At 59.5% G+C, this 56,706-nt stretch carries 50 protein-coding genes (2 of these 50 running past the window's edge); 19 read left to right on the forward strand and 31 right to left on the reverse strand.

Annotated elements, in window-relative coordinates; genetic code table 11:
* The 4 genes from CFII64_RS11265 to rpsU form a co-directional block, all read right to left on the reverse strand.
* Positions 1–2,790, reverse strand: partial view of an EAL domain-containing protein gene (locus tag CFII64_RS11265; protein ID WP_020290902.1) — the 5' portion only. The gene continues 441 nt to the left of window position 1, outside the view; 2,790 of the gene's 3,231 nt are visible here — the first part of the coding sequence; the start codon lies at positions 2,788–2,790; its stop codon lies off the left edge, out of view.
* Between the two features lie 135 nt (positions 2,791–2,925).
* A complete protein-coding gene (gene rpoD, locus CFII64_RS11270) occupies positions 2,926–4,776 on the reverse strand; it encodes an RNA polymerase sigma factor RpoD (protein WP_020290903.1) in 1,851 nt (616 codons plus the stop codon).
* 67 nt (positions 4,777–4,843) lie between these two features.
* Positions 4,844–6,799: a DNA primase gene (gene dnaG, locus CFII64_RS11275; protein WP_020290904.1), complete on the reverse strand. Its 1,956-nt coding sequence runs from the start codon at positions 6,797–6,799 to the stop codon at positions 4,844–4,846.
* A gap of 542 nt (positions 6,800–7,341) precedes the next feature.
* Positions 7,342–7,557, reverse strand: coding sequence for a 30S ribosomal protein S21 (gene rpsU, locus CFII64_RS11280; RefSeq protein WP_002551877.1), 216 nt, complete (start codon positions 7,555–7,557; stop codon positions 7,342–7,344).
* 198 nt (positions 7,558–7,755) lie between these two features.
* Here rpsU and tsaD point away from each other — a divergent pair, with 198 nt between their 5' ends.
* Complete coding sequence (gene tsaD, locus CFII64_RS11285; RefSeq protein ID WP_020290905.1) at positions 7,756–8,781, forward strand: tRNA (adenosine(37)-N6)-threonylcarbamoyltransferase complex transferase subunit TsaD; 1,026 nt, start codon at positions 7,756–7,758, stop codon at positions 8,779–8,781.
* Between the two features lie 40 nt (positions 8,782–8,821).
* On the opposite strand, the gene plsY is transcribed toward tsaD, so the two are convergent.
* Positions 8,822–9,391 carry a glycerol-3-phosphate 1-O-acyltransferase PlsY gene (gene plsY / locus CFII64_RS11290; protein WP_020290906.1) on the reverse strand — a complete coding sequence of 190 codons (570 nt, stop codon included), beginning with the start codon at positions 9,389–9,391 and terminating at the stop codon, positions 8,822–8,824.
* Positions 9,392–9,466: 75 nt separating this feature from the next.
* Here plsY and folB point away from each other — a divergent pair, with 75 nt between their 5' ends.
* A complete protein-coding gene (folB, locus tag CFII64_RS11295; protein ID WP_020290907.1) occupies positions 9,467–9,820 on the forward strand; it encodes a dihydroneopterin aldolase in 354 nt (117 codons plus the stop codon).
* Positions 9,811–10,353 (forward strand): 2-amino-4-hydroxy-6-hydroxymethyldihydropteridine diphosphokinase, encoded by a 543-nt coding sequence (folK, locus tag CFII64_RS11300; protein ID WP_020290908.1) that lies wholly within the window; start codon positions 9,811–9,813, stop codon positions 10,351–10,353. The genes folB and folK overlap by 10 nt, the downstream gene beginning before the upstream one ends.
* Before the next feature lie 109 nt (positions 10,354–10,462).
* On the opposite strand, the gene CFII64_RS11305 is transcribed toward folK, so the two are convergent.
* The 11 genes from CFII64_RS11305 to CFII64_RS11355 all read right to left on the reverse strand — a co-directional run bounded on the left by CFII64_RS11305 (position 10,463) and on the right by CFII64_RS11355 (position 24,542).
* Positions 10,463–11,692, reverse strand: coding sequence for a multifunctional CCA addition/repair protein (locus tag CFII64_RS11305; protein WP_020290909.1), 1,230 nt, complete (start codon positions 11,690–11,692; stop codon positions 10,463–10,465).
* A gap of 108 nt (positions 11,693–11,800) precedes the next feature.
* Positions 11,801–13,360, reverse strand: coding sequence for a SpoVR family protein (locus tag CFII64_RS11310; RefSeq protein ID WP_020290910.1), 1,560 nt, complete (start codon positions 13,358–13,360; stop codon positions 11,801–11,803).
* On the reverse strand, positions 13,357–14,628 hold the full coding sequence (locus CFII64_RS11315; protein ID WP_020290911.1) for a YeaH/YhbH family protein: 1,272 nt from the start codon (positions 14,626–14,628) through the stop codon (positions 13,357–13,359). The genes CFII64_RS11310 and CFII64_RS11315 overlap by 4 nt, the downstream gene beginning before the upstream one ends.
* Before the next feature lie 117 nt (positions 14,629–14,745).
* The gene (locus CFII64_RS11320) at positions 14,746–16,668 is read right to left on the reverse strand and encodes a PrkA family serine protein kinase (RefSeq protein ID WP_020290912.1); all 1,923 of its coding nucleotides are present in this window, start codon (positions 16,666–16,668) and stop codon (positions 14,746–14,748) included.
* A 287-nt stretch (positions 16,669–16,955) separates the two neighbouring features.
* The gene (gene glpE, locus CFII64_RS11325) at positions 16,956–17,276 is read right to left on the reverse strand and encodes a thiosulfate sulfurtransferase GlpE (RefSeq protein ID WP_020290913.1); all 321 of its coding nucleotides are present in this window, start codon (positions 17,274–17,276) and stop codon (positions 16,956–16,958) included.
* 30 nt (positions 17,277–17,306) lie between these two features.
* Complete coding sequence (locus CFII64_RS11330; protein WP_020290914.1) at positions 17,307–18,188, reverse strand: symmetrical bis(5'-nucleosyl)-tetraphosphatase; 882 nt, start codon at positions 18,186–18,188, stop codon at positions 17,307–17,309.
* Positions 18,188–18,568: a Co2+/Mg2+ efflux protein ApaG gene (gene apaG / locus CFII64_RS11335; RefSeq protein WP_020290915.1), complete on the reverse strand. Its 381-nt coding sequence runs from the start codon at positions 18,566–18,568 to the stop codon at positions 18,188–18,190. The genes CFII64_RS11330 and apaG overlap by 1 nt, the downstream gene beginning before the upstream one ends.
* 104 nt (positions 18,569–18,672) lie before the next feature.
* The gene (rsmA, locus tag CFII64_RS11340; RefSeq protein ID WP_020290916.1) at positions 18,673–19,479 is read right to left on the reverse strand and encodes a 16S rRNA (adenine(1518)-N(6)/adenine(1519)-N(6))-dimethyltransferase RsmA; all 807 of its coding nucleotides are present in this window, start codon (positions 19,477–19,479) and stop codon (positions 18,673–18,675) included.
* Complete coding sequence (gene pdxA / locus CFII64_RS11345) at positions 19,476–20,465, reverse strand: 4-hydroxythreonine-4-phosphate dehydrogenase PdxA (protein ID WP_020290917.1); 990 nt, start codon at positions 20,463–20,465, stop codon at positions 19,476–19,478. The genes rsmA and pdxA overlap by 4 nt, the downstream gene beginning before the upstream one ends.
* Positions 20,462–21,784, reverse strand: coding sequence for a peptidylprolyl isomerase (locus CFII64_RS11350; RefSeq protein ID WP_020290918.1), 1,323 nt, complete (start codon positions 21,782–21,784; stop codon positions 20,462–20,464). The genes pdxA and CFII64_RS11350 overlap by 4 nt, the downstream gene beginning before the upstream one ends.
* Positions 21,765–24,542: an LPS-assembly protein LptD gene (locus CFII64_RS11355; RefSeq protein ID WP_020290919.1), complete on the reverse strand. Its 2,778-nt coding sequence runs from the start codon at positions 24,540–24,542 to the stop codon at positions 21,765–21,767. The genes CFII64_RS11350 and CFII64_RS11355 overlap by 20 nt, the downstream gene beginning before the upstream one ends.
* 129 nt (positions 24,543–24,671) lie before the next feature.
* On the opposite strand from CFII64_RS11355, the gene CFII64_RS11360 reads away from it, so the two are divergent.
* The 3 genes from CFII64_RS11360 to CFII64_RS11370 are packed head-to-tail and all read left to right on the forward strand — an operon-like array spanning position 24,672 to position 27,182.
* Positions 24,672–25,697, forward strand: coding sequence for an aminoglycoside phosphotransferase family protein (locus CFII64_RS11360; RefSeq protein ID WP_020290920.1), 1,026 nt, complete (start codon positions 24,672–24,674; stop codon positions 25,695–25,697).
* A 46-nt stretch (positions 25,698–25,743) separates the two neighbouring features.
* Positions 25,744–26,415: an N-acetylmuramate alpha-1-phosphate uridylyltransferase MurU gene (murU, locus tag CFII64_RS11365; protein WP_020290921.1), complete on the forward strand. Its 672-nt coding sequence runs from the start codon at positions 25,744–25,746 to the stop codon at positions 26,413–26,415.
* On the forward strand, positions 26,415–27,182 hold the full coding sequence (locus CFII64_RS11370) for a TerB family tellurite resistance protein (RefSeq protein ID WP_020290922.1): 768 nt from the start codon (positions 26,415–26,417) through the stop codon (positions 27,180–27,182). Before murU ends, CFII64_RS11370 begins: the two co-directional genes overlap by 1 nt.
* Positions 27,183–27,711: 529 nt before the next feature.
* On the opposite strand, the gene CFII64_RS11375 is transcribed toward CFII64_RS11370, so the two are convergent.
* Entirely contained in the window at positions 27,712–28,713 is a 1,002-nt protein-coding gene (locus tag CFII64_RS11375; RefSeq protein ID WP_020290923.1) for an alpha/beta hydrolase family protein, read from the reverse strand.
* A gap of 97 nt (positions 28,714–28,810) precedes the next feature.
* Between CFII64_RS11375 and CFII64_RS11380 the strand changes: the two genes are divergently transcribed.
* The 6 genes from CFII64_RS11380 (at position 28,811) to CFII64_RS11405 (ending at position 36,153) form a co-directional block, all read left to right on the forward strand.
* On the forward strand, positions 28,811–30,820 hold the full coding sequence (locus CFII64_RS11380) for a transporter substrate-binding domain-containing protein (protein WP_020290924.1): 2,010 nt from the start codon (positions 28,811–28,813) through the stop codon (positions 30,818–30,820).
* The gene (locus CFII64_RS11385) at positions 30,817–31,446 is read left to right on the forward strand and encodes a response regulator transcription factor (protein ID WP_020290925.1); all 630 of its coding nucleotides are present in this window, start codon (positions 30,817–30,819) and stop codon (positions 31,444–31,446) included. Before CFII64_RS11380 ends, CFII64_RS11385 begins: the two co-directional genes overlap by 4 nt.
* A gap of 306 nt (positions 31,447–31,752) precedes the next feature.
* The gene (locus CFII64_RS11390) at positions 31,753–32,877 is read left to right on the forward strand and encodes an ABC transporter ATP-binding protein (protein WP_020290926.1); all 1,125 of its coding nucleotides are present in this window, start codon (positions 31,753–31,755) and stop codon (positions 32,875–32,877) included.
* 84 nt (positions 32,878–32,961) lie between these two features.
* Complete coding sequence (locus tag CFII64_RS11395; RefSeq protein ID WP_020290927.1) at positions 32,962–33,993, forward strand: polyamine ABC transporter substrate-binding protein; 1,032 nt, start codon at positions 32,962–32,964, stop codon at positions 33,991–33,993.
* A 79-nt stretch (positions 33,994–34,072) separates the two neighbouring features.
* Entirely contained in the window at positions 34,073–35,320 is a 1,248-nt protein-coding gene (locus CFII64_RS11400; RefSeq protein WP_020290928.1) for an ABC transporter permease, read from the forward strand.
* A gap of 11 nt (positions 35,321–35,331) precedes the next feature.
* Positions 35,332–36,153: an ABC transporter permease gene (locus CFII64_RS11405; RefSeq protein WP_020290929.1), complete on the forward strand. Its 822-nt coding sequence runs from the start codon at positions 35,332–35,334 to the stop codon at positions 36,151–36,153.
* 73 nt (positions 36,154–36,226) lie between these two features.
* Here the strand turns inward: CFII64_RS11405 and CFII64_RS11410 are convergent, their stop codons facing one another.
* The 6 genes from CFII64_RS11410 to CFII64_RS11435 all read right to left on the reverse strand — a co-directional run bounded on the left by CFII64_RS11410 (position 36,227) and on the right by CFII64_RS11435 (position 40,953).
* Complete coding sequence (locus CFII64_RS11410; protein ID WP_020290930.1) at positions 36,227–36,793, reverse strand: DUF4136 domain-containing protein; 567 nt, start codon at positions 36,791–36,793, stop codon at positions 36,227–36,229.
* An 18-nt stretch (positions 36,794–36,811) separates the two neighbouring features.
* Complete coding sequence (locus CFII64_RS11415; protein WP_020290931.1) at positions 36,812–37,450, reverse strand: DUF4136 domain-containing protein; 639 nt, start codon at positions 37,448–37,450, stop codon at positions 36,812–36,814.
* A gap of 69 nt (positions 37,451–37,519) precedes the next feature.
* Complete coding sequence (locus CFII64_RS11420) at positions 37,520–38,269, reverse strand: methyltransferase domain-containing protein (RefSeq protein ID WP_020290932.1); 750 nt, start codon at positions 38,267–38,269, stop codon at positions 37,520–37,522.
* On the reverse strand, positions 38,266–38,571 hold the full coding sequence (locus tag CFII64_RS11425; RefSeq protein WP_020290933.1) for a nucleotide pyrophosphohydrolase: 306 nt from the start codon (positions 38,569–38,571) through the stop codon (positions 38,266–38,268). The genes CFII64_RS11420 and CFII64_RS11425 overlap by 4 nt, the downstream gene beginning before the upstream one ends.
* 137 nt (positions 38,572–38,708) lie before the next feature.
* Positions 38,709–39,563 carry a MaoC/PaaZ C-terminal domain-containing protein gene (locus CFII64_RS11430; protein ID WP_020290934.1) on the reverse strand — a complete coding sequence of 285 codons (855 nt, stop codon included), beginning with the start codon at positions 39,561–39,563 and terminating at the stop codon, positions 38,709–38,711.
* 34 nt (positions 39,564–39,597) lie between these two features.
* Complete coding sequence (locus tag CFII64_RS11435) at positions 39,598–40,953, reverse strand: 3-oxoacyl-ACP reductase (RefSeq protein WP_020290935.1); 1,356 nt, start codon at positions 40,951–40,953, stop codon at positions 39,598–39,600.
* 114 nt (positions 40,954–41,067) lie between these two features.
* Between CFII64_RS11435 and CFII64_RS11440 the strand changes: the two genes are divergently transcribed.
* Positions 41,068–42,345, forward strand: a complete 1,278-nt coding sequence (locus CFII64_RS11440; protein ID WP_020290936.1) for an acetyl-CoA C-acetyltransferase — start codon at positions 41,068–41,070, stop codon at positions 42,343–42,345.
* Between the two features lie 142 nt (positions 42,346–42,487).
* Here CFII64_RS11440 and CFII64_RS11445 read toward each other — a convergent pair whose 3' ends face one another.
* Positions 42,488–43,516: a bile acid:sodium symporter family protein gene (locus tag CFII64_RS11445; RefSeq protein WP_020290937.1), complete on the reverse strand. Its 1,029-nt coding sequence runs from the start codon at positions 43,514–43,516 to the stop codon at positions 42,488–42,490.
* An 86-nt stretch (positions 43,517–43,602) separates the two neighbouring features.
* On the opposite strand from CFII64_RS11445, the gene CFII64_RS11450 reads away from it, so the two are divergent.
* Both CFII64_RS11450 and CFII64_RS11455 read left to right on the forward strand, forming a co-directional pair.
* Positions 43,603–44,409 carry a helix-turn-helix transcriptional regulator gene (locus tag CFII64_RS11450; RefSeq protein WP_020290938.1) on the forward strand — a complete coding sequence of 269 codons (807 nt, stop codon included), beginning with the start codon at positions 43,603–43,605 and terminating at the stop codon, positions 44,407–44,409.
* A gap of 244 nt (positions 44,410–44,653) precedes the next feature.
* Entirely contained in the window at positions 44,654–45,550 is an 897-nt protein-coding gene (locus tag CFII64_RS11455) for a PA4780 family RIO1-like protein kinase (protein ID WP_020290939.1), read from the forward strand.
* A gap of 240 nt (positions 45,551–45,790) precedes the next feature.
* Here the strand turns inward: CFII64_RS11455 and cueR are convergent, their stop codons facing one another.
* The 3 genes from cueR to CFII64_RS11470 form a co-directional block, all read right to left on the reverse strand.
* A complete protein-coding gene (gene cueR / locus CFII64_RS11460; RefSeq protein ID WP_020290940.1) occupies positions 45,791–46,192 on the reverse strand; it encodes a Cu(I)-responsive transcriptional regulator in 402 nt (133 codons plus the stop codon).
* Positions 46,189–48,384, reverse strand: a complete 2,196-nt coding sequence (locus tag CFII64_RS11465; protein WP_020290941.1) for a cation-translocating P-type ATPase — start codon at positions 48,382–48,384, stop codon at positions 46,189–46,191. Before CFII64_RS11465 ends, cueR begins: the two co-directional genes overlap by 4 nt.
* 70 nt (positions 48,385–48,454) lie before the next feature.
* Positions 48,455–48,835, reverse strand: coding sequence for a hypothetical protein (locus CFII64_RS11470; RefSeq protein WP_020290942.1), 381 nt, complete (start codon positions 48,833–48,835; stop codon positions 48,455–48,457).
* Positions 48,836–49,014: 179 nt separating this feature from the next.
* Between CFII64_RS11470 and CFII64_RS11475 the strand changes: the two genes are divergently transcribed.
* Entirely contained in the window at positions 49,015–49,212 is a 198-nt protein-coding gene (locus CFII64_RS11475; RefSeq protein WP_020290943.1) for a heavy-metal-associated domain-containing protein, read from the forward strand.
* Positions 49,213–49,422: 210 nt separating this feature from the next.
* On the forward strand, positions 49,423–50,619 hold the full coding sequence (locus tag CFII64_RS11480; protein WP_020290944.1) for a multidrug effflux MFS transporter: 1,197 nt from the start codon (positions 49,423–49,425) through the stop codon (positions 50,617–50,619).
* A gap of 149 nt (positions 50,620–50,768) precedes the next feature.
* Here the strand turns inward: CFII64_RS11480 and CFII64_RS11485 are convergent, their stop codons facing one another.
* Entirely contained in the window at positions 50,769–51,782 is a 1,014-nt protein-coding gene (locus CFII64_RS11485) for a zinc-binding alcohol dehydrogenase family protein (protein ID WP_020290945.1), read from the reverse strand.
* 117 nt (positions 51,783–51,899) lie between these two features.
* Here CFII64_RS11485 and CFII64_RS11490 point away from each other — a divergent pair, with 117 nt between their 5' ends.
* Positions 51,900–52,799 carry a LysR family transcriptional regulator gene (locus tag CFII64_RS11490; protein WP_020290946.1) on the forward strand — a complete coding sequence of 300 codons (900 nt, stop codon included), beginning with the start codon at positions 51,900–51,902 and terminating at the stop codon, positions 52,797–52,799.
* A gap of 223 nt (positions 52,800–53,022) precedes the next feature.
* Positions 53,023–53,715: a helix-turn-helix transcriptional regulator gene (locus tag CFII64_RS11495; protein ID WP_020290947.1), complete on the forward strand. Its 693-nt coding sequence runs from the start codon at positions 53,023–53,025 to the stop codon at positions 53,713–53,715.
* A gap of 65 nt (positions 53,716–53,780) precedes the next feature.
* Here the strand turns inward: CFII64_RS11495 and CFII64_RS11500 are convergent, their stop codons facing one another.
* The 3 genes from CFII64_RS11500 to CFII64_RS11510 form a co-directional block, all read right to left on the reverse strand.
* Entirely contained in the window at positions 53,781–54,734 is a 954-nt protein-coding gene (locus tag CFII64_RS11500) for an adenosine deaminase (protein ID WP_020290948.1), read from the reverse strand.
* Positions 54,735–54,816: 82 nt separating this feature from the next.
* A complete protein-coding gene (locus CFII64_RS11505) occupies positions 54,817–55,779 on the reverse strand; it encodes a 2-oxoglutarate and iron-dependent oxygenase domain-containing protein (RefSeq protein ID WP_020290949.1) in 963 nt (320 codons plus the stop codon).
* Positions 55,780–55,909: 130 nt separating this feature from the next.
* Positions 55,910–56,706 carry the 3' portion of a BMP family ABC transporter substrate-binding protein gene (locus CFII64_RS11510; protein WP_020290950.1) on the reverse strand. The gene runs 301 nt beyond the window's last position, so only the last 797 of its 1,098 coding nucleotides appear in the window; the start codon falls outside the window, past its right edge; the stop codon is at positions 55,910–55,912.

Raw genomic sequence — 56,706 nt, forward strand, 5'->3', positions numbered from 1 at the left:
GTAGCCGGGTTTCAGCTGGTTTTTCGCAAGCAGCTGCTCGATGCGGGTCAGCAGGTTGGGTTGTCGCAGTTGTGCGCCGGCAAGGTTCACCGACAGCGGCCCAAATGGCTTGTAGGTTTTGTTCCATTCGCACATCTGCTGGCAAGCCTGTTCGAGGACCCAGTCGCCGATCTGCAGGATCATGCCGTTTTCTTCCGCCAGCGTGATGAACTGCTCGGGATGCACCTCGCCAAAGATGGGGTGGGTCCAGCGCAAAAGGGCTTCGGCACCCACCAGTTTGTGGGTAATCAGGCTGACTTTGGGTTGGTAGCTCAGGCTGAGCTCGTTGCGTTCGATGGCTCTGCGCAATTCATGTTCCAGAGCGATGCGCTCGCTGGCCTGGGAAGTCAGGTCGCGGGTGTAGCTTTCCACCCGATTGCGGCCTTTGGCTTTGGAGCGGTACATGGCGGCGTCGGCGTTTTTGACGACGGTGGCCACGTCTTCGCCATCAGTCGGGAACAGGCAACTGCCGATGCTCGCGCTGATGAAGAACTCGTGCTCGCCAGCCTGGAAGGGTGCGGTGAAGCAAGCCAGTAATTTGGTCGCGATAATCTCGGCGTCGCTTGAGTTTTGCAGGCCCGGCAGCAGGATGATGAATTCATCGCCCCCCAGGCGCGCCACGGTGTCGATGTCGCGCAGATGCTCCTTGAGGCGTTGGGCGATGCCCTGGAGCAGCAAGTCGCCCACCGGATGGCCGAGGCTGTCATTGATATGTTTGAAACGGTCCAGATCAAGGAACAGCACGGCGCCGAGACTGTTGGATTCCAGGCTGTGAATCAGCGCCGCCTGCAGACGGCTCTCAAAAAGGGTGCGATTGGGCAGCCCGGTCAGAGGGTCGTGGTGCGCTTGATAATCGAGTCGAGCCTGCGCGTGCTTGAGGCTCGAAATATCCGCGAAGACCGCGACGAAGTGGGTAATGAACTGATCCCTGTTTCGTACAGCGCTGATCGTCAGCCAGCTTGGGTAAATCTCCCCGTTCTTACGGCGATTGCTGATTTCTCCCTGCCAATGACCTTCGGCGGTGAGCTGATACCACATGGCCGCGTAGAAGGCGCTGTCGTGCAGGCCGGACGCGAGCAGGCGGGGAGTCTGGCCGATGGCTTCGTTTTCGCTGTAACCGGTGATTTCACTGAAGGCCCGATTGACGGCGTTGATGCGTTGGCGGGTATCGGTGATCAGCACACCTTCGGCAGTGCTCTCGAAAACAGTGGCGGCCAATTGCAGTTTTTGCTGCATCTGCTGGCGCTCAGTGATGTCCCTGGCGATGGTCAACATGCAGTCTTCGCCGGCAATCAGCAGCGGGCGCGAGGAAATCTCACATACTCGGACCTGACCGTCCTTGCGCCTGATGTGGCTGCGGAAATCGCGCACATAGCCGTCCCGGCTCAAAAACTTCAGCAGTTGTTCGCGCTCTTGCAGATCCACCCAGATTCCCAGAGTGATGGTCGAGCGGTCGACAGCGGCGGCACCGTCATAGCCGGTGATCCGGGTGAAGCCTTCGTTGACCTCAACCAGCAAGCCGTCGCTCTGGCGGGTAATCAGCATGCCGTCTGGCGAGGAGTGGAACGACTTGGCGAACTTCTCTTCCGACAATTGCAACTGTTGCTGGGCCTGTTTGAGCTGAGTGATGTCGCGAACCACGACGACTACGGCCTGAGTGGAATCCAGATCGAAGGGTTCGGCGGACAGCAGTCCGGAAAAGGTCTCGCCGTTCTTGCGCCGAAACGGCATTTCGAGGTTGCGAATACTGCCGTTTCGTAGCCGTTCGAGCAGTCCCGGACCGATGCCGGGGACACCCCATATATCGAGTTCGGTGGGGGTTTTACCGATGACTTGCTCTGCGCTAAGTCCGATTTGCTCGACGAACGCTCTGTTGGCTTCCAGGAAGCAGCCGTCGCTGAGGCGGGCTATCACCAAGATGTCGGGGCATTGGGCGAACACCGAGGCAAACTTTTCTTCGGACAGGCGCAGGGCTTCTTCGGTCTGTTTGGTCTCGCTGATGTCGATCATCAACCCGCGCATCAAAGGCTCGCGCCCGTGCCTGATCAAGCTGACGATATCGCGGATCCAGAGCATTCGGCCGTCAGCGCTGAAAACCCGGTAGTCGACGCTATGATCGTTGCCGTTACGGGTTTCCCTGTCGCAAAGATGTTCGGCGTAAGGCAGGTCATCCGGGTGAACAATGCTGCGCCAGAAGCCGGGCTCCATCCACCTGGCGAGCGGGTAGCCCAGCAAGCGTTCGGCCTGAGGCGAAACGTAGTTGTAAGTGTAGTCGCGGACGTTGGCTTCCCAGGCAATGGCCGAAAGGCTTTCTACCAGGCCGCGATAGTGATACTCGCTGCTGCGCAGTTCCTGTTCCAGGGCGACCCGACGGGAAATTTCCGAGCTGAGTTTGCGGTTGGTGCGAACCACGATTGCCAGCACCGTGGACAACAGCAGCAGGCCCGGCAAACCGTAAAGCAGAAAGTTTTCCCAGAATCGAGGGCGTTCAGGGTTTCTACCGAGGCGGACGGCCTGATCCACTCCATCTTGCGGGGCGCTAGCGCTGGCCAGGCGTTCGTTGTCCTGGAAAACCAGTGATTTCAGCGTTGATCTTTGAAATTCCGGGACGGGCGAGAGCGTGCTGATAGCCAGGTCGAGATCATGGCGAACGCTGGACCAGATACGCTCAGGATCTGAAAGGGTCAATGCGTTGGCAACTGCCGGCAGGCCAATCAAGTAAGTGAAGATAATGGCCGGCAGTCGTGACATGGCAGCCTCATGGGTCGCAGATAGCATGAGACGAGTGTAGCCGTACTGAGAAAAGCGTGACGCGGGATGTAAAACTTATTAGCCAGAATGCAAAACCCCCAGCAAGGCCGGGGGTTTTGGTGTCAGCTTGTAAGCTTATTCGTCAAGGAACGAGCGCAGATGTTCGCTTCTTGTCGGGTGACGCAACTTGCGCAGAGCCTTGGCTTCAATCTGACGAATCCGCTCACGGGTCACGTCAAATTGTTTGCCGACTTCTTCCAGCGTGTGGTCGGTATTCATATCGATACCGAACCGCATACGCAGAACTTTGGCTTCACGGGCGGTAAGGCCCGACAGCACTTCGCGAGTTGCTTCTTTCAAGCTTTCAACGGTAGCGACATCGATTGGCGACTGCATGGTCGAGTCTTCGATGAAGTCACCCAGGTGCGAATCTTCGTCGTCACCGATCGGGGTTTCCATGGAGATCGGCTCTTTAGCGATCTTCAACACCTTGCGGATTTTATCCTCAGGCATTTCCATGCGTTCACCCAACTCTTCCGGGGTCGGCTCGCGGCCCATTTCCTGCAACATCTGCCGGGAAATACGGTTGAGTTTGTTGATCGTCTCGATCATGTGTACCGGAATACGAATGGTACGGGCCTGGTCGGCAATCGAGCGAGTGATCGCCTGACGGATCCACCAGGTGGCATAAGTCGAGAACTTGTAACCACGACGGTATTCGAACTTGTCTACCGCTTTCATCAAGCCGATGTTGCCTTCCTGGATCAAGTCGAGGAATTGCAGGCCACGGTTGGTGTACTTCTTGGCGATGGAGATAACCAGACGCAAGTTCGCTTCAACCATCTCTTTCTTCGCGCGGCGGGCCTTGGCCTCACCGATCGACATGCGACGGTTGATGTCCTTGATCTCGGCAATCTTCAAGCCTGTCTCTGTTTCCAGGGCAGTCAGCTTTTGCTGGCAACGCTGAATATCAGGTTGCAGGCGACCAATGGCTTCAGCGTATTTGCTTTTGCCTTTGGCCAGCGCATCGCTCCAGCTTTCGTCAACTTCATTGCCGGGGAACTGGCGAAGGAAGTCAGCGCGGGGCATACGTGCATCACGTACACACAGCTGCATGATGGCGCGTTCCTGAGCACGCAGGCGCTCAAGTGCACTGCGGACACGCTCGACCAGGCCTTCAAACTGTTTTGGAACCAGTTTGATCGGCATGAACAGCTCAGCCAGTGCAACCAGCTCGGCCATTGCCAGCTTGTTGCCACGACCGTGCTTTTTCAGGGCCTTGCGCGCGACTTCCATCTGATCGGAAACGGCGCCGAAACGCTGTTGAGCAATGACCGGGTCCGGACCGCTTTCGACTTCTTCTTCGTCGTCAGTGGAATCGTCCTTCTCTTCCTCTTCTTCGTCCCCTTCGGCAGCCTTGACTGTTTTAGGGTCGACAGGCGGCGGAACTTCGGCTGGCGGCGCAATGCCGTCATCCGGGTCGATGTAACCGCTCAGGACATCAGAGAGGCGACCGCCTTCGGTCGTGACACGTGTGTACTCGGAGAGAATATGGTCGACCGTGCCAGGGAAGTGCGCAATTGCGCCCATCACTTCACGGATGCCTTCTTCGATACGCTTGGCGATTTCAATTTCGCCTTCGCGGGTCAGAAGTTCGACCGTACCCATTTCACGCATGTACATACGCACAGGATCAGTGGTGCGACCGATGTCGGTTTCAACCGCTGCCAACGCTGCTGCCGCTTCTTCTGCGGCTGCTTCGTCGGTGTCGGCATCGGCCAGCATCAGGGCGTCCGCATCCGGGGCACTCTCGTGTACCGGGATCCCCATGTCATTAATCATGCGGATGATGTCTTCCACCTGCTCGGGATCTGAAATATCCTCAGGCAGGTGGTCGTTGACCTCTGCGTAAGTCAGATACTTCTGCTCACGACCCAGGGTAATCAACTCTTTGATACGAGACTGCTGTTGCGCTTTTCCGGACATAACACCCTATCCACTGAAGGTCTTGGCGGGCAAAAAACAAGCCGAGGATTATACCCGAGCTATGACCTCACGCGCCAGTTGAGGTCGGGGTTTGTGCAGGAACATTACGAATTAGCAGGTCACGCAGCTGAATTTTCTCTTCAGCGCTCAACTCGGTCTGACGTGCCTTCTTGATCAGATGTTCCAGGCTACGCTCGCGTTGGCGGGCGGATAAACTAGTAATAGTGTCGAAAAACTGCTGTTCAAGGTTATCGGCCTCGATCAACCATTCCTTCTCTGCCAGTGCTCGCAACAGGCGACCTTGTTCGGTGCCGTGCCAGCGTGCAATCAGTTGCAGTGATCTTAAGTTGGGGTTTTTTTGCAAAGCTTCAAGCAAAGCCACCAACAATTGTGCATAAATGTGATCTTCTGCCGCGAAATGACTGGCATCTTCGACCTTTGCTGCCAGCTCCGGATGATGCAGTAACGTCCGCAAAGCTGTCAGTGTTGGTGGTTCGACGGTGGTCGGCGTGCGCGGGACACGTGGTTCGTAGTCAGGTCGCTTGCCTTTTTTGTCCCACGGCTTCTTTTCCCACTTTTTCTGGCCTTGGCCAGTGCCTTTTTTCGCGGTCCAGTCCTGCTGTCCTTCGTACCCTCCGGGTTGCTGATAATCAGCATAGTCGGGCATTGCGTCATAATCGATGTTCGGGTCGTAGCTGGGTGGCGCTTCAGCAGGCGCGTTCTGCACCAGCTGACTGACGGCCTCGCTGTTGAGCCCGGTTATTTCCGTGAGGCGCTGACGCATCAGGGTCTTGAGATTCGCTCCCGGCACCTTGTCGATCAGTGGCGCGGCAAGCGTCGCCATGTGCGCCTTGCCTTCCAGTGAGCGTGGATCGGCTTCCTTGGTCAGCTGTTCGAAAAAGTAATCGGCCAGCGGTTGTGCGTGTTGATTGATGCGCGCCTTGAACGCATCGGTGCCTTCGGAGCGCACCAGGGTGTCCGGGTCTTCGCCTTCGGGCAAAAACAGGAAGCGCGCGCGGCGTCCATCCTGAAGACTGGAAAGCGTCGCTTCCAGGGCGCGCCAGGCGGCGTTTCGGCCAGCCTGGTCGCCGTCGAAACAGAACAGCACGTTCGGCACGACCCGAAACAGGCGCTTCAAATGCTCTTCGCTGGTGGCAGTACCCAGCGTGGCGACGGCATTGCGCAAGCCCTGCTGGGCCAGCGCAATGACGTCCATGTAGCCTTCGACCACGATGATTTCGTCGAGGCTGCGATTGTGCTTGCGCGCTTCGAACAGACCGTACAGTTCCTGGCCTTTGTGAAACACCGGAGTTTCCGGTGAGTTCAGGTACTTGGGCTTGTCATCGCCCAATACCCGACCACCAAAGGCAATCACTCGCCCGCGACTGTCGCGGATCGGAAACATCACACGATCACGAAACCGGTCGTAACGTTTGCCGGTTTCCGCGTTTTCAATCAGCAGGCCGGCATCGATCATGGCTTTTTGCTGGAGCGTGTCGCTGCCCAGATGCTTGTGCAGGTTGTCCCAGCCGGGCGGGGCAAAGCCGAGGCTGAAGTCCCGAGCGATTTCCCCAGACAGGCCACGGCCTTTCAGGTAATCCACCGCAGATTTGCGGGTCGGATGACTCTTGAGTGCCTGTCGGTAAAATTCCGCTGCGGCGGTCAGCAACGGGTACAGCGGCGAGTCGGTCGGTTGGCGGGGTTTCTGGCCTTTGACGCTCTGCTCGCGGGGTACTTCCATGCCCGCGGCTTTGGCAAGGTCTTCGACGGCCTGAGGGAAATCCAGGTTGTCGTGATCCATGATGAAGCCGAGGGCATTGCCGCCCGCGCCGCAACCGAAGCAGTAATAGAACTGCTTGTCGGGGCTGACGCTGAACGACGGTGTCTTTTCCTTGTGGAACGGGCAACAGGCGCTGTAGTTCTTCCCGGTTTTCTTCAATTGCAGACGTGAGCTGACAATATCGACAATGTCGGTACGGTTCAGAAGGTCGTCAATGAAGCTCTGAGGAATAAGCCCGGCCATGGAATTCTCATCATCAAGCGTTTCGCCGCGAACATCGTGGCGAATCCAGAATACAGCGACGGTTGGCTGGTTGGCAGATCATGGCTGAAAGACATGCGCCATTGAGCACCAGTGCCGACTCATCATTATCCGGAAGAGTAGCTGCCAGCAAATCCACCTGTAGGTATCTGTCTAGATCAGGTAGTCAGGGCTTGGTATTTTTGGGTTCGGCTGCTGCTGCGAGCTGAGGGCTGCGAGTTGGACTTCGGCCTGCTGCCTCGGTTTTCGCTCAGCGGTCGAGAAGGACGCTGCCTTGGCTGAACTTCTTGCGAAGGTCATCAAGGCATACTCGTCATGCACCCTGATTTGCTCTCGTCGGTATCGACGAAATCAAAGTGGCCTGAGTTCAGGCTGGACGTGCTTTGACGGAGTGTTTGTGCCGGATGTGGTCGCGTGGGCGACTCAAACAGCCTCAGTCAATGTAGCGTTATGCTGTGCTTTAACTGCCGCTAGCCCGGCTTTGAGGCCGGGCGTTGCAGAAGCTTGCGACGGACGTCTGTAAATTAATACAGGCGAACGGCGCGGCGCTGTTCGCGCTGTACTTTCTTGGCGTGACGCTTAACAGCGGCTGCTGCTTTACGCTTACGCTCAGAAGTCGGCTTCTCGTAAAATTCGCGGCTACGAACTTCAGCCAGAACACCGGCTTTTTCGCAGGAGCGCTTGAAACGACGCAGAGCTACGTCGAAGGGTTCGTTCTCTTTAACTTTGACGGCTGGCATCCAGAGCTACCTTCATTCATTACCGGGGTCAACGCCTCGTGCAAAAACTGCACATAAGTACGTCGGTTTTTAAGGGTTGCGGATGTTAACCCCTCATTGAGAGGAATGCAAAGCCTCTGATCGAAAACCGCTGGTCGGGGCCTTGGGCGGCGACTATTATGCGCGCCTTCGAATTCAGCCTCTACAAGGCGCAAACCCATGCTAGTACTGGGATTAGAAACTTCTTGCGACGAAACCGGCGTCGCGCTCTACGACAGTGAGCGCGGCCTGCTTTCCGATGCATTATTCAGCCAGATCGATCTGCATCGCGCCTATGGCGGCGTGGTGCCAGAGCTGGCTTCGCGTGATCACGTCAAGCGCATGCTGCCCCTGATCCGTCAGGTGCTGGCCGACGCCGGTGTGGTCGCCGAGGACATCGATGCCATCGCATACACAGCAGGGCCGGGGCTTGTAGGTGCTTTGCTGGTCGGCGCTTCCTGTGCGCAGGCGCTGGCGTTTGCCTGGGACATTCCGGCGTTGGGCGTGCATCACATGGAAGGCCATTTACTGGCACCGATGCTCGAAGAACAGCCGCCCGAGTTCCCGTTCGTCGCTTTGTTGGTTTCCGGTGGTCATACGCAGCTGGTTCGCGTCGATGGCATCGGCCTGTATCAACTGCTCGGCGACACGCTGGACGACGCGGCGGGCGAGGCATTCGACAAGACTGCGAAAATGATGGGCATGCAATATCCCGGTGGTCCGGAGATCGCGGCATTGGCAACCAAAGGTGTGGCGGGACGTTTCGTCTTCCCAAGGCCCATGACTGACCGGCCGGGTCTGGATTTCAGCTTCAGCGGCCTGAAAACCTCCGCCCTGAACACCTGGCAGCAATGCCAAAGCGCTGGGGACGACAACGAGCAAACCCGTTGCGACATCTCGCTGGCCTTCCAGACGGCCGTGGTGGAGACTTTGACCATCAAGTGCAAGCGGGCCCTGAAACAGGCTGGCATGAAGCGCCTGGTAATCGCTGGCGGCGTCAGCGCGAACAAGGCGTTGCGCACCTCACTGGAAAAGATGCTCGGTGATCTGCACGGCAATGTGTTTTATGCGCGCCCTGAATTCTGTACCGACAACGGCGCGATGATCGCCTTTGCCGGTTGCCAGCGTTTACAGGCCGGGCAGAAAGAAGATTTGAGTATCACGGTGCAAGCGCGCTGGCCAATGGAGCAGTTGTCCGGGTTGTAGGCCATGCGTGGCTAACCTGAGCGGGATTCACCGGGCGCATTCAAAAATGCCGTTCGCGCCCTGCGAACAGGTCGCGTAGATTGCCTCGGTGGCGCCAGACGATCAGTAGCGTCAGCACGCTCATGGGCAGCAGCGCCAGCGGTTCTTTCCAGGCCAGCAGTGGCAGGGTCAGCGGCGTCGCGATCAACGCAGCCAGCGAGCTGGTGCGGGTCATGTAGAACACCAATGCCCAGGCGCTGATAGCCAGGGCTGCGGCGGGGGCATACAGGCCCAGCAGCATGCCGGCCGCGGTGGCGACGCCTTTGCCGCCGCGAAAGCGGAAGTACAGCGGGAAGAGGTGGCCGAGCACGGCGCAGACGCCGATCCAGGCTTGTTCGCGGGGATTCATGCCGCAAAGCCCGGCGATGAGGACCGGGATCAGGCCTTTGCACACGTCGCCGATCAGGGTGAGGATCGCAAGTTTCTTGCCGGCCAGGCGCAACATGTTGGTGGCACCGGCGTTGCCGGAACCACTGGCGCGGGGGTCCGGGCTGCCAGTGAGGCGGCTGAGCAATATGGCGAAGGACAGTGAGCCAAGCAGGTAGGCGAAGATCGCCAGTAACCAAAACATGCTAACCATTCCGGGCGAGGAAGCCCTGATTCTAACGGCGCATCGCGCCCTTGTCGTGCAGTGGAGAGTAAGTGCTTGGACAGAGTTTTCATCGAAGGCCTGGAAGTTGACACGGTGATCGGCGCCTATGACTGGGAGCGCGGCATTCGCCAGTGCCTGCGCCTGGACCTCAGCTTCGGCTGGGACAACCGGCCCGCTGCTGCCGGCGATGATCTGAGCAAGGCGCTCGACTACGCCAGCGTCTCGACGCGCATCCAGGCATTTGCCGAGCAGGCGCAGTTTCAGTTGGTCGAGACCTTTGCCGAGCGCCTGGCCGAAGTGCTGATGAGCGAGTTCAATATCCCTTGGTTGCACCTCAAGCTGACCAAGCCCGGCGCCGTTGCGGCCGCTTCTGGTGTGGGCGTGGAGATCGAGCGCGGATGTCGCTAACCCGGATTTACCTAGGTCTCGGCAGTAACATCGAGCGCGAAAAGCACTTGGTTGCGGGGCTCGAAGCCCTGGACGTATTCGTCAGCGAAATCAGCTGTTCGCCGGTTTTCGAGAGCCTGCCGGTGGGCATCAAAAGTGGTCCGTTTTTCAATCTGGTGGTGACCGGCCTGACCGATCTGCCATTGATGGAGCTGGATCGCAGGCTGAAATTCATCGAAGCCGACAATGGTCGCTACGCCCCGGAGCGCAAGGGTTTGCCGCTGGATATCGACGTGTTGCTGTACGGCGATCAGGTCGGTAACTTCGACGGTTTGATCCTGCCGCGTGCCGAGATTCTGAAAAATGCTTTCGTGCTGTGGCCTTTGTCGCTGATTGCGGCGGATCGTTCGCATCCTGGTGTAGGCATCCCGTTCCAGAAGCTGTGGGCAGATGCGCAGATTGAGCAGCAATTGTGGCCGGTAGCGTTCGAATGGCGGGGGACGCAGCTGACGCCGGAAGGGTTGTTGCAGGCTGGCTCGCAGTCAATAGACTGACCTTTGTGGGAGCGAGCTTGCTCGCGAAGAGGTCGACTCATGCGGCAAATTCCAGCGTCTGAAATACTGCCTTCGCAAGCAAGCTTGCTCCCACAATTTCAGAACTCGCTCAACTGTTGTAATCCGCCTTGTAAATCTTCAGCGCATCCAGCCGCTCTACCTTGAGCGCTTCGCCCAGCTCCTGGCCCTTCAGGCCTTTTTCCAGCAATGGCTGGACCGAAACAGCGCGTGCCGCCTGGGCCGCGCCGCGTAGGTAATCGGCTTGTGGGTAGCTGCGTTCTTCGAAGCCGTGACGTCCCCGCGCATCCATCTCGCAGGCCACGATGAAATCCTCGAAGCGCTGGGGTCGGCGATAGACGTCGAAGCTGTGCAGCAAGTCCAGCAAGGTCGAGGGTTTCAGTTCAAGGGCGCGGTGGCCATGGGTGTGATATTGCCCGACCAGCAGGGCCAGTTCCTGACATTCCCTGGGCACCCGAAAGCGCGTGTTCATGGCCTTGATCAGGCGCAGGCCGGTGTGTTCATGGGCGGTATGGCGTGGCCAGTCCGCCTCCGGCGTCAGGCCTTTGCCGACATCGTGCAGCAGGCAAGCCCAGCGCACGCTCAGCGGTTGTTGGTGTTTGGCGGCCTGCTGCAGGACGCTGAGGACATGCACGCCGGTGTCGATTTCCGGATGGTGAGCTTCAGGCTGCGGAACGCCGAACAGCGCGTCGATTTCCGGCAGCAGCTCTTTCAGCGCGCCACATTCACGCAGCACTTCGATGAACACTTGAGGCTGGCTTTCCATGAGCGCGCGGGAGATTTCCTTCCAGCTGCGTTCGGGCGTCAGGGCTTCCAGTTCGCCTGATGCGCTCAACTGGCGCATCAATTCCAGGGTCTCTGGCGCGATGCTGAAACCGTCGGGTGCATAGCGCGCGGCGAAGCGTGCCACGCGCAACACGCGCAACGGATCTTCGGCGAACGCCGGGGATACGTGACGTAAAATGCGCCCTTCAAGGTCGTGTTGGCCGCCGTAAGGATCGGTCAGGTTGCCGTCTTTATCTTCGGCAATGGCGTTGATTGTAAGGTCGCGGCGGATCAAATCTTCTTCGAGAGTGACTTCCGGGCTGGCATGAAAAACGAAGCCGCCATAGCCGCGCCCGCTTTTGCGCTCGGTGCGGGCGAGGGCGTATTCCTCACCGGTCAGTGGGTGCAGAAACACCGGGAAGTCGGTGCCGACCGGGCGATAACCCTTGATCAGCATTTCTTCAGTGGTCGCGCCAACCACGACCCAATCGACATCGGTAACGGGTTTCCCCAGCAGGCGATCGCGAACGGCGCCGCCAACTTTATAAATCTGCATAAAAAGCCTCCGTAAGCGCGACAGGATAAACCTTGCGTCGCCCTCGCGGAGGTAAAACCGAATCAAGATCAGCCAGTGTTCAGAAACGCCCACTGGCTGATCTGGCTCCTAGAGGTGAACTACCGCCAGATCAAGCCGGGGATATTCACTGTCGTGCTCACCCCGGGGGGGCACGTGATGAGTCTTGACGACCTGGTCGCCTTGCACGGTTTCCAGATGAATATCGAAGCCCCACAGCCTATGCAGGTGTTTGAGTACCTCGTCGGTGGAGTCGCCCAATGGTTTGCGGTCGTGTTGCTGGTGGCGCAATGTCAGTGACCGGTCGCCGCGGCGATCAATGCTGTAGATCTGGATGTTGGGTTCGCGATTGCCCAGGTTGTATTGAGCCGCCAAGGTTTCCCGGATAATCCGGTAGCCGGGTTCGTCATGAATCGCAGGCACCAGCAGGTCGTCTTTCTGGTCGTCGTCCATGATGCTGAACAGCTTCAGGTCGCGGATGACCTTGGGTGACAGGTATTGCAGGATAAAACTCTCGTCCTTGAAGCTGCTCATGGCGAACTTCACTGCGGTCAGCCAATCGGTGCCGGCAATGTCGGGGAACCAGTGGCGGTCCTCTTCGGTGGGCTCCTCGCAGATCCGCCGGATGTCGCGATACATCGCAAAACCGAGGGTATAAGGGTTGATCCCGCTGTAGTACGGACTGTCGAAGCCGGGTTGATAGACCACGCTGGTGTGGGAAGTCAGAAACTCCATCATGAAACCGTCAGTCACCAGGCCTTCGTCATACAAGTCATTCATCAGGGTGTAATGCCAGAACGTTGCCCAGCCTTCGTTCATCACCTGAGTCTGACGCTGCGGGTAGAAATACTGGGCGATCTTGCGCACGATTCGCACCACTTCACGCTGCCAGGGCTCCAGCAATGGCGCGTGTTTTTCGATGAAGTACAGAATGTTTTCCTGGGGTTCGGCCGGGAAGCGTGCGTTGTCCTCCTTGCTGTATTTGTCCGCGCTTTTCGGAATGGTGCGCCACAGATCATTGATCTGTTTCTGCAGGTGCTCTTCACGATCCTTCTGGCGACGACGTTCTTCTTCGGCCGAGATCGGATAAGGGCGCTTGTAACGGTCAACGCCATAATTCATCAGGGCATGGCAGGAATCGAGCAGATCCTCGACCGCGTCGATACCGTGGCGCTCCTCGCATTGCATGATGTACTGCTTGGCAAACACCAGGTAATCGATGATCGAACTGGCGTCGGTCCAGGTGCGGAACAGGTAATTACCCTTGAAGAAGCTGTTGTGGCCATAGCAGGCGTGGGCCACGACCAGGGCTTGCATGCAGATGGTGTTTTCTTCCATCAGGTACGCGATGCACGGATCGGAGTTGATAACGATTTCATAGGCCAGACCCATCTGGCCACGCGAGTAGGATTTTTCCGTACTGAGGAAGTGCTTGCCGTAGGACCAGTGGTGATAGCCCAACGGCATCCCCACTGACGCATAGGCGTCCATCATCTGTTCAGCCGTGATGACTTCAATCTGGTTGGGATACGTATCCAGGGCGTAACGGTCCGCAATACGGCTGATCTCGCGGTCGTACGCCTGAATAAGTTCGAATGTCCACTCTGAACCCGTGGAGAGGGGTTGGCGCTTCTGCTCTCTAGCGGTCATGTCACTAACCTGCGCTGGAAGAGTTCACGGAATACCGGATAGATATCACCGGCAGAGACCAGCTGCTGCTGGGCAAACGTATCGGCAAAGGCGTCGCCGATGCGCTCGTATTCGAACCATAAGGCCTGATGTTCCCGTGGGGTAATTTCCACGTAAGTGTAGTACTGCACAAACGGCATGATTTGCTTGATCAGGATTTCACGGCAGATCGGCGAATCGTCGTTCCAGTTGTCGCCGTCCGAAGCCTGGGCGGCGTAGATGTTCCATTCGTTGGTTGGATAACGTTCAGCCATGATCTCCTGCATCAGTTTCAAGGCGCTGGACACGATGGTGCCGCCAGTTTCCCGCGAATAGAAGAACTCTTCCTCGTCGACTTCCCGGGCGCTGGTGTGGTGGCGGATGAACACCACTTCAATCTTGTCGTAATTTCGCTTCAGGAACAGATACAGCAGGATGAAAAAGCGCTTGGCGATGTCCTTGGTCGCCTGGGTCATGGAGCCGGAAACGTCCATCAGGCAAAACATCACGGCCTTGGAGCTCGGGTTGGGCTGTTTGACCAGCAGGTTGTATTTCAGGTCGAAGGTGTCCAGGTAGGGCACCCGTTTGATCCGCGCCCGCAGCCGCTCGATTTCAACTTCAAGTTCCTGAATGTCGCCGAAGTTGTCCGGTTCTTCGCGCTTCATGCGCTCAAGTTCGCTGATCGCTTCCTTGAGCTTGCCTCGGCTGCTGCCGGACAAGGCAATGCGTCGCGCATGGGCCGAGCGCAAGGTGCGGATGATGTTGATGCGTGAGGGATTGCCCTCGTTGCTGATGCCCGCGCGGACGGTTTTGTAGGTGTCGGTCCCGGTCAGATTGCGTTTGACCAGATTGGGCAGTTCGAGGTCTTCGAACATGAACTCCAGAAACTCTTCCTGAGTGATCTGGAACACGAACTCATCCATGCCTTCGCCGGAGTTGCTCGCCTTGCCCGGACCTTTGCCGCCGCCACCGCCTTGTGGGCGGGCGATATGTTCGCCGGTGGTGAATTCTTTGTTGCCGGGATGGACCACCGTCTGCTTGCCGCCACGGCCATGGTGAAGCACCGGTTCGTCGATATCGCGACCCGGAATGCTGATTTGTTCGCCATGCTCCATGTCGGTGATGGAGCGCCGGCTCACGGCCTCTTCAACTGCTTTTTTGATGTGGTCACGGTAGCGCCGCAAAAACCGCTGGCGGTTCACCGTGCTCTTGTTCTTGCCATTGAGACGTCGGTCGATCACATAGCTCATGGGCCCCTCCGGGGAGCTTCAAGTTGTGAGCCGCAAGCTGCAAGTCGAAGCAATCACCCTGACATCAGGCTTGCATGCTTCTTCCTTACAGCTTGTAGCTTGACGCTTGCAGCTGCCTTACTGCGACTTCCGGACCCGTAGGTACCATTCGGAAAGAAGCCGTACCTGTTTGTCGGTGTAGCCCCGCTCGACCATTCTGGTAACGAAGTCGTTGTGTTTCTGTTGATCCTCTTTGCTGGCTTTGGCGTTGAAGCTGATGACCGGCAGCAAGTCCTCGGTGTTGGAGAACATTTTCTTCTCGATCACGACACGCAGCTTCTCGTAACTGAGCCAGGTTGGATTTTTGCCATTGTTGTTGGCACGGGCCCGCAATACGAAGTTGACGATCTCGTTGCGGAAATCCTTCGGATTGCTGATCCCGGCCGGTTTCTCGATTTTTTCCAGTTCTTCGTTCAGTGCCACGCGGTTGAGAATTTCTCCGGTTTCCGGGTCGCGGTATTCCTGATCCTGAATCCAGAAATCGGCGTAAAGCACGTAGCGGTCGAAGATGTTCTGGCCGTACTCGCTGTAGGACTCAAGGTAGGCGGTCTGGATTTCCTTGCCGATGAACTCGATGTAGCGCGGCGCCAGGTATTCCTTGATGAAGCGCAGGTAGCGCTCGCGGGTTTCGGCCTGGAATTGTTCCTGTTCGATCTGCTGTTCGAGTACGTACAGCAAATGCACCGGGTTGGCGGCGATTTCGTGTGGATCGAAGTTGAACACCTTGGAGAGGATCTTGAACGCGAAGCGCGTGGAAAGACCGTTCATGCCCTCGTCGACGCCCGCGTTGTCGCGGTATTCCTGGATCGACTTGGCCTTTGGATCGGTGTCCTTGAGGTTCTCGCCGTCGTACACGCGCATCTTGGAGTAGATGTTGGAGTTTTCCGGCTCTTTGAGGCGCGACAGGGTGGTGAACTGCGCCAGCATTTTCAGGGTGTCGGGTGCGCAATGCGCCTTGGCCAACGAACTGTTGAACAGCAGCTTGTCGTAAATTTTGATCTCGTCGCTGACACGCAGGCAGTACGGCACCTTCACGATATAAATCCGGTCGATGAAGGCTTCGTTGTTCTTGTTGTTACGGAAGCTGTGCCATTCCGATTCGTTGGAGTGGGCCAGCAAAATACCCGTGAACGGAATCGCGCCCAGGCCTTCGGTACTGTTGTAGTTACCTTCCTGGGTGGCGGTGAGCAGTGGGTGCAGCACCTTGATCGGCGCCTTGAACATTTCGACGAATTCCATCAGGCCCTGGTTGGCCCGGCAGAGTGCGCCCGAGTAGCTGTAGGCGTCGGCATCGTTTTGCGGGAATTCTTCCAGCTTGCGGATATCGACCTTGCCGACCAGCGCGGAAATGTCCTGGTTGTTCTCGTCACCGGGTTCGGTTTTGGCGACGGCGATTTGATTGAGGATGGATGGATAGAGTTTTACGACTTTGAACTGGCTGATGTCGCCCCCGAACTCAGCCAGACGCTTGGTCGCCCAGGGCGACATGATGGTGCTCAGGTAGCGTCGGGGAATACCGAAGTCTTCCTCGAGAATCGCCCCGTCTTCAGTGGCGTTGAACAGCCCCAGTGGCGACTCGAAAACCGGCGAGCCCTTGATGGCGTAGAACGGCACCTTTTCGATCAGCTGTTTGAGTTTTTCAGCCAGCGATGACTTGCCGCCACCAACCGGGCCGAGCAGATACAGGATTTGTTTCTTCTCTTCCAGGCCCTGAGCGGCATGGCGGAAATACGACACGATCTGATCGATGCATTCTTCCATCCCGTGGAAGTCGGCAAAGGCCGGATAGCGGCGGATCACTTTGTTGGAGAAGATTCTCGATAACCGGGAATTGACCGACGTGTCGACCAGCTCCGGTTCGCCGATGGCCAGCAAGAGGCGTTCCGCCGCAGACGCGTAGGCGCTGCGATCCTGCTTACAGAGCTCTAAATACTCCTGTAAGGAGAGCTCCTCCTGGCGTGTCGATTCAAAGCGTTGTTGGAAGTGGCTAAAAATACTCATGACGTCACCTCGCTCGATACGTAGAGCCGGCGGCGGATCGTCAGTCGATGCTGGCAGCAGCTGTGAATCCAGTTGCCGTTTACCCCCCAGAACACCATAAAAGTAGCTACCGATGACCCACGCGCCGGTGTACCGGCTCTCCCCTGATTTCGGATGGCCTGAGGCTAAGGATAGTTCGGAATCGGAAAGATAAAGAAGGGATGAACAATAAGTCAGGCCAACCGTTCGTCAGTTGGCCCGCCAACCCGCGCAGGACGCGGGATCAGCTGTCATAAAAAATATTTCGCTCAGCCCTGGGCTGTTTCGCTCGGGAAGGTGCTGCGCCATAGCTCGAATCCGCCGTCCAGGCTGTACACATCCGAGAAACCCTGGCTCACCAGGTAGGCCGCAGCGCTCTGGCTCGAATTGCCGTGATAGCAGACGACCACCAGCGGTTTGTCCAGATCGGCTTCGCGGATGAAGTCCGAGATGGACTGGTTATCCAGATGCAGGGAGTTGGGTATGTGGTTGCTGGCGAACGTCTGTGGGTCGCGTACATCCACAAGCACAGCGCCTTGTTCGCGCAAGGCTTGAGCCTGTTCGGGAGGAATGCGTTTGAACTCGGTCATGTCTGGCTCCTGTTTGTGGGTGTATTGATTCTAGCGTCCGGCCGGGATGACGGGGCTTTGGGTGATGGTCCTGGCGGAACCGGATTCTGCGTTGCCCTGGGCGTCGCAATCGCAATGATGCCTTTGCAGCGTATCGACATTAAGCAGCGTCAGGGCTGAACCCCAGACGCAACCGGTGTCGAGGGCAAACACGCCGGGCTCGTTGCAGCGGCCTTCCAGCGCAGCCCAGTGACCGAAGATGATCTTCACGTCGCGGGTCTTGCGTTCCTTGTGGCTGAACCATGGGGCGTAGCCGGGCAGGGCGGTATCTGCACCTTCCTTGCCTTTGAGGTCGAGCTTGCCTTCGCTGGTGCAAAAGCGCATACGAGTGAAGTAGTTGGTGATCACGCGCAAGCGCGTCACGCCCTGCAGATCACTGTCCCATTTGTTGGGTTCGTTGCCATACATGCCGTCGAGGAACGGCTCATAGAGCAGATCGTCATGCAGGGCGTTTTCGACTTCGGCCGCGTGTTTGAGCGCCTTCTTCAGCGTCCATTGCGGCGGGATGCCGGCATGCACCATCGCGACGTTACGCTCGGCATCGTAATGCATGATCTTTTGCTGGCGCAGCCACGCCAGCAGGACATCGCGATCCGGCGCGTCGAGAATCTCGCGCAGCGTGTCGCCTTTCTTCAGACGCTCGATCTTGCGTGAGACCGCCAGCAAGTGCAGGTCGTGATTGCCCAGCACGCAGATCAGGGACTCGCGGATGTTGTAGAGGAACCGTAATGTTTCGAGGGATTGCGGGCCGCGGTTGACCAGATCACCCACCAGCCACAAGCGGTCCTTTGCCGGATCAAATTGCACATGGTTCAGCAGGCATTGCAGCGGTTCCAGGCAACCTTGCAGGTCGCCAACGGCATACACCGCCATCAGTGCAGAGCCCCCGGCACAGCCAGGCGGAACGGTGCGATCACGGCGTCGAAGCGTTTGCCGTCTTCGGCGAGCATCTGGTAAGTGCCCTGCATGTTGCCGACCTTGGTGGTCATTACTGTGCCACTGCTGTAGGTGTGGCTTTGACCGGCATCGATCAAGGGTTGCTGACCGACAACGCCGTCGCCGCGCACTTCCTCGACATGGCCATCGCCGTCAGTGATCACCCAATGACGGGACAGCAGCTTGGCAGGCAACTCGCCGCTGTTGTGCACGGTCACGGTATAGGCGAACGCAAAACGGTTCTGATCGGGTTGCGACTGTTCTGCGAGGAAACGCGTGACGACGCTGACGTCGACCTGGTAACGGGAATCAGACATGCAGTAGGCCTTGAAAGCAAATGCGAATAAAAACCGGAAAGCCGGGGAAGTCAGTCTAGGACATGTGGGCTGGATAGACTAATCCCCCGCATGTCCTGCGCGCATTACGCCTCGACCGGCTTCTCGCTGAGTATGTCGGCCAGGCGCACGAACGCGGCCAGATCCAGTTGTTCTGGACGCAGGCTGCCGTCCACGCCAGCGGCGGTAATGTCATCGCTGGTAAGCAGCAGCTTGAGCGTGTTGCGCAAGGTCTTGCGCCGCTGATTGAAGGCTTCGCGCACGACGCGTTCAAGCAGGCGATGATCCTTGGCGGGATGCGGCAGGGTTTCGTGCGGCACCAGACGAACGATGGCTGAATCGACTTTCGGCGGCGGATTGAACGCGCCCGGTCCGACGTTGAACAGATGTTCCACACGGCAGTGATACTGAACCATGATCGACAAACGGCCATAATCGCCGCCGCCAGGGCCTGCCGCCATACGCTGCACCACTTCTTTCTGCAACATGAAGTGCATGTCGCGGATCAGGTCGGCGTTTTGCAACAGATGAAAAATCAGCGGCGTGGAGATGTTGTAGGGCAGGTTACCCACCACACGCAGGCTGTTGGCGGGCGCGTTGAGGCTGGTGAAGTCGAACTTCAGCGCGTCGCCCTGATGCAGGTTGAAGTTTGGCTTGGTGCCGAACTGGTGAATCAGGATCGGGATCAAGTCCTTGTCCAGCTCAACCACATCCAGTTGCGCGTTGCTGTTGAGCAGGCCTTCGGTCAGGGCACCCTGGCCCGGCCCGATTTCCAGCAGGCGGTCTTCTGGCTTGGCACGAATGGCACGCAGGATTTTGTCGATCACGCCAGCGTCGTGCAGGAAGTTTTGCCCAAAGCGTTTGCGCGCCTTGTGTTGGAATTGCTCGGTCATGAATGGGTCTCGGCCATCTGATAGGCGGTTTCCAGGGCGACTCGCAGGCTGCCGGTGTCGATTTTGCCACTGCCCGCCAGATCCAGCGCGGTGCCGTGGTCGACAGAAGTACGAATGATCGGCAGGCCGAGGGTCACGTTGACTGCGGCGCCGAAACCTTTGTATTTCAGCACGGGTAAGCCCTGGTCGTGGTACATCGCCAGCACTGCATCGCAGTGCTCCAGATATTTTGGGGTAAACAGAGTGTCGGCGGGCAGCGGGCCACGCAAATCCAGGCCCTCGCTGCGCAGACGCTCCAGAGTGGGTTCAATGATGTCGATTTCTTCGCGGCCCAGATGTCCGCCTTCGCCAGCATGCGGGTTCAGCCCGCAGACCAGGATGCGTGGGCGTGCGATGCCGAACTTGTTGACCAGATCGGCGTGCAGGATGCGGGTTACGCGCTCCAGTCGCTCGGCAGTGATGGCATCGGCCACGTCGCGCAGAGGCAGGTGCGTCGTGACCAGCGCGACACGCAAGTCGCCGGTCGCCAGCATCATCACCACCTGTTCGGTGTGAGTCAGTTCGGCGAGGAACTCGGTGTGGCCGGAAAACGGGATGCCGCTGTCATTGATCACGCCTTTGTGAACGGGCGCGGTGATCATGCCGACGAAATCGCCGTCGATGCAGCCTTGCCCGGCGCGTGTCAGGGTTTCCAGAACGAACGGGCCATTGGCCGTGTTCAGCTCGCCGGCGACGACAGGTCCGCGTAACGGCGTATCCCAGACGTACAGGCTGCCAACAGGCGCAGGCTGATCGGGAAAGGCGTCGGGTGTGACGCCAATCAGGTTGACGGCCACGCCCAGTTGCGCGGCCCGCTCGGTGAGCAGGTCGCGGCTGGTAATGGCAATCAGGGGGTGCGGCTGAGGCTGCGTGGCGAGTAGCAGGCAAAGGTCAGGACCAATGCCGGCCGGCTCGCCGGGTGTCAGAGCGAAACGCTTTGGTTTCACTGCGCAGCCTGGGCGGCGCCAGGGAGCTTGATTTCAACGTAGGCTTCGTCGCGGATCTGACGCAGCCAGGTTTGCAGCTCTTCGTCGTATTTGCGGTTACGCAACACGGTCAGGGCTTGCTGATCACGGGCCTGGTTGGTGCTGTCAGTGGCGCGGCGGCCAAGGACTTCCAGTACGTGCCAGCCGTAAGCGGTCTTGAATGGCTTGGACAACGTGCCTTGCGGCGTGTCGTTCATCACCTGACGGAATTCCGGAACCAGCGAGTTGGGATCAACCCAGTTCAGATCGCCGCCGTTGAGTGCCGAACCCGGATCTTCGGAGAAGCTCTTCGCCAGTTCGCCGAAGTCATCGCCATTCTGGATGCGGTCGTAGATCTTCTGCGCCAGACGCTTGGTTTCTTCTTCGCTGCGGATCTCGCTTGGCTTGATCAGGATATGACGCACATGCACTTCATCGCGCATTTGAGCCTGGCCTTCACCGCCGCGTTTTTCCAGCAACTTGAGAATGATGAAACCACCTGGAGTCCGTGCTGGAGGCGTTACGTCGCCAATCGGCATGGTCCCGAGCATGTCACCAAACGGCGGTGGCAGCTGAGCGGCTTTACGCCAGCCCATGTCGCCGCCTTCCAGGGCGCTTTCGCTGGCGGAGTTGGCAATTGCCATCTGACCGAAGTCAGCGCCTTGCTTAAGCTTGCCGTACAGGTCTTGAGCCTTGCGGGCAGCGGTCTGGATCTGGTCCGAGGACGCGCTGTCCGGCGTGGCGATCAGGATGTTGGCGAGGTGGAACTCTTCCGACAGCTGAGCCTTGCCCTGGCCGGAAGCAAGGAAGTTCTTCACTTCCTGTTCGGAGACCTGGATGCGTTCGGCAACCCGGCGCTGACGCACCCGGCTGATGATCATTTCGCGACGAACCTGCTCGCGAGCATCGTTGAAGGACAACCCGTCACGGGACAACGCGGCGCGGAACTGGTCCACGCTCATGTTGTTGCGCTGGGCAATGGTGCCGATGGCCTGGTTCAGCTCTTCGTCGGTGATTCGAATGCCGGAGCGTTCGCCGATCTGCAACTGCAGGTTTTCCAGGATCAGACGATCCAGAACCTGCGGCTGCAGTGCTTCTGCAGGTGGAACGCCCGAACCGCGCTTGGCGATGGTCTGTTGAACCTCACGGACACGCTGGTCCATCTGGCTCTTCATGATCACGTCGTTATCGACAATGGCCACCACGCTGTCCAGCGGCTGGACCGCAGCATGCGCTGCAGTCCCCAGGAGTAACGCGCCCAGCAGCAGCGGGCGCAGACAATCAGAAAGCTTGGTCTTCACGTTCACGATAACCTTGAATGCCTTTGTCGAGGAAACTCTCTACTTTGGCGCCGGTAACGCCACCAAGTCCCTTCAACACAATTTGTAGGAATACGCCGTGGTCGCCTTTCTCGTTCTGAGGGGCGTCCTGGCTGAACTCGTCGTAGTCGACCCAGTAGCGGCTGATCAAACGCAGTTTCCAGCAGCAGTTGTCATACTCGAAACCACCGAAGGCTTCCAGCGTGCGGTCGCGGTTGTAATCGTACTGCCAGCGGCTGATGGCGTTCCACTGCGGAACGATTGGCCAGATGACCGAGAAGTCATGCTGCTGGATCTTGTAGTAATCCTTGACGTAGTTCGCGCTACCTGGAGTGCCGTAATCGCCACCGCCCACGCTCCACTTGCCGGTGGTCTGGTCGTAACGCACCAGGTCATTGCGGTAGCGGTAGCCGAGGTTGACGACCTTGTTCGGGTTGTCTTCAGGCTGGTAGTGGAACATTGCGCTGCCGGAGCGTGTGCTGTGGCTGTCCGGATCCCAGTTGAAATCCGAATTGACACGCCAGTCGCGGTTGAAGCGGTATTCGTATTCGAGTGCATACGGCGAGACGTTCGCTTGTGCGTCGTCACGATCCTTGAACTCGATGCCAGGCAATTGAACCTTGCGGTCCTTGAAGTACAGCGCCTGACCAACGCTCAAGCGTTGACGTTCGAAACCGTTGTCTTCGATCCAGCGGTTGGTGATGCCCAGGGACAACTTGTTTTCGTCGCCGATACGGTCGGAGCCGACGAAACGGTTGTCACGGAACAGCGACGCGTAGTTGAACGTCGTTTCAGCCGTGTCGAAGATTGGAATGTCGCTCTGGTCCTTCTCGGGAACATAGAGATAGAACAGGCGCGGTTCCAGGGTCTGGCGATAGTTCTTGCCGAACCATTGCGTGTTGCGGTCGAAGTACAGGCCGCTGTCGACGCTGAAGATTGGTACGGCGCGGTTTTCGCTGCTGTTGAATTCTTCGTCAGGAAGCAGGGTCTGCTTGCCCTGGGAATCCAGATCCAGTTGGTACTGGGTGTAGACGTATTTCAATTTCGGCGTCAGGAAGCCGTAGGTCCAGTTCATCGGCATGCTGACCGATGGAGCCAGATTAAGGCGGTCGCCATTGGCGCGAGCCAGGCCTGTGACATTCCTGTCGAGGCGAGGGCTGGATATACCGTCCTGATCGACGTAGTCGCCTTTTTCCAGATCGCGGTCAAAACGCACCAGCTCGGTCTGGTAATCGAAGTGCAGGCCGCCCGGGTTGTAAGGCAGCGCACCGTTGAAAGTGATCTGCGGCAGGCGGTTGTACGGGGTGATGTTGGCGACGGTTGCCAGCTTGTAGGCCTGGGCGTTGACGGCTGCCGTGTAGGTGTCACCACGGTAGGTCAGGGAACCCTGCTGGTTGATGTAGTCGCGGCTATCGACGCCGATCTGATCGCTCTGCAAATCCTGGAAGTAATAAGGATCGCTGACATCGGTGTAGTCGACCTGAGTCAACCAGCGCGAGTCCAGGCCACCTTTGTGCTGCCAGTTGATCATCCAGCGGGTTTTTTCGTAGTCGGTCTGACGACGACGTTCATCTTCATCATCGTTCAGGTAAGCGCCGCCGAACTGACCTTCGCTGCTTTTGGTCAGGTAACGGAATTCGCCTTCCATCAACAGGCCGCGTTTGGCCATGTAACGAGGATAAAGCGTGGCATCGTAGTTCGGTGCTAGGTTGAAGTAGTAAGGCGTAACCAGCATGAGGCCGGTATCGCTGCCGGTGCCGATGGTCGGCGGCAGGAAGCCTGACTGGCGACGGTCGTCGATCGGGAAGTAGATATACGGCGTGTAGAGGACCGGTATGTCTTTGACCCGAAGGGTGACGTTGGTCGCGGTGCCGAAACCGGTAGCCGGGTTCAGCGTGATGTTGTTGCCTTTGAGGGTCCACGCGTTGCTGCCCGGTTCGCACGTGGTGTACGTACCGTCCTTCAAACGGATGATCGCGTTCTCGGCACGCTTGGCGTACAGGGCATTACCGCGAATATTCGATTTGTGCAGCACGTATTCTGCGTTGTCGACCTGGGCTTCGCCGGTGTCGAGTTGGAGTTCGGCGTGGTCGCCGACGATCAAGGCGCCGTTGTCGCGCAAACGGACATCGCCGTTCAGCTCGCCACGGTTTTCAGTCTGATGAAGGCTCGCTTCCTGAGCCTGGACCTGCATGCTGCCCTGACGCAATACAACGTCACCGGCGAGCGTGGCGATCTGCTCTTCCTGCTGGTAGCGAGAAGCCTTGGCACCGATGAACATCGGCGCGTCGCTCATCTTGGTCTTGTCGTCCATGCCGGGCCGGATCGGCTCGACATAGGCGCCCGAGCAATATGGACCGGTTTCGGCCAGTTGCGCAGGTGTCAGCTTGTCGCGAGGAACCCAATCGAGGTGGCTGTAGTCTGCACTACGCGACTTCAGACCTTTGCCCTTGGCTTCGGTTACCAGTTTGGTGGTAGCGACAGCAGGTTCACTGGTGGAGCCACTGTCCGAAGTGACCGTGCCGTTGGAACTGACCGACGTCGTGCTATGCACGGGGCGCGGAGGCAATTCGAGGGCGTTGGTTTTCGGCGCGCAATCCCAGGCGCCCGAAGCAGACACTGAACAGTCATACTGTTCCGCTGCGACCGCGAACTGAGTGGCAAGAGGTTGCATCGCCAGCAAACTGCCGGTTACGAGCAACGGAAATTTTTTACGAAACGCGGGGGATTTCAATGCCATCTTATTAATCCGGGCTTCCTGCGCGCCATCTGCCCGCGGGGGGGCCGCACGCCTCTCGATGGGCTGAAAAAGATGTCGGATAATAAAGCATGACCCGCTTGACGGCTAGCGCCGTCGGAGACCCTTGCAATGCCAGATCAAGATGTACGCCTGCAACACCTCGAAACTTGGCTCGATGAGCAACTTCCCGCGCTGTTCGCAGCGCAAGGCTGGGGCGCGATTCCCCCGGCCACGTTGACTGCGGCCAGTAGTGACGCGAGTTTTCGCCGTTACTTCCGTTGGCAGGGGGGCGAACGAACTTTTATTGTGATGGATGCGCCGCCGCCCCAGGAAAACTGCAAACCCTTCGTCGATATCGCAGGTTTATTAGATAAATCAGGGATTAATGTTCCGAAAATTTATGCCGAAGACCTGACGCAGGGCTTTTTGCTGCTCAACGATCTGGGTCAGAAAACCTGGCTCGACGTCCTCGATGCTGACAACGCCGACGCTTTGTTTGCCGAAGCGCTCGATACGCTGCTGGCTTTTCAGCAGTTGCCGATGGATGCGCCGTTGCCCAGCTATGACGTGGCATTGCTGCGTCGCGAGCTGGAGTTGTTCCCGCAGTGGTATGTCGCTCGGGAGCAGGGCGCCGAATTTGACGCGCAACAGCAGGCCATGTGGCAGCGGGTCAGCGATCTGTTGATCAACAGCGCGCTGGAGCAGCCCCAAGTGCTGGTCCATCGCGACTATATGCCGCGCAACCTGATGCTCAGCGAGCCCAATCCCGGCGTGCTGGATTTCCAGGATGCGGTGTACGGCCCGGTGACCTACGACGTGACGAGCCTGTTCAAGGATGCGTTCCTGAGCTGGCCCGAAGATCGCGTGCAAGGCTGGCTGAAGCTCTACTGGGACAAGGCGCAGGCCTTGGGCATCCCGGTGCAGGACGATTTCGCCGCGTTTGTGCGGGCCAGCGACTTGATGGGCGTGCAGCGGCATTTGAAGGTGATCGGGATTTTCGCGCGCATTTGCCATCGTGATGGCAAGCCGCGCTACCTGGCCGACGTGCCGCGTTTCTTTGCTTATATAGAAGCGGTGTTGTCCAGGCGTCCCGAGCTGGCCGAGCTGGGCCAACTGCTGACCAGCCTGAAGCAACCGGTGACACACGCTGTATGAAGGCCATTACTACTGGAAGGGTATCGATTGTGTTGAAGAGGCTTGCATGAAAGCGATGATTCTCGCTGCTGGAAAAGGCGAACGAATGCGTCCGTTGACCCTGCACACGCCAAAACCTTTGGTGCGTGCTGGCGGCGTGCCTCTGATCGAATACCATTTGCGCGCCCTGCAACACGCCGGCTTTCACGATGTGGTGATCAACCACGCATGGCTGGGCCAGCAGATCGAGGATTATCTGGGTGACGGGCAACGCCTGAACCTGAGCATTCGCTACTCGCCGGAAGGTGAACCGCTGGAAACCGGCGGCGGCATCTTCCGTGCCTTGCCGTTGTTGGGCGAAGAACCTTTCGTTGTGGTCAATGGCGATATCTTTACCGACTACGACTTCGCCGATTTGCGCATGCCCATCGCCGGGCTCGCGCATCTGGTGTTGATCGATAACCCTGCCCACAACCCCAACGGCGATTTCGCCCTGGTCGACGGGCAGGTTCGCGATGACGACTCGGCAGGGCCCCGGCTGACCTACAGCGGCATCGCCATTTTGCATCCACGTCTGTTTGCCGGTTGCGAGGCCGGGGCGTTCAAGCTGGCGCCGTTGTTGCGTCAAGCCATGGCGCAGGGCCAGGTCACCGGCGAGCATTTCAGCGGGCGTTGGGTGGATGTTGGCACTCGCGAACGGCTGGCTGAAGTCGAACGACTGCTTGCGGTGGCTGGCTGATGTTGTGGCCGGGCACGTTACTGGGAGCGGGCGCAGGTTATCTGATCGCCAGCATTCCGGGCGCCATGCTCGGCGCTTTGCTGGGGCAGGCGCTCGACCGCCGTCTGGCCCTGCAAAGCTGGGCCGATCTGCGCGCTCGGCTGGGCGGCCGTCCGGTGCCCCGCGACGATGAGCTGTTGTTCCTGTTGCTGGGGCGGTTGGCAAAACGTGACGGCCGCGTGGTCGAGCAGCATATCCAGCAGGCCCGAGTGGAAATGCGTCGGCTGAACATGAGCGAACCGGCGCAGCGCCGCGCGATTGCCGCGTTCAACCGGGGCAAGGATGGTCGCGATCCTCTGCGCGGTTATCTTCGGCACTTCAGGACTCAACCCCATGCCGCCGAAGGTTTGCTGCGCGCCTGCTGGCGCATGGCCTGGGCGAACGGCCGGGCAACACGCAACGAGCGCGAATTGATCGTGCTGTGGGGTAAATGGCTGGGTTGGCCGGCGGCGAAAGTTGAAGCCCTGGCCGCTGAACATGACACGCAACGAAAACCGCTGACCAGCAAGGTCAACGACTATCAACACGCGCTGACGTTGCTGGGCGTGCAGGCCGATTCCGAACCTGCGCACATCAAGCGCGCCTATCGGCGTCTGCTCAGTCGTAACCATCCGGACAAGATTGCCGGTTCCGGCGCAAGCCAGATCCAGGTCCGCGACGCCACCGACCGCACCCGCGAATTGCACAGCGCCTACACCTTGATCAAGGAACGGCGCGGGTTTCGGTGAGCGTTGCATTACACGCGATTTCCGCATTGCTTCGGTAGGACCGGACTTGTCCGGGAAGACGTTGGCGCAGGCACCGGATGGGTGTCAGGCGAAATGATTCTGACCGATCCGACGCCATCGGGGACAAGTCCCCTCCTACCGGATGGTGTATGGCTCGGTAGGACCGGACTTGTCCGGGAAAGCGTTGGCGCAGACACCGGATGGGTGTCAGGCGAAATGATTCTGACCGATCCGACGCCATCGGGGACAAGTCCCCTCCTACCGGATGGTGTATGGCTCGGTAGGACCGGACTTGTCCGGGAAAGCGTTGGCGCAGACACCGGATGGGTGTCAGGCGAAATGATTCTGACCGATCCGACGCCATCGGGGACAAGTCCCCTCCTACCGGATGGTGTATGGCTCGGTAGGACCGGACTTGTCCGGGAAAGCGTTGGCGCAGACACCGGATGGGTGTCAGGCGAAATGATTCTGACCGATCCGCCGCCATCGGGGACGAGTCCCTCCTACGGAGTCGGTGCACGTCTGTGAATCACTTCGCCTCGATCCACCCGCGCACCCGGCGGAACATCTGTTCCTGTTCGGCTTCTTCGTTACCCGGAATGGCTGTGAGTCCAACCTGGGTAAATCCGGCGCTCTTCGTCCGTTTGCTGGCTTGCAGGCGTGCGGTTGCCGCCTCTCGGGCCTGGACCTGTTCCTTGTAGACGAAGTCCGAAGTCTTCATTTTCAGGGTCGGGATCAGTTCCAGCAGCGGCGGTTTGGCATCCAGCGGTTCATGAGCGGTGACCATGACGAATTTCTGCACCAGCGGCGAAGGCCGTTCGCTCAGGAAACGTGCGGCCCAATAGGCGCCGTTGCCATGACCGAGCAGTACGATGCTGCGGGCCTTGTTCTGCTGGGCAAAACTGATGGCGCTTTCAATGCGGGCGAAGATCCGCTCGGCTTGGGCCTTGGCCTGTTCTTCGGCTGCGGCGGCGTTCGCAGCAGTGGCGGCGGCTTCCTTTTCGGCAGCTGCGGCCTTGTCTGCTTCCAGCGCGGCGGCATCTTTCGGCGCGGCGTCCTTGGGCACTTCCTTGGGTTTGTCGGTGCCAGCGGCGTCTGCCGGTGCCGCTTCGACTTCTCGCGGCTGGCTGAAATCGCTTTGCACATCGGGCAGCGTCAGGCTCAGGCTGGCCCAGCCGATATCCGGGAAACGTCGACGCAGCGGGCCAACGGTGTCGGGCCAGTCCGCCGATTCGTCGGCCCCCGGCACAATAATCACCGCGCCCTTTGGTTCATCGCTGTTGGCTGGCTTCCACAACGCCAGAAACGTCTCGTCCCCGGCTTGCAGTTGCTGTTGATCGGCTTGCGGGACGCGGCCTTCAAGGGCCAGCGCGTCTTCCTGGCTGCGCGGCAACAGCGGAGCCCGTTCGATGACGGGCTCGGCGGCAGCATCTTTAGCCGGTTCAGGATCAGCAGCGCTTGCAGACGGCGCACAGGGTAAGATCAGCGCGAGCCACAATGCAGGAAGCATTGCGCGAAAGGTGTAGGACATTGAGTATTCCAGAGCAGAAACTATTTCCGCAGCCTAATGGGTTGATCGGCATTTGTCAGGCAACGCGTCTCAGATCGCACACAGGAACAACCTATAAATGACTGGTCTGCTGCGCACGGGTGTTATCGGCTGTCTGGCCCTGCTCTTGATGATCGGTGCGGGATTGGCCCAGGCTGCGCCAGCCGCTTCCACGCCTTCGGTGCTGACCCCGCAGCAGCACAGCTGGCTTGAGCAACGCGGGCAGTTGCGGGTTGGACTGGTCATGCAGGCGCCGTACGCGCAATTTGACCGCCGCCAACAGCAGCTTTCCGGCGCCAACGTCGACCTGATGAACCTGCTGGGCAAAAGCCTGCAAGTCGAACTGTTGTGGCGCAACTTTCCTGATCAGGCCTCCCTCGAAGATGCCCTGGCCCAAGGCATGGTGGACATCGCGCCCGGCCTGACGCAAACCCCGGCGGGCCTGAAGAACTGGCTGTTCTCCGATCCGTACATGCGCGTGTCGCAACTGGTGGTCGGCGAGCGGGACGGCAGCGGCGTCGTGGATCTGGAAAAACTCGACAGCCGCACCCGTGTTGCGGTGCGGATGCCCAGCGTCACGGCGGATTATTTGCGCGGCAACTATCCGCATTTGAATCTGCAAGGCGTTCCCCTTGAACGCCAGGCGCTGCAATTGCTGTTGAGTCAGCAGGCGCGCTACGCGGTGCTGGACGAGGCGCAACTGAGTCGCCTGTCCCGCGAGCCTGAGTTTGCCGGGCTCAGCATCGTCGGCGATATCGGTTTCCCGCAGTTGCTGCGCATTGCCTCGCGGCGGGACGCGCCGGAACTGGCGGAGATCATCAGCGCTGCCTTGCAGGCAATTCCAGCGCGGGAACTGGATCAGCTGCATGCGCGCTGGCTGCCGCTCAATTCAGTCAAAGCCAGCGAATCCCCCGGCTTTTGGCAAAATGTTTGCCTGTTGTTGCTGGTGCTGCTGCTCGCCTGCTTTGCGATTGTCATCTGGCAACGTCGCCAACAGCAGGCGCTGGAGCGCGAAGTGCTGGTCGCTCGTGAAGACATCGCGCGCCGTGCTGCGGGCGAAGAAGCGCTGCGTCTGGCGCAGTTTTCCATCGATCAAAGCACTGTCGGCATCCTGTGGGTCAACTGGGACAGTCGCGTGCGCTATGCCAATCAGGCCGCCGAAGCGATGTTGGGTTATCAGGCCGGGGGTGTGGTTGAGCGGCCGCTGATCGACTTCGAACCCGGCCTGCACATGGACCGCTGGCTGAGCCTGTGGCGCAGCGCGCGTTCCAGCGAAGGCGTTGCGCAGACCTTCGAAACCAACTGCGTACGCGCCGATGGCAGCATCTTGCCCGCCGACGTGTCCCTGAGTTTCCTGCGCTTTCAGGAATCCGAATACCTCGTGGTATTCCTCACCGACGTGACCGATCGGCGCGGCTATCACGAGCAACTGCGGGAATTGTCGGCGCATCTGGAAAGCGTGCGCGAAGAAGAAAAGGCGCGCATCGCCCGGGAAGTGCACGACGAACTGGGGCAGATGCTGACAGTCCTGAAGCTTGAAACGTCCATGTGCGAGCTGTCTTACGCCGATCTGGATCCGGGTTTGCGTGAGCGCCTCAACAGCATGAAACGCCTGATCTCGCAGTTATTTCAGCTGGTACGCGACGTGGCCACGGCGCTGCGCCCGCCGATTCTGGATGCCGGCATTGCTTCGGCGATTGAGTGGCAGGCGCAACGTTTCGAAGCGCGCACGCAAATTCCGTGTCTGGTTCAGGTGCCGGATAACCTTCCGGCGTTGAGTGACGCCCGGGCCATCGGCATGTTCCGGATTCTTCAGGAGGCGCTGACCAATGTCATGCGTCACGCCCAGGCGCACACCGTGGAAGTCAGCCTGACGCTGGATGGCGATCTGATGTGCATGACCATCGCCGACGACGGCCGTGGCTTCGTGCCGGAGCAGGGCAGGCCGGTTTCATTCGGGCTGGTGGGCATGCGCGAGCGGGTGCTGATGCTCGGCGGGCGATTGGAACTGGACAGCGAGTCCGGTGAAGGCACAACCTTGCGGGCATACATTCCGCTGGATCAAGTCGGGCAGGAGCGAGAAAAGTGATTCGTGTACTGGTAGCTGAAGATCACACGATTGTGCGCGAAGGCATCAAGCAATTGATTGGCCTGGCCAAGGATTTGCTGGTGGTGGGCGAGGCCAGCAATGGCGAGCAACTGCTGGAAACCCTGCGTCACGTGGAATGCGAAGTGGTGCTGCTGGATATCTCCATGCCTGGCGTCAACGGCCTGGAAGCGATCCCGAGGATTCGCGCGCTGACCAATCCGCCAGCGATCCTGGTGTTGTCGATGCACGACGAAGCGCAAATGGCCGCGCGCGCCCTGAAAGTCGGTGCCGCAGGCTATGCCACCAAAGACAGCGACCCGGCGTTGCTGCTGACGGCGATTCGCCGGGTGGCGGCGGGTGGGCGTTACATCGATCCGGATCTGGCCGACCGCATGGTGTTCGAAGTGGGCCTGACCGATAACCGGCCGCTGCATGCGTTGCTGTCCGAGCGGGAGTTTTCAGTATTCGAGCGCCTGGCCCAAGGCGCCAACGTCAACGACATCGCCCAGCAACTGGCGCTGAGCAGCAAGACCATCAGCACCCACAAAGCGCGCCTGATGCAGAAAATGAACCTCAACTCGTTGGCGGATCTGGTCAAGTACGCCATGGAGCACAAATTGCTCTGAGTCTGAAAACGACATGTCTTGGACCTCATTGATGTGGATACTGCAGGACCGGCTTTAGCCGGGAGAGCGCTGTTCTGGCGCCGCAGATACAGTCAAGGTAACGGCCCGCTCCCGGCTGAAGCCGGTCCTGCGGATTGCATGGCGTCCGCTAACGCGTCGGTCCGATAGACACTTTCTTCTGACAACATACCTAATCCCGCCATCCCTGTAGGGCAATCCCTACCCCAATCTCTCCTGCCCCCCGATTTGCGTGGCTTGACGCCTGGCCTAGGCTTGTCCCACGCAGACAAAACAAAGGTGTGGGTAATGAGCAACGTCGATTCAAGCGCTGGGGCAAACGATGTTCTGGTCAGCTTTCGTGGTGTGCAGAAGAGCTACGACGGCGAATCCCTCATCGTCAAAGACCTCAACCTGGAGATTCGCAAAGGCGAATTTCTGACTCTGCTCGGGCCTTCCGGTTCCGGCAAGACCACTAGCCTGATGATGCTGGCCGGGTTCGAAACCCCGACCGCCGGCGAAATCCTCCTCGCTGGCCGCTCCATCAATAACGTGCCGCCGCACAAGCGCGACATCGGCATGGTGTTCCAGAACTACGCGCTGTTCCCGCACATGACCGTTTCGGAAAACCTCGCGTTTCCGCTGTCGGTGCGCGGCCTGAGCAAGGCCGACATCAGCGAAAAGGTCAAACGTGCCCTGGACATGGTGCAACTGGGCACCTTCGCCCATCGCTACCCGGCGCAACTCTCTGGTGGTCAGCAACAGCGTGTGGCGCTGGCCCGCGCGCTGGTCTTCGAACCGCAACTGGTGCTGATGGACGAACCTTTGGGCGCGCTCGACAAGCAGCTGCGCGAACACATGCAGATGGAGATCAAGCATCTGCACCAGCGCCTGGGCGTGACCGTGGTCTACGTGACCCACGATCAGGGCGAAGCGCTGACCATGTCCGACCGTGTTGCGGTATTCCACGAAGGCGAAATCCAACAGATCGCGCCGCCGCGCACCTTGTATGAAGAGCCGAAAAACACCTTCGTCGCCAACTTCATCGGCGAGAACAACCGCCTTAATGGCAAGTTGCTCAGTCATTCCGGCGAGCGTTGCGTGGTGGAGCTCAGTCGCGGTGAGAAAGTCGAAGCCCTGGCCGTCAATGTCGGCGCGGTCGGTGAAGCCGTGACCCTGTCGATCCGGCCCGAGCGCATCAGCCTCAATGGCAACAGCGAAAACTGCGTGAACCGTTTCTCCGGCCGTGTGGCCGAGTTTGTGTATTTGGGTGACCACGTTCGCGTGCGCCTGGAAGTGGCAGGCAAAACCGATTTCTTCGTCAAGCAGCCCATCGCCGAGCTGGATCCGGCGTTGAGCGTTGGCGACGTTGTGCCAATTGGATGGCAAATCGAGCACGTTCGCGCGCTCGATCCCTTGCAGCAAGTGCATTGATTCACCAATAAAAAGGCATCAGCCAGAGGCGATAGATCGCCCTCAACGCATAAAACCAACACTGCTCGTGGAGAACACAACCAAATGCTCAAATCTTTGAAACTCACCGCCATTACGCTGGGCATGATGTGCGCGGCGCAAGCCATGGCTGCCGATCTGACCGTCGTATCCTTTGGCGGCGCCAACAAGGCGGCCCAGGAAAAAGCGTTTTACGCACCTTGGGACAAGGCTGGCAACGGCAAGATCATCGCCGGCGAATACAACGGTGAAATGGCCAAGGTCAAAGCCATGGTCGACACCAAGAGCGTGTCCTGGGATCTGGTAGAAGTCGAATCGCCGGAACTGGCTCGCGGTTGCGACGAAGACATGTTCGAAGAACTCGATCCGAAGCTGTTCGGCGACGCTGGCAAATACGTTAAAGGCGCCATTACCCATTGCGGCGCAGGCTTCTTCGTCTGGTCCACCGTGTTGGCTTACAACGCCGACAAACTGGCTTCGGCTCCGACCGGCTGGGCTGATTTCTGGAACACCGAAAAATTCCCGGGCAAACGTGGCCTGCGTAAAGGCGCCAAGTACACCCTGGAATTCGCGCTGATGGCTGACGGCGTTGCGCCGAAAGACGTCTACAAAGTGCTGGCCAGCAAAGAAGGCCAGGATCGCGCATTCAAGATGCTCGACAAGCTCAAGCCAAGCATTCAGTGGTGGGAAGCGGGCGCACAGCCTCCGCAGTTCCTGCAATCGGGTGACGTCGTGATGAGTTCAGCCTACAACGGTCGCATTGCAGCGGTGGCCAAAGAAAGCAAACTCAAAGTGGTCTGGACCGGCGGCGTCTACGACTTCGACGCATGGGCAATTCCGAAGGGTTCGAAAAACGCAGAAGCGGCGAAGAAGTTCATCGCGTACAGCTTGCAGCCTGAACAGCAGAAGACCTTCTCGGAAAACATCGCTTACGGTCCGGCCAATACCGACGCCGTCAAACTGTTGAGCGCTGAAACCCTGCAGAACATGCCGACTACGCCTGAGAACATCAAGGATCAGGTGCAGATCGACGTGCAATTCTGGAACGACAATGGCGAGTCACTGGAGCAGCGTTTCAACTCCTGGGCTGCCAAGTAAGCGCATCAAGTTGAGTTAGATCCGGGCGCGCTTCCTGTGTGGGAAGCGCGTCCCTCGTTGACAGATTTCGGAGTTCGCTATGGCCCTCGCCCTGCCCCTGCCTGACGGCGCCAGCCCCACCTTGAAACAGCGTCTGGATCGTGCCGAACGGGTCAACCGCTGGAAGGCCCAGGCACTGATTGCGCCACTGGTGATTTTCCTGTTGCTGGTGTTTCTGGTGCCAATCGTTGCGCTGCTTTACAAGAGCGTGGGCAATCCGGAAGTCGTCAACGCCTTGCCGACCACGGTCGTGCAGGTCGCGCAATGGGACGGCAAAGGTCTGCCTTCCGAGTCGGTCTATAAGGCACTGAGCCTGGACCTGGCCGAAACCCGCAAGAATTCGACTCTGGGCGATTTGTCCAAGCGTCTGAACATGGAACTGGCCGGCTACCGCAGCCTGCTGATGACCACTGCTCGCGCCTTGCCGTTTGCCACTGAACCGGCTTCTTACAAGGATGCGCTCGAAGCATTGGATGAACGTTGGGGTGATCCGGCCTATTGGCAGGTAATCCGCCGCAACACCAGTAGCGTTACCCCCTATTACCTGTTGGCCGCTGTCGACCACCGCATCGATGACCTCGGTGAAGTGGCGCCTGCGACCCCGGATCAAGCGATTTACCTGGATATCTTCGCCCGCACCTTCTGGATGGGGTTTGTCATCACCCTTATCTGCCTGGTCCTGGCTTATCCATTGGCTTACCTGTTGGCCAACCTGCCAGCACGGCAAAGCAACCTGTTGATGATTCTCGTGCTGCTGCCGTTCTGGACCTCGATTCTGGTGCGGGTCGCCGCGTGGATCGTGTTGCTGCAATCCAGCGGGCTGATCAATGGCGCGCTGATGGCCATGGGCATTATCGATAAGCCGCTGGAACTGGTGTTCAACCGGGTCGGCGTCTACATCTCCATGGTGCACATCATGCTGCCGTTCATGATTTTGCCGATCTACAGCGTGATGAAGGGCATTTCCCCGACCTACATGCGCGCAGCGATTTCCCTGGGCTGCAATCCATTCGCGAGCTTCTGGCGCGTGTACTTCCCGCAGACCTACGCCGGGATTGGCGCGGGTTGTCTGTTGGTGTTCATTCTGGCGATCGGCTACTACATCACCCCGGCATTGCTGGGCAGCCCGAACGACCAAATGGTCAGCTACTTCGTCGCGTTCTACACCAACACCAGCATCAACTGGGGCATGGCCACAGCGCTGGGCGGTCTGCTGTTGTTGGCAACCGTCGTGCTGTATCTGATTTATAACTGGTTGGTCGGCGCCAGCCGCCTGCGTTTGAGCTGAGGAAAGTCGCCATGTTGAGTCCCTATTCTTCGCCGCTTGAACGTGTCTGGTTTTACGCCCTGCGCATCATGTGCGGTCTGATCCTGTTGTTTCTGGTGCTGCCGGTATTGGTGATCATTCCGTTGTCGTTCAACTCCGGGAGCTTTCTGGTCTATCCGCTGCAAGGGTTTTCCATGCATTGGTATCAGGACTTCTTCAACTCGAACGAGTGGATGCGTGCCCTGAAAAACAGCCTGATCATCGCGCCGGCTGCCACCATCCTGGCCATGGGCTTCGGCACGCTGGCGGCGATTGGCCTGACCCGTGGCAATTTTCCGGGCAAGGCGCTGGTCATGGCTCTGGTAATTTCGCCCATGGTAGTGCCCGTGGTGATCATCGGCGTGGCCAGCTATCTGTTCTTCGCGCCGCTGGGAATGGGCAACAGCTTTATCTCGCTGATCCTGGTGCACGCGGTGTTGGGCGTGCCGTTCGTGATCATCACGGTGTCGGCGACCTTGCAGGGGTTCAACTACAACCTGGTACGCGCCGCCGCCAGCCTTGGCGCGTCGCCGCTGACCGCGTTTCGTCGGGTGACCTTGCCGCTGATCGCGCCGGGGGTGATTTCCGGTGCGCTGTTCGCTTTCGCCACTTCGTTTGATGAAGTGGTGGTGACGCTGTTCCTCGCCGGTCCCGAACAGGCGACCTTGCCTCGGCAGATGTTCAGCGGCATCCGCGAAAACCTCAGCCCGACCATCGCCGCCGCGGCAACGATGTTGATCGGTTTCTCGGTGGTTTTACTGCTGGTGCTGGAATGGTTGCGTGGGCGTAGCGAGAAGTTGCGTACGGCGGCGTAGGAGCGGCTTTAGCCGGGAGCGGCCTCGCGGCTGAAGCCGCTCCTACCGGCGAGTGCGGTTTGCAGGGCCCTGTTCAACGCGGCGGATACTGCTCCAGGATCTTCGCCACGGTCTGACGAATCACGTTGTTGCGGGCATCCGGATTGGCGGATCTTTCGCTGAGGATCTGCTCGGTGCTGCCGCGCCAGACCAGCTTGCCATCCTTGCCGTCGTACATATCAACCTGCAGCGTGGTCACTTTGTAATCGACGCTGCGGGTTTCAGTATTCATTGGCCCGCCCCAATAGCCGTACCCCCCCCAAGGCGAACCCCAGCCGCCGCCATAATTGGTGCTGACCAGTTGCTGGCGATTTTCGACGATCAACCAGGTCTGTATTTTCACATCCGCATTGCTGCCCGGTTTGGCCATGCGCAGGCCGCGCTGGTCCAGCTGTTCGCCCAGCGACTGACGAATGCGCTGCTCGGTCAGATCACTTTTGATGCGCGGATCATCCGGCTGATATTGCACGCCGGGTTCTTTCCAGCTCCAGCTGCGATAGCCGCCAAAGTCGCGGCTGGCATCGAAGTCACGATTGACCTGGCTGGTCTGGCAAGCGCTGAGCAACAGCGCCAGGGACAACACGACAAGACGGCGGAACATGGCAGTTCTCCGAAACAATCAAGAAGGTGGATAAGCGGTCAGTGCTTTCTGCACTGCCGTGCGCAACGCTTTGGTGCGGTCGGACAAACTGCCGTCGCTGCGGGTTTCCGCGCTGGCGCTCCACACCGGCTGGCCGTTGCGCCCATCGAACAGGCCGATGTGCACGACAATGACCTGTTCCTGATAAGTGCGCACCACCGGCACGGACGCGTAGCCGCCGTAACCATAACCATTGTGATAGGGACCGTTATAGCGTCCGTAGCCCAACCCGGCACCGCCGTAGTATGGATCGTAGTAGTCGTCGCGCACCTGACGCAGACGGGTTTCCAGGCGGGTATTGGCCGTCACCCGTAAATCTGCCGCCTGGGGGTTTTGCGCCGGTCGCAGGCCGCGTTGATCGAGCCCGTTGCTCACCGCTTCGGCGATTTGCGCCGAGTCGGCCCAGGCCGAACCGGGCGGCAGCTGGCTGTTGAGCCAGGTCCAGCTGCGGTAGCGGCCGTAATCCCGGGCCGGGGCAGGGTACGCGCTCATGTCCAGCGTCGTGGCCGCTTGGGGCGGCGCCGGTGGCAACGGCAATGAACTGGCGTTGTACGGATTATCGGTTTGGCAGGCGCTGATGCCCAGGCACAGCGCGATCAAAGCGAAGCGGCGTTTCATGATGGCCTCCGCAGTGGCCTCAGGTTGTATTAACAACGATTGCTCAGAGCGGCCGACACACCCAATGCATCAGAGCGGCCGACACACCCAATGCAGGTAACGCCCCAGCCCGGCATAAGCCGGATGGCGACGATGAGCCAGTTCCATTTCCAGCAAATCAGCCAGTTCTACACGGGCCTGGAACTCGACCGGCATGTAATCGTGGAAAACTCTTACGCCGCTCTGGGTTTCGACTCGCCACATGCCTTCAAGTTGCGCCGCCAATTCACGCGGATCAAGTGGCTGTTGCGGTGTCAGACTTTGCTTCTCGCCAGCCATGTCGTTCTTGCGCATCTTGCGGAAGTGGCCTTTGAGCAGGTTGCGATAGACCAACGCGTCACGGTTATAGAAAGCCAATGACAACCAGCCGTCGGCTTTGGTCAATTGATGCAGCACCGGCAGAATCGTGTGTGGCTCGGCCAGCCATTCCAGTACCGCGTGGCAGACCACCAGATCATAGGGTTCATTGAGCAAACCGGGCAGTTCTTGCCATGGGGCCTGGATGAAAGTGGCGCTTTGCCCGGCTTCGGCGAAACGCTGGCGCGCGCCTTCGAGCATCGGTTCGGCGGGTTCGGCCAGGGTCACGTCATGCCCACGTTCAGCCAGCCACAGCGACATATGCCCAAGACCTGCGCCGATATCCAGCACGCGCAGCTTGCGCTCCGGCAACGCTTCGCTGAGATCGGCCTGCAATACCGCCAGGCGAATCGCGCCCTTGGCGCCGCCGTAGATTTTTTCCGCGAAACGGGTCGCCAGTTGGTCGAAGTGGCGGTCACTCATTTGGCGAACCTGCGTTCATTGTCCGCCAGCTTGGCGCGTACCACGGCGTCCATATCCAGACCCAGTTCGCCACACAGCAGAATCAGATACAGCACGATATCGCCGACTTCCTGCCCGGCATGCGCCAGTTTTTCCGGCGGCAACTGGCGGGACTGGTCTTCGCTGAGCCACTGGAAAATCTCCACCAGCTCGGACATTTCAACGCTGGCGGCCATGGCCAGGTTTTTCGGGCTGTGAAATTGTTTCCAGTCGTTTTGATCGCGGATGCGATGCATGCGTTGGGTCAAATCGTCGAGGTTCATGATGCTCTCCAGAAGGCGCATAGCTTCCGGGGGAACGGGACGGGACGCAAGTGGGATACGGTTATCCAGCCGTAGGAGCAGCTTTAGCCGCGAGGAGTGCTCTCCCGGCTGAAGCCGGTCCTACGATAGACCGTGAACTATTCCACCGGCTGCCAGCTCCCCAGCATATGCACGATGCCTTGCGCGCCTTCCAGTTTGAACTGCCCATGCGACCCCGCAGCGCTGGCCGACAGCACCACTTCGCTGGGCAACCGCACCGGTTTCTGGAATTGCACGTTGATCTCGACGTTCGACGCGGGCAAATGATCCTCCAGAGCGGCCAGAGTGCGGGCCTTGAGCCACATGCCGTGAGCGATGGCTTGTGGGAAACCGAACAGTTTGGCGCTGGGGCCACTCAAGTGGATCGGGTTGTAGTCGCCCGAAGTCTTGGCATAACGCCGACCGATATCGGCCGTCGCCTGCCAACGCGCCACTTCGCTGACCGGCAAGGGCGCGGGCTCGAAATCACCTTCGGCTGCACCTTCCAGCTGTACGCCGCGACAGAGCATGGTGCTTTCTTCTTCCCAGAGGATGCCCAGCGAATCTTCAACCTGAGTCAGCAGGCTGAACGTGGCGCCCTTCGCGTGGGGTTGCAGATTGTGCGCATGTACGCCGATGTAAACCTTGTTCACGCCACCCAACGGCCGCTGGACGGTGATGCGATTGCCCAGATGAATCAGCCCCAGCAAGGGGAACGGAAAATCCTTGGCGGTCATCAGCTGCATTTGCAGCGGGAACGCCAGTGCATGGGGATAAGTCGGCGGCAGCAGGCTGCTGTCGGGATAGCCGCAGACCTGGCGGTACGCCGCCAGCTTGGCCGGATCAACCGCCATCCAGCAGCGCAGGCCCAGCTCCGGCAATTGAGTGCCGGTCACTTTGCGCTTCAGGGCCGCGTGCACAAACAGATTCGGCAGCGTGGGCAGGCTGTCCAGATAAAGCCAATGAGCACTCATCGTGTTTCTCCTTGCTCGTATTTAACCGCGCCACTCATGCGCCAATGACGCTTTGGCCACACACCCGCAGCACTTGGCCGCTGACTGCGCCGGAACCCGGCTGCGCCAGCCAGGCCACCGCTTCGGCGACGTCCTGAGGCAGGCCGCCCTGGCCTAGCGAACTCATCCGGCGCCCGGCTTCGCGCAGGGCGAACGGCATGTCGGCGGTCATCTTGGTTTCGATAAAGCCCGGCGCTACAGCATTGATGCTGATCCCGCGTTCATGCAGCGACGGCGCCATGGCCCGCGCCAGACCAATCAGCCCGGCCTTGCTGGCGGCATAGTTGGTCTGGCCGCGATTGCCGGCCAGACCGGTGGTGGACGACATGAGGATCACCCGGGCGTTATCGCGCAAGGTGCCGCTGTCGACCAGCGCTTGAGTGAGGACTTGTGGCGCGTTGAAGTTGACCGCCAGCACTGAATCCCAGAAATCCGCAGGCATATTGGCCAGGGTCTTGTCTCGGGTGATCCCGGCGTTGTGGACCAGAATGTCCAGCCCGTCCGGCAGATGTTCAATCAACTGACTCGCCGCATCCTCAGCGCAGATATCCACCGTCAGCGCCCGTCCGCCGAGGCGCGCAGCCAGCGCTTCGAGGTCAGCTTTGGCTTGTGGCACATCGAGCAGCACGACTTGCGCCCCGTCCCGGGCCAGGGTTTCGGCAATGGCCGCGCCGATGCCGCGAGCAGCACCGGTCACCAAAGCCGTGCGACCTGCCAGCGGGCGACTCCAGTCCTGCACCTCAGTGGCACACCGGCGCAGGCGAATGACCTGGCCGGAGATGAACGCGCTTTTCGGCGACAGGAAGAAGCGGAACGCGCCTTCCAGTTGTTCCTCGGCGCCGTTATCGACCTGCAACAGTTGCACGGTGCCGCCATTGCGCATCTCTTTGGCCAGCGAACGGCTGAAGCCTTCCAGCGCCTGCTGAGTGGCGGCGGCAATCGGGTCTTTCAAGGATGCCGGGGCATGCCCGAGGATCAGTACATGCGCGCTGTTGTCCAGGCCGCGCAACAGCGGCTGGAAGAATTCTCGCAGCTGCTTGAGGTGATCGATTTGGCTGAAGGTGCTGGCATCAAACACGACGGCCTTGAGCTTCGGCCCTTGATCGGCGACCCAATTGGTCGCGCCGGGAATCTCGCTGCCGAAACTGTAAAGCGAATCGGTCAGGCGCTGCGCGAACAGCCGGACGTGATCGGCCAGTGGTCCGGCGCTGATCAGCAGCGTGCCTTCAACAGGGCGCAGGCGTCCGGCCTGCCAGCGTTCCAGTCTGACCGGCTTGGGCAGGCCAATCGCGCCAACCAGGCGACGGCCTATGTCGGAATTGGCGAAATCAATGTAGCGATCAGACGACATGGAACACTCTCCTTGAGTCGGGGTTCAAAGGAGTGGACCACACGTAGGCGACGTTCGTTCGAGATCGTCCTACGCTGCTCATCAGCGAATTCGCGTTAAGAAAGGGAGTTTTCCATGAATCAGCCACGCCGGGTCGCCATTGTTGGCGGTAATCGCATTCCGTTCGCCCGCTCCAATGGGCCATATGCCACCGCCAGCAATCAAGCCATGCTGACTGCCGCGCTGGAGGGCTTGATCGAGCGCTTCAACCTGCACGGCCTGCGCATGGGGGAAGTGGTCGCCGGCGCGGTGCTCAAGCATTCCCGGGATTACAACCTGACCCGCGAATGCGTGCTTGGCTCACGCCTGTCGCCACAAACCCCGGCTTACGATCTGCAACAGGCCTGCGGCACGGGCCTGGAAGCGGCGCTGCTGGTCGCCAATAAAATTGCCTTGGGTCAGATTGAATGCGGCATTGCGGGCGGTGTGGACACGACGTCCGATGCGCCGATTGGCGTGAATGAAGATCTGCGCAACATTCTGTTGCAGGTTAATCGCAGCAAGACCACCGCCGACAAGCTCAAGGTGCTGATGCAGCTGCGTCCGCACCATCTCAAGCCGGAACTGCCCCGCAATGGCGAACCGCGCACCGGGCTTTCCATGGGCCAGCATTGCGAACTCATGGCGCAAACCTGGGGTATTCCTCGCGACCAGCAGGATCAGTTGGCGCTGGAAAGTCATCTGAAAATGGCTGCGGCCTATGCCGAAGGCTGGCAAGGCGATCTCGTGACGCCCTATCTGGGCCTGACGCGGGACAACAATCTGCGTCCGGACCTGACGCTGGAGAAGCTCGCCAGCCTCAAACCTGCCTTCGAGCGCGGCGCCAAAGGCACCTTGACCGCTGGCAACTCGACGCCACTGACCGATGGCGCCTCGCTGGTGCTGTTGGCCAGTGAAGAGTGGGCCAGGGAACGCGGGCTACCGGTGTTGGCGTATTTGCGTGATGGCGAAGCGGCGGCGGTGGATTTCGTCAACGGCGCGGAAGGCCTGCTGATGGCGCCGGTCTACGCGGTACCACGCCTGCTGGCACGCAATGGCCTGACGCTGCAGGACTTCGACTACTACGAAATTCACGAAGCCTTCGCCGCGCAGGTGCTGTGCACGCTCAAGGCCTGGGAGGACGCGGACTACTGCAAATCACGCCTGGGTCTGGACGCGCCTTTGGGCTCGATTGATCGGGCGAAGATGAACGTCAAAGGCAGCTCGCTGGCCGCGGGACATCCTTTTGCCGCGACAGGCGGCCGGATCGTCGCCAACCTGGCGAAGTTGCTGAGTGTCGCCGGGCAAGGCCGTGGTCTGATTTCCATCTGCGCGGCGGGCGGGCAGGGCGTTACGGCGATTCTGGAGCGCTGAGCCGGAAAAATGGAACCTGTAGGAGGGAATTCATTCCCGAATGGATCTGTCAGGCGCTAGAGATGCATCGCCTGACCTGACCTTTTCCCGGATAAATCCGGTCCCACGCAGACTGCACGGGGATTTGTGTGCCGGTCCAGACTCAAGCAGCCCGCGCTTCTTCCAGTGCTTCTGCGGACAACTGTTGCTTGTGGCGGGTTGCATAGCTCTCCGCCATCACCGAACAGACGATCAATTGCAGCGGGTGATAGATCATGATCGGCAGCAGGATCAGCCCCAACCCCGGATTATCGCCAAAGATCAACGCCGCCATGGGCGCGCCTGCCGCCAGGGATTTCTTGCTGGCGCAGAACACCGCCGCGACTTTATCCGCATGGTTGAATTTCAGCAGCTTGGCGGTCGTGGTGGTGAGCAGCAGAATCACCGCCAGCAACACGGCGCTGCCAACGAACGCCATCAAAATCACGTTGTTGCCTTGGGTTTGCCACATGCCCGAAACCATCGAGTTGCAGAACGCGGCATAGACCAGCAGCAGGATCACGATCTTGTCGATGAGATTGGTGTACTTCTTGTGCCGTGCGAAGAACTTGCCCAGCAACGGCCGCAGCAGCTGGCCCAATACCAGCGGCAGCAGCAACAGCAGGCTCAAGTCCAGCAGCGTCGCGCCAAGATCGATCCCGCCCGAGCCGGTGCCGACCACCAGACTGACTAGCCATGGCGTCATGAAGATGCCGAACACGCTGGACATGCTGGCGTTGAGAATCGCGGCTGGCACATTGCCCCCCGCGCTGCCGGTCAAGGCCACTGACGAAGAAATCGTCGACGGCAACGCGCACAGATAAAAGAAGCCCAGCATCAACAGCGCCGGGAGATGCGAGCCGAACGCTTTGTCACACAGCAGCCAGATCACCGGGAAGGCAATGAAGGTGAAGGCTTGCACCATGATGTGCAGGCGCCAGTTCTTCAGGCCATGCTTGATTTGTTCGCTGGACAGATTCACCCCGTGCAGGAAGAACACCAGGAATACGCCGATGTTGATCACGTATTCGGCGTGCATACCGCCGCCGGTCGCGCCGAAGCCGGGGATGAAGTAAGCCAGCACGGTCGCCAGAACCATCCCGCAAAGGAACCAGTCGGTGACAACGCGTTTGAGGTGTTTGAGTACAGGCATAAGGAGGCTCGGCGGTTCTTTGTAAAAATAGATGTCCGCAGGCTAACGCACTCGTACACTGCCGTCTTGCGACATAAGGCCATAACATGCCGACTAACGGACAACATCGTATTCATGCTCTGGGCGGCGAACGACAGATTCCGGCGCTGACGGATCTGCCGCGCCCCTTGTACGCTCGCGCCGAAAGCCTCAGCGCTGGTTCCTGGACGCCACCGCATCGCCATGACTGGGTGCAGTTTTCCTACGCAATCAGCGGCGTGCTTGGCGTACACACCGCCGAAGGCAGTTTTTTTGCCCCGCCACAATGGGGCGTGTGGATTCCGCCGGGTCTGGAGCATCAGGTGGTGACCTCGATGCGCGCGGAAATGCGCAGCCTGTATGTGCGCAAGGAGGATTCCGAGTGGGCGCCGCCGCGTTGCCGGGTTTTGGAAGTGACGCCGCTGGCCCGGGAGTTGATCAAGTCGTTCTGCCAGTTGCCACCGGTTTATCCGCTGGGCGACAGCAGTGAAGCGCGGCTGGTCCAGGTATTGATCGACCAACTGGCGCATTTACCGGAAGTCAGTTTCTCGCTGCCATTGCCGCGTCATCCGCGCTTGCTGGCGCTGTGCAATGAGCTGATCGAGAATCCGAGCCAGCTGATTACCCTACACGACTGGGCACAGCGCCTGGGTACTTCGCAGAAAACCCTGATGCGCCTGTTTCAGCGCGAAACCGGCCTGAGCTTCCGTGCCTGGCGCCAACGCGCGCGATTATTGTCTTCCCTTGGTGCATTGGAAAACGGCTACAGCGTGACCAATGCCGCACTGGCGTGTGGCTACGACTCCACCTCGGCGTTCATCGCTGCATTCAAGGGTTTGTTTGGCTTCACGCCAGGCGACCTGTTCAAACAATAATTGCAGCCGATTGGTTCAATAATGTTGCCAATGCTCGACGCTTCCTACAGTGTTGGTGCCCTGCGCCAGACAGGTCGCAGGCGCATGATTCGGCACGAAAGGTGCTTGAAACCGGGAGGTTGACGGATTTTCCCACGTAAACTATCTCCCTCAAACGTCAGCTCCTACTACTCGCTGGCAGAGGATTGCCGTATAACGGGCAACAATCGCGTGTTTGGCAACGAAGGACCCAGAATAAAAGCTGATGAAGACTCCTAAACGCATTGAACCCCTGATCGAAGACGGTCTGGTGGACGAAGTGCTGCGCCCGCTCATGAGCGGTAAAGAGGCAGCTGTTTATGTGGTGCGTTGTGGCAATGAGCTGCGGTGTGCCAAGGTTTATAAGGAGGCGAATAAACGCAGTTTCCGTCAGGCCGCGGAATATCAGGAAGGCCGCAAGGTTCGTAACAGCCGGCAGGCTCGGGCCATGGCCAAGGGCTCCAAGTTTGGCCGCAAGGAAACCGAAGACGCCTGGCAGAACGCCGAAGTGGCCGCGCTGTTTCGTCTGGCCAGTGCTGGCGTGCGGGTGCCCAAGCCTTACGACTTCCTCGAAGGCGTGCTGCTGATGGAGCTGGTTGCCGACGAGTACGGTGATGCAGCGCCGCGTCTGAATGACGTGACGCTGGAGCCTGATCAGGCGCGGGAATATCACGCGTTCCTGATCGAGCAGATCGTGCTGATGTTGTGTACCGGTCTGGTGCATGGCGACCTTTCCGAGTTCAACGTGCTGTTGACGCCGACCGGGCCGGTCATCATCGACCTGCCGCAGGCGGTAGATGCTGCGGGCAACAACCACGCGTTCAGCATGCTGGAGCGGGATGTGGGCAACATGGCGTCGTACTTCGGGCGTTTCGCGCCGGAATTGCGCACCACCAAGTACGCCAAGGAAATGTGGTCGTTCTACGAAGCGGGCACCTTGTCGCCAGCAACCGTGTTGACCGGCGAATTCGACGAACCGGAAGACCTGGCCGATGTAGGCGGGGTGTTGCGTGAAATCGAAGCCGCGCGTCTGGACGAAGACCGTCGCCAGGCCGCCCGCGCCGCCGACGATGCACCACCGACCAAAACCGCCGAAGAACCGCCTCCGCCCTGGATGCAGTGATCGACAGTTAAAAAGAAACCCGGGCCCAGCCCGGGTTTTTATTGCGTCGATGTATTGCGGATGATCAACCCGGTAGGAGGGGACTTGTCCCCGATGGCGTCGGATGGGCCGCATCGTTCGCCCGACCCAATCCGGTGCCTGCGCCAACGTCTTCCCGGACAAGTCCGGTCCTACCGAATCTGTGCAAAACCGGTAGGAGGGGACTTGTCCCCGATGGCGTCGGCTTGGCCAGCATCTCTATCAGCCGCAACACCCACCCGAAGCCAGGTCTTTGAGGATCGGGCAATCCGGGCGGTCGTCGCCGTGGCAGTGTTCGACCAGTTCCTGCAAGGTGTCGCGCAGGCTCGCCAGTTCATCGATTTTCTGGTTGAGCTCGACGATGTGTTGCCGGGCCAGTGCCTTGACGTCGGCGCTGGCGCGTTGCCGGTCTTGCCACAGGGCCAGCAGCTTGCCGACTTCTTCGAGGGAAAATCCCAGATCCCGCGAGCGTTTGATGAACGCCAGGGTATGCAAGTCTTCGCTTGCGTAGAGGCGATAGCCGCTGTCGCTGCGATGCGCGGGTTTGAGCAGGCCGGTGGACTCGTAGTAACGAATCATCTTGGCGCTCAGGCCGCTGTTTTTTGCGGCTTGGCCGATGTTCATGGTTGATCCTCCTGCTCCTCGGGCTTCCACGTCTTGAGCAGCAAGGCATTGCTGACCACGCTGACGCTGGACAACGCCATTGCCGCGCCCGCCAGCACCGGGTTGAGGAAACCAAACGCCGCCAATGGAATGCCGATCAGGTTATAGACGAACGCCCAGAACAGATTCTGACGGATTTTTGCGTAGGTCTTGCGGCTGATGTCCAGTGCCGCCGGAATCAAGCGTGGGTCGCCGCGCATCAAGGTGATCCCGGCTGCCTGCATGGCCACGTCGGTGCCGCCGCCCATGGCGATGCCAATGTCGGCGGCCGCCAGGGCGGGCGCGTCGTTGATGCCGTCACCGACCATCGCCACCACATGATGTTTCTTCAGCGCGATCACTGTTGCGGCCTTGTCGGCGGGCAACACTTCAGCGTGCACATCACTGATGCCCAGCGCCTGGGCCACCACCCGCGCGCTGCCTTGATTGTCGCCGGTCAGCAAGTGGCTGCTGATATGCCGCGCCGTCAACTGTTGCACAGCGTGCAGCGCGCCGGGTTTCAACGTGTCGCCAAAGGCGAATAAGCCCAGCACGGCAGGATTGGGGCTCTGTTCGATGAGCCAGGATAAAGTGCGGCCTTCTGCTTCCCAGGTTCGTGCGGCATCCGCCAGTTCACCCATCGGCAACGCGCTTTCTTCCAGCAGACGTCGATTGCCCAGGGCGAGCCTGCGGCCTTGAAACGTACCGGCAATGCCGCGCCCGGCCAGGGATTGGCTGTCCTCAACGGTGGTCGGGTTGATGTGCAATTCTTTGCAGGTTTCCAGTACGGCCTTGGCCAGTGGATGCTCACTGCCCCGTTGCAGCGCGCCGGCCCATTCAAGAATTTGCTCTTCGCTGCCAGCGACCGCCGTCAGGTGCGCGATGCGCGGCGTGCCTGAAGTCAGCGTGCCAGTCTTGTCGAAGACCACGGCGGTCACTTCATGGGCGCGCTCCAAGGCTTCGGCGTCCTTGATCAGAATGCCGTAGCGCGCCGCCACGCCGGTTCCGGCCATGATTGCAGTGGGCGTCGCCAGACCGAGCGCGCAGGGGCAAGCGATCACCAGCACCGCAACGGCATTGATCAGCGCGGTTTCCAGTGACGCATCCACCAGCAGCCAGCCAGTCAGCGTTGCCAGGGCGATCAGCAGCACGACCGGGACGAACACCTGACTGACTTTATCCACCAGTTTCTGGATCGGTGCCTTGCCCGCCTGGGCGTCTTCCACCAGCCGAATGATCCGCGCCAGCACGGTTTCCGCACCCAATGCCGTGGTCTTCACTATCAGTCGGCCTTCACCGTTGATGGCGCCGCCGGTGACTTTGTCGCCGGGCTGTTTCGGCACCGGCAGGCTTTCGCCACTGATCAAGGCTTCGTCCGCGTGGCTGCGGCCTTCCAGCACCTGGCCATCGACCGGAAAACGTTCGCCGGGTTTGACCGAGACCAGATCGCCGAGACGCAGGGCGCTGATCGCAACGTCGTGTTCCTGGCCGTCGATGACCTGAATGGCGCGCTCCGGACGCAACGCTTCAAGGGCGCGAATCGCACTGGCGGTCTGGCGCTTGGCCCGACTCTCAAGATATTTGCCCAGCAAAACCAGAGCGATGACCACTGCCGAAGCTTCGAAATACAGATGCGGCATGCTGCCCGGTGCCGCGTTTGCCCATTCGTACAGGCTCAAGCCATACCCGGCGCTGGTGCCCAGCGCCACCAGCAAATCCATGTTGCCAGCACCGGCGCGTACGGCTTTCCAGGCAGCGACATAGAACCGCGCACCCAGAATGAACTGCACCGGCGTGGCCAAGGCGAATTGCACCCAGGCCGGCAGCATCCAGTGCACGCCCAATGGCTCAAGCAACATGGGCAGCAGCAAAGGCACTGCCAGAGCGATCGCCAACAGCAATGCCCAGCGCTCCTTGCGCAGCTGGTGTTGGTGGTCGACGGCGGTGGGCTGATTTTCGAGGGTCGTTGCGCCGTAGCCTGCCTTGACGACGGCGGCGATCAGCGTCAGCGGGTCCAGCGGCGTGACGGTTTCGACGTGGGCCTGTTCGCTGGCCAGGTTGACGCTGACACGGCTGACGCCGGGCACTTTGGCCAGCGCACGTTCAACGCGACCCGCGCAACTGGCGCAGGTCATCCCGGAAATAGGCAAATCGAAAGTAACCGGCTTGAGCATCTTGAACACTCCCTGAAGACGTTATGCCAGCAAGGATCAACCTTTCCATAAGGTCAATGTCAAGCCTGGATCAATAGTTCAGGTCGGCGCGCTTGAGATACAAGCCATTGAGATTGGTGGCAATGCGATATTTGAGAATGTCGCCCGCCTGGATTTTGATTCGGGTGCCGTTCTGCGCTTCCATTCCCGGATCGCAGCCGAACACACCGCCGGGCAGCAGGCGCAGGCGGATCGACACATCGCCGGCGGGCAGATTGAACGATACCGATTGTTCCTGGAACACGCGGCCCGCCAGTTGATCCTGGATATAAATCCCGATCTCGCAGGACGTCGCGACTTCCAGGCGCTCGCGGGAAATGATCAGAACGCCGTAATCCTGATCGGCTTGAACCGCCGGGGAGGCAGCCAACAAACCGAGAATGCCGAAGAGGCTCAATACTGACCAGCGCATCGCTGATACTCCTGATGTAGACAGTAATGACGCAGCTTGGCCGAGCCTCGCGCCGAATACCAGCCCGGCAGGTAAAACAGAAACTTGACCTTGCCATGATGGGAAGGTCAAACATGGCAGCCAGTGTTTCCCATACCCGTTTGAAGGAGCAACACCATGCAGCTTGAAGGAGCAACACCATGCAGCGATTCAACGTTCAAGGCATGACCTGCGGACATTGTGTGAAGTCGGTAACCGATGCCATTAAAGAGCAGGACGCGGCAGCCACCGTCCAGGTTGACCTGCCCACCGGCGAGGTATTGGTGGAAAGTGATCTGACGGCCGAGCAGGTCATCAGCTTGATCGCGGAAGAGGGTTATCAGGCACAGGTTGCCTAGGACAGGATCCGTAGGACCGGCTTCAGCCGGGAGCGCGCCGCTACACTCACCGCCGCTCTGTCGTTTGAACCTTCGTCCTTCCGGCTAAAGCCGGTCCTGCGCAAACATGAGGCTATCGAGATTTTTTGCAGTAATTCTCCTCATCAGGCGTTCAGTAACAGAGAGGCCGGGTAGACTAGCCCGCTGCGTTGAATACTGTCTGGATACCTGATGAACCTGAGAAGCATCCTTATTCTTGGTGCATTGAGCGCCTTCGGCCCGCTGGCCATCGATTTTTATCTGCCGGGTTTTCCCGCCATCGCCCTTGCTTTCGGCACTGACGAGCAGCATGTCCAGTTGACCCTCGCGGCCTATTTCCTTGGGCTGTCCATCGGGCAATTGGCCTACGGTCCTGTGGCGGACCGATTCGGTCGGCGTATTCCGCTGTTGGTGGGCGTCACGCTGTTTACCCTGGCATCGCTGGCCTGCGCATTCGCGCCGAGCCTGGAATGGCTGATCGGCGCGCGTTTCGTGCAGGCCTTGGGCGGTTGTGCGGGGATGGTGATTTCCCGGGCGATTGTCAGTGACAAATGCGACGCAGTGCAGTCGGCGAAGGTCTTTTCCCAGCTGATGCTGGTCATGGGCCTGGCACCGATTCTCGCGCCCATGCTCGGCGGGCTGCTGGTCAATGTTTACGGCTGGCAGGCGATTTTCCTGTCGCTGACCGCATTCAGCGCGCTGGCTTCGTTGTCGGTCGCCTTGTGGTTGCCGGAAAGCATGCCAGCGACTCATCCGCGCTTGCCACTGTCAGGGGCGTTTCGGCAGTACGCCAACCTGTTCAAGGATCGGGTTTTTCTCGGCCACGCGTTGACTGGCGGCATCGCCATGGCCGGGATGTTCGCCTACATCGCAGGTTCGCCTTTCGTCTTCATCAAGCTGTACGGCGTGCCGGCTGAGCATTACGGCTGGCTGTTCGGCGCCAATGCCGCCGGTTTCATTCTGGTGGCGCAGGTCAACGCACGGATCCTCGGCAAGCGTGGTCCGGCCTTCCTGCTGTCGCGGGCGATCTGGGTTTATCTGGCGGCAGCGCTGGTGCTGCTCGGAATCGCAGGTGTGCACAGCGAAAAACTGTGGCCGCTGTTGGTGCCGTTGTTTGTGTGCATCGCCAGCCTCGGTTGCATCATCCCCAACGCTTCGGCGTGTGCGATGAACGGGCAATGGGCGCGCGCCGGCAGCGCTTCGGCGTTGCTCGGCTGTCTGCAGTTCAGCGTGGCCGCGGGTGCTGCGGCGTTAGTCGGCGTGCTGCATGATGGCAGCGCCGTGCCGATGGCGCTGGTGATCAGCCTGTGCGGGATCGTTGCCGTGAGCATGTCGGTGCTGACCCGGCGTTTGCAGGGTAAGCGTGATGCGCTGGCGGCGCGGGTCTAGATCCCGCTGTTATCTCTGCCATTAAACAAATACACCGCGTAGGACTGGCTTTAGCCGGGAGGAGGCCAGTCCATTCGCAGCAGCTGCGTCGTCTGAACTCTCGCCCTCCCGGCTGAAGCCGGTCCTACCGATCCGATGTTTGCTGCGCCTCAGAACCCTTCCAGCACGATCTTGCCTTTGGCCTTGCCGCTTTCCAGCAGTTCATGGGCGCGGCGCAGGTTGCTGGCGTTGATGGTGCCGAAATGCTCGCCGAATGTGGTTTTCAGGGTTCCCGCATCGATCAGTTGCGCGACGCGATTGAGCAGGTTGTGTTGTTCGATCATGTCCGGCGTGCCGAACATCGAGCGGGTGTACATGAACTCCCAATGCAGTGAGAGGCTCTTGCGCTTGAGCTTGCTGACGTCCAGGGACTTGGGATCGTCGATCAGGCCCAGTTTGCCTTGTGGTTGCAACGCTTCGACCAGTTGATCCAGATGCTGATCGGTCTGGGTCAGGCTCGCCACGTGAGTGACGCTGTCCAGCCCGGCGCGCTTGAGTTCCTCACTCAGCGGTTTGCTGTGATCCAGCACTTCGTGGGCGCCCAGCTCGCGAACCCAGGCAGTGGTTTCCGGCCGCGATGCGGTGCCGATCACTTTCAGTGAAGTCAGCTGCCGCGCCAGTTGGGTGAGGATCGAACCCACGCCGCCCGCCGCGCCGACAATCAGCAGGCTTTGCTGAATGGCACTTTCACCTTCGGCGACCTGCAAGCGTTCGAAGAGCAATTCCCAAGCGGTAATCGCCGTCAACGGCAGGGCCGCGGCGTGGGCGAAGCTCAGGGTTTTCGGCATGTGGCCGACGATGCGCTCATCGACAACGTGCAGTTCGCTGTTGGCACCCGGCCGGGTCAGCGAGCCCGCATAAAACACCTTGTCACCGGGCTGGAACAGCGTGACTTCACTGCCAACTGCTTTGACCACGCCTGCGACATCCCAACCCAGCACCTTGGGTTCGCCGCCTTCTGGCTGGACGTTCTGGCGCACCTTGGTGTCGACCGGGTTGACCGAGATTGCTTTGACTTCAACCAGCAAGTCGCGCGGACCGGCGACCGGCTCTGGGAGTTCGATGTCCTGCAAGGCTTGCGCATCGGTAATGGGCAGCGCGTGGTAATAAGCGATGGCTTTCATAAAGGCTCCTGACAATGGGCGGGATGTTCAATGTCGGGGATGATTGGCTATTTCCTTCAAAGATAAAACCCGCTAAAACGGCAGGCTCTTTCAATGAAATATTGATAATGGACGGCCATGCTGCGTTTCGATGACCTGCAATTATTCGTTCGGGCGGCTGACCTGGGCAGTTTGTCTGCTGCTGCGCGGGCCATGGATTTGTCAGCGGCGGTAGCCAGTGCGGCGCTCAAACGTATCGAACAGCAACTGGGCGCGCGCTTGCTGGCGCGCTCCACTCGCAGTCTGCGCTTGACCGCCGAGGGCGAGGGCTTTCTGGCTTATGCCCGCTCGGCGTTGAGCAGCCTCGACGAAGGACGACGTCTGCTGGCCAGCAGTCAGGATCAATGCAACGGCGTGCTGCAGCTTTCGGCACCATCGGATTTTGGTCGCAATGTGTTGCTACCCTGGCTCGACGAGTTTCAACGCGACTATCCGCAACTGACGGTTCGCTTGCTGCTGGGTGATCGCATCGCCGACCTGTTTCGCCAGCCGGTGGACATCGCGTTGCGTTATGGCGAGCCTGAGGATTCAAGCCTCGTCGCGCTGCCCATCGCGCCGCTCAATCGCCGGGTGCTGTGCGCCTCGCCTGACTATCTGGCGCGTTGCGGCGAACCGCACCATGTGGAGCAACTGGCGCAGCACAATTGCCTGCTGTTCATGTTGGGTAATCGGGTTCACGATCATTGGACCTTTCATGACGGCAAGCGCGAGATGAGCCTGACCGTACGCGGCGACCGCTTCAGCGACGATGCCGATGTGGTGCGCCTGTGGGCGTTGGCGGGTGCGGGCGTGGCGTATAAGTCCTGGCTGGACGTTGCCGCCGATGTGCGCGCAGGCAGATTGAAGGTGCTGATGCCTCAGTTGCAGGGTGAAGCGACGCCGCTGAACCTGTTGTGCGCGCATCGTGCCCAGCTGAGCAAACCGGTTAATTTGTTACGCGAAATGCTCGTGCGTCGCTGCGAAGCGTGGAGCAGGTAAGCCGCTACAGGCTGATACAGCACAACCATAGTTAAATCCCACATTGTGAAGAGAATTGCCTTACGGACAGTTCGGAAAATCGTGCAGGTAAATACCAATACCGACATTGAACTGCGAACATGTGGATCGTGGTTGAATGTTTTTTTGCGCGCTTGTGCTGTTTGTTGTTGGTTGGTTACTTCGTCACCTTTTGCTTTGCCGCGACATCACAGGGAGTGAATACATGGAATATGCACCTTGCATCAGCCACATTGCGACCTTGCTGGCTGACCCCAAGCGCAGCGCAATGATTTGGGCGTTGATGGATGGCACCGCCAGGCCCGCCGATGAATTGGCCCTGCTGGCGGGGCTGACCACGTCATCGGCGGGTGCGCATCTGGCGCGGTTGGCGTCGGGCGGGCTGGTCAGGCAGGAAGTGCGTGGCCGCAAACGTTTCTTTCGTCTGGCGGGGCCCGAGGTCGGCACTGTTGTCGAGGCCATGGCCAATGCGTCGCTGGTCAGTGCCGAGCAAATCAGCCGCAGCGTCGCCCAGCCCATGCCGGCCTTACCGCTGCGTCGGGCGCGGGTTTGCAGTGATCATCTGGGTGGCGAAATGGCTGCCGAGCTGTATCAGCGGTTGCTCGGTGCAGGCTGGATCGAGCAGCAGGAGCAGCGCATCGAAGTGACCAGCGTGGGCGTTGCGAAGTTTGCCGAGCGGGGGATTTATGTGCCGGCGTTGGCGCTGCGGCAGCGCGAAACCGTGTGCGCCTGTCCGGCCTGGAGTGAGCGCAGCCCGCATTTGGGCGGCGCCTTGGGCGCAGGGCTGTTGCAGCTGTTCATTCAGATGGGCTGGTTACGCGAAACCGAGGAGTCGAGCACGTTGCAGGTGTCCTCCAGCGGGCAGCGGGAAATCGGCAGAATCGCCTCGGCAGCCTGATCAACCTTGTGCAGCAGCGGCGGTGCCCGGTTTAGCGGCACCGCGCTTGCTTCACGTCCAGAGATTCAGGGCTTGATCAGTCGCGCATCGAGACTGTTTTGCGCCAGGCGCTGCGCCTGATCCTTGGTCATCCCTAGATGGGTATACAGCGCATGGAAGTTCTCGGTGACATAGCCGCCGAAGTAGGCCGGGTCATCGGAGTTCACCGTGACCTTCACTCCGCGTTCCAGCATGTCGAGGATGTTGTGTTTGGCCATGTCGTCGAACACGCACAGCTTGGTGTTGGACAGCGGGCAAACCGTCAACGGAATCTGCTCGTCGATGATGCGCTGCATCAGGCGCTCGTCTTCGATAGCGCGCACGCCATGGTCGATACGCTGGATTTTCAACAGGTCCAGGGCTTCCCAGATGTACTCGGGCGGGCCTTCTTCGCCGGCATGTGCCACGGTCAGGAAGCCTTCGTTGCGAGCGCGATCAAAGACGCGCTGGAACTTGCTCGGCGGATGGCCCATCTCCGAGCTGTCCAGACCCACGGCAACGAACGCATCGCGGAATGGCAGCGCCTGGTCGAGGGTTTTTTCGGCTTCTTCTTCGCTCAAGTGACGCAGGAAACTGAGGATCAGGCCGCTGCCGATGCCCAGTTTCGACTGGCCGTCCTTCAACGCGCTGGCGATGCCATTGAGCACGACTTCGAAAGGAATGCCCCGATCAGTATGGGTCTGCGGATCGAAAAACGGCTCGGTATGAACGACGTTCTGAGCTTTGCAGCGCAGCAGGTAGGCCCAGGTCAGGTCGTAGAAATCCTGCTCGGTGCGCAGCACGTCCGCGCCCTGGTAATACAGGTCGAGAAACTCTTGCAGGTTGTTGAAGGCATAGGCCCCGCGCAGGGCTTCGACGTCATTCCACGGCAAGGCGATTTTATTGCGCTCGGCCAGGGCGAAGAGCAGTTCCGGTTCCAGCGAACCCTCCAGGTGCAAGTGCAGTTCTGCCTTGGGCAGGGCGTTCAACCAATCGTACATGTGCTTTTCTCATCAGGTGCAGATCGCCAGCATTCTACAGACTCAGCTTCTTTTCAGGCTGAAACCTGACCAAGCGGTTCAATTAACCTTGCTGTTCCCGCCGATACGCGTAGGTATCCGCGAAGCGCGAGAGCAGAAATTCCGCACAGGTGGTGGCCGGGTAGCGAGCCGGTCGGGTTGCGCTCTGGCAGCCGGGCAGGCATTCGATACGCGTATCCGGATTGGGCTCGACGAAGAACGGCATGGAGTAGCGGTCCACGCCGAGCGGGCTGATCACGCGATGCGGCGTGGACAGATATCGGTCGTTGCTCCAGCGCGCCATCATGTCGCCAATGTTGACCACGAATGTACCGTCGATGGGCGGCGCATCGATCCACTCGCCTTCCACGTTGCGCACCTGCAAACCGCCCGCCGCATCCTGATGCAGCAAGGTGATGCAGCCATAATCGGTATGCGCGCCCGCGCCTTGTTGCTGCTCGGAGGTGGCGGTATGGCGCGGCGGGTAATGAATGAAGCGCAGCACGCTGACCGGCTCGACGAAGCGTTGATCGAAGAAATCGCGCTCGATGCCCAGCGCCACGGTGATGGCCTGGAGCAAGGTCTGCCCGAGCGCCTGCATGTCCAGATAGTGCTGTTCCATGAGCGCTTGCCAGCCCGGCATGTCGGGATGGCGATTGGGGCCGCGCAACGGTTTTGCGGCGAGGACGTCAGGATGATCGGCGGGCAAATGAAAGCCCATGTCGAAGGTTTCTTTAAGGTCGCTGGGCAGGTTCGGGTCCAGCTGCTCGGTGGCAATGGCGCCATAGCCGCGATGATGGCGGGTCTGGGTGATGTCGATCTTGAGTTTTTCAGCCTGGGGCAGGGCGAAGAATTGCTGCGCGCTGCCAACCACCTGTTCGATGCGCTCGGCGCTGATCGGATGGCCTTTGATATAGAAGAAGCCCCACTCACGACAGGCCTGATCAATCTGCGCGGCAACACTCTGCCAGGCCTGTTGGTCGGTGCCGTACAGCGGGGCGATGTCGATGATGGGGAGCTGGTTCACGGTGTTTGTCCTGATAATGTTTTCCGTAGGACCGGCTTTAGCCGGGAGGAGGTCGGTACATCCAACGCATGTTCTTTGTTGGACATATCGCCTTCCCGGCTAAAGCCGGTCCTACGTAATGTGTTCCAAATTACTTCGGCAACTCAGCCTTGATGCCTTCGACGTAGTAATTCATCGACGCCAGTTCCGCGTTGGTTGCGGTTTTGCCCGCCGGGATTTTCACCGCGCCGGTCTGGTCCTTGATCGGGCCGGTGAACGGGTGGAATTCGCCGCTTTCGATGCCCGCGATGATCTTCTCGGCCTCAGCTTTCACGTCTGCCGGTACCACATTACTGATCGGCAGCTGCACCGTGCCTTCCTTCAGACCGCCCCAGTAATCCTGGGATTTCCAGGTGCCGGCGATGACACTTTGCGTGGCCTGGATGTAATGCGGCCCCCAGTTGTTGACGATGGAAGTCAGCACCGCTTTGGGCCCGAAGTGCGCCATGTCCGAGGCGTAACCCACCGCGTAGACGCCGCGACGTTCAGCCGTCTGGATCGGCGCCGGGCTGTCGGTGTGCTGGAAAACCACGTCGACGCCCTGGTCGATCAGCGCGTTGGCGGCATCGGCTTCCTTGCCCGGATCAAACCAGGAGTTGACCCAGACCACTTTGATTTCCGTGCCTGGGTTGTATTTGTTCAGTGCCAGCTGGATGGCATTGATATCGCGGATCACTTCCGGAATCGGGAACGACGCGACATAACCGACTTTCTTGGTCTTGGTCATCTTGGCCGCCAGGAAGCCGCTGACGTAGCGGCCTTCATAGGTGCGCGCCAGGTAAGTGCCGAGGTTCTTGTCCTGCTTGTAGCCGGTGGCGTGTTCGAACGTCACCTTTGGAAATTGCTTGGCCACTTTCAACGTCGGGTTCATGTAGCCGAACGAGGTGG

Source organism: Pseudomonas sp. CFII64 (assembly GCF_000416235.1).
GTDB lineage: Bacteria > Pseudomonadota > Gammaproteobacteria > Pseudomonadales > Pseudomonadaceae > Aquipseudomonas.

Excerpts from the sequence above, each read along its gene's own strand:
- CFII64_RS11480 (WP_020290944.1), top strand. The coding sequence starts at position 49,423 with ATGAACCTGAGAAGCATCCTTATTCTTGGTGCATTGAGCGCCTTCGGC.
- CFII64_RS11380 (WP_020290924.1), top strand. The coding sequence starts at position 28,811 with ATGACTGGTCTGCTGCGCACGGGTGTTATCGGCTGTCTGGCCCTGCTC.
- CFII64_RS11400 (WP_020290928.1), top strand. The coding sequence starts at position 34,073 with ATGGCCCTCGCCCTGCCCCTGCCTGACGGCGCCAGCCCCACCTTGAAA.
- CFII64_RS11490 (WP_020290946.1), top strand. The coding sequence starts at position 51,900 with ATGCTGCGTTTCGATGACCTGCAATTATTCGTTCGGGCGGCTGACCTG.
- CFII64_RS11315 (WP_020290911.1), bottom strand. The coding sequence starts at position 14,628 with ATGAGCTATGTGATCGACCGACGTCTCAATGGCAAGAACAAGAGCACG.
- cueR (WP_020290940.1), bottom strand. The coding sequence starts at position 46,192 with ATGAACATCGGCCAAGCCGCAAAAAACAGCGGCCTGAGCGCCAAGATG.
- apaG (WP_020290915.1), bottom strand. The coding sequence starts at position 18,568 with ATGTCTGATTCCCGTTACCAGGTCGACGTCAGCGTCGTCACGCGTTTC.
- CFII64_RS11320 (WP_020290912.1), bottom strand. The coding sequence starts at position 16,668 with ATGAGTATTTTTAGCCACTTCCAACAACGCTTTGAATCGACACGCCAG.
- CFII64_RS11470 (WP_020290942.1), bottom strand. The coding sequence starts at position 48,835 with ATGCGCTGGTCAGTATTGAGCCTCTTCGGCATTCTCGGTTTGTTGGCT.
- CFII64_RS11445 (WP_020290937.1), bottom strand. The coding sequence starts at position 43,516 with ATGCCTGTACTCAAACACCTCAAACGCGTTGTCACCGACTGGTTCCTT.
- CFII64_RS11360 (WP_020290920.1), top strand. The coding sequence starts at position 24,672 with ATGCCAGATCAAGATGTACGCCTGCAACACCTCGAAACTTGGCTCGAT.
- CFII64_RS11420 (WP_020290932.1), bottom strand. The coding sequence starts at position 38,269 with ATGAGTGACCGCCACTTCGACCAACTGGCGACCCGTTTCGCGGAAAAA.
- rpsU (WP_002551877.1), bottom strand. The coding sequence starts at position 7,557 with ATGCCAGCCGTCAAAGTTAAAGAGAACGAACCCTTCGACGTAGCTCTG.
- tsaD (WP_020290905.1), top strand. The coding sequence starts at position 7,756 with ATGCTAGTACTGGGATTAGAAACTTCTTGCGACGAAACCGGCGTCGCG.
- CFII64_RS11330 (WP_020290914.1), bottom strand. The coding sequence starts at position 18,188 with ATGGCGGTGTATGCCGTTGGCGACCTGCAAGGTTGCCTGGAACCGCTG.
- CFII64_RS11425 (WP_020290933.1), bottom strand. The coding sequence starts at position 38,571 with ATGAACCTCGACGATTTGACCCAACGCATGCATCGCATCCGCGATCAA.
- CFII64_RS11435 (WP_020290935.1), bottom strand. The coding sequence starts at position 40,953 with ATGTCGTCTGATCGCTACATTGATTTCGCCAATTCCGACATAGGCCGT.
- CFII64_RS11485 (WP_020290945.1), bottom strand. The coding sequence starts at position 51,782 with ATGAAAGCCATCGCTTATTACCACGCGCTGCCCATTACCGATGCGCAA.
- CFII64_RS11395 (WP_020290927.1), top strand. The coding sequence starts at position 32,962 with ATGCTCAAATCTTTGAAACTCACCGCCATTACGCTGGGCATGATGTGC.
- CFII64_RS11450 (WP_020290938.1), top strand. The coding sequence starts at position 43,603 with ATGCCGACTAACGGACAACATCGTATTCATGCTCTGGGCGGCGAACGA.
- CFII64_RS11305 (WP_020290909.1), bottom strand. The coding sequence starts at position 11,692 with ATGCAGATTTATAAAGTTGGCGGCGCCGTTCGCGATCGCCTGCTGGGG.
- CFII64_RS11415 (WP_020290931.1), bottom strand. The coding sequence starts at position 37,450 with ATGAAACGCCGCTTCGCTTTGATCGCGCTGTGCCTGGGCATCAGCGCC.
- plsY (WP_020290906.1), bottom strand. The coding sequence starts at position 9,391 with ATGTTTTGGTTACTGGCGATCTTCGCCTACCTGCTTGGCTCACTGTCC.
- CFII64_RS11440 (WP_020290936.1), top strand. The coding sequence starts at position 41,068 with ATGAATCAGCCACGCCGGGTCGCCATTGTTGGCGGTAATCGCATTCCG.
- rsmA (WP_020290916.1), bottom strand. The coding sequence starts at position 19,479 with ATGACCGAGCAATTCCAACACAAGGCGCGCAAACGCTTTGGGCAAAAC.
- CFII64_RS11375 (WP_020290923.1), bottom strand. The coding sequence starts at position 28,713 with ATGTCCTACACCTTTCGCGCAATGCTTCCTGCATTGTGGCTCGCGCTG.
- CFII64_RS11500 (WP_020290948.1), bottom strand. The coding sequence starts at position 54,734 with ATGTACGATTGGTTGAACGCCCTGCCCAAGGCAGAACTGCACTTGCAC.
- rpoD (WP_020290903.1), bottom strand. The coding sequence starts at position 4,776 with ATGTCCGGAAAAGCGCAACAGCAGTCTCGTATCAAAGAGTTGATTACC.
- CFII64_RS11455 (WP_020290939.1), top strand. The coding sequence starts at position 44,654 with ATGAAGACTCCTAAACGCATTGAACCCCTGATCGAAGACGGTCTGGTG.
- CFII64_RS11355 (WP_020290919.1), bottom strand. The coding sequence starts at position 24,542 with ATGGCATTGAAATCCCCCGCGTTTCGTAAAAAATTTCCGTTGCTCGTA.
- CFII64_RS11430 (WP_020290934.1), bottom strand. The coding sequence starts at position 39,563 with ATGAGTGCTCATTGGCTTTATCTGGACAGCCTGCCCACGCTGCCGAAT.
- CFII64_RS11410 (WP_020290930.1), bottom strand. The coding sequence starts at position 36,793 with ATGTTCCGCCGTCTTGTCGTGTTGTCCCTGGCGCTGTTGCTCAGCGCT.
- dnaG (WP_020290904.1), bottom strand. The coding sequence starts at position 6,799 with ATGGCCGGGCTTATTCCTCAGAGCTTCATTGACGACCTTCTGAACCGT.
- CFII64_RS11370 (WP_020290922.1), top strand. The coding sequence starts at position 26,415 with ATGTTGTGGCCGGGCACGTTACTGGGAGCGGGCGCAGGTTATCTGATC.
- CFII64_RS11310 (WP_020290910.1), bottom strand. The coding sequence starts at position 13,360 with ATGACCGCTAGAGAGCAGAAGCGCCAACCCCTCTCCACGGGTTCAGAG.
- CFII64_RS11390 (WP_020290926.1), top strand. The coding sequence starts at position 31,753 with ATGAGCAACGTCGATTCAAGCGCTGGGGCAAACGATGTTCTGGTCAGC.
- CFII64_RS11405 (WP_020290929.1), top strand. The coding sequence starts at position 35,332 with ATGTTGAGTCCCTATTCTTCGCCGCTTGAACGTGTCTGGTTTTACGCC.
- glpE (WP_020290913.1), bottom strand. The coding sequence starts at position 17,276 with ATGACCGAGTTCAAACGCATTCCTCCCGAACAGGCTCAAGCCTTGCGC.
- CFII64_RS11495 (WP_020290947.1), top strand. The coding sequence starts at position 53,023 with ATGGAATATGCACCTTGCATCAGCCACATTGCGACCTTGCTGGCTGAC.
- folK (WP_020290908.1), top strand. The coding sequence starts at position 9,811 with ATGTCGCTAACCCGGATTTACCTAGGTCTCGGCAGTAACATCGAGCGC.
- CFII64_RS11475 (WP_020290943.1), top strand. The coding sequence starts at position 49,015 with ATGCAGCGATTCAACGTTCAAGGCATGACCTGCGGACATTGTGTGAAG.
- murU (WP_020290921.1), top strand. The coding sequence starts at position 25,744 with ATGAAAGCGATGATTCTCGCTGCTGGAAAAGGCGAACGAATGCGTCCG.
- CFII64_RS11465 (WP_020290941.1), bottom strand. The coding sequence starts at position 48,384 with ATGCTCAAGCCGGTTACTTTCGATTTGCCTATTTCCGGGATGACCTGC.